Here is a 57,671-nt window from a genome sequence, read left to right as displayed (position 1 = left end):
CGTACCCCACCAAGAGAAATACGGACAAAGTTGCGGTTTAACGATTTGGCAATGCTTTTCGCCAAACTCGTTTTCCCCACCCCTGGAGGTCCTGCTAAGCATAGGATTGGTCCTCTTAGAGAATTCGTTAGCTTTTGAACCGCTAAATATTCTAGGACACGTTCTTTTACTTTTTCTAAGCCGTAATGTTCCTCGTTTAAAATATCTTCTGCTTTTTTAATATTTAAATCATCATCTGTCGCGTTAGACCACGGTAAAGCAACGAGCCAATCAATGTAGTTGCGGATAACGGCGCTTTCTGCTGAAGTTGCTGGTACTTTCTCATAGCGATCAAGCTCTTTCATCGCTGTTTCTTTTACATGATCCGGCATGCCAGCTTTTTCAATTTTCTCAGTTAACTCCGCTATTTCTCCTGTTTTGCCTTCTTTGTCACCAAGTTCTTTTTGAATGGCTTTCATTTGTTCGCGAAGATAATATTCTTTCTGCGTTCTTTCCATGGAACGTTTTACGCGTTGACCGATTTTCTTTTCGAGATTTAGTACTTCTTTCTCGTTATGAATAATTTCGATCACACGGTTCATACGCTCTTTTTCATCTAGGATTTCCAAGATCTCCTGCTTCTCCTTGAGTTTCAGAGGCAAGTGTGAAGAGATAATGTCAGCCATTCTCCCTGGTTCTTCAATATCCGTTACAGATGAATAGGTTTCAGCTGAAATTTTCTTAGACATTTTTATGTACTGTTCAAAATACTCGAGCATCGTTCTCATTAATGCTTCATCTTCAACATCTTTTGTATCGCGATCCTCGTATGTTTTCAATGTAGCAGAAAAGGAATCTTCCTCATCAATGAACTCAATGATTTCTGCACGTTTTAAACCTTCCACAAGAACACGAATTGTTCCATTTGGAAGTTTCAACATTTGCTTGACCTTTGTCAGAGTTCCCATTTTATATAGGTCTTCTTCCGTCGGTTCGTCAATCGAGACATCTTTCTGCGTGGTCAGAAAAATCAAATGATCTTCTACCATCGCTTTTTCTAAAGCCTGAACAGATTTATCACGACCAACATCGAGATGTAAGACCATTGTCGGATAAACCAAAAGGCCCCGAAGCGGTAGTAATGGGACGGTAATACTTTCCCCCATGTTAAGCACCTCCACATGTATCCTTAGTACATGGATTCTTTGTTCAATTTTATCTTATTTGCCTTCGAGTGTCTAATGACAAGAGTTTGAAGACTTTTCCCAATGTTTATTGTCCTTTACTAGTATCCGATATCCCTGTTAAAAATATGTCAGAGTTTCGTCTTTTATCTCAGCCGTTTTGACTTCTTATTGTTTAAAAGACCGGATGGTAATCTTCAATAAATCAGAGGGAGTATGATTTTATCACCAATTTGTGATTAAGACATTCTTTTTGCTTCGAGAGGGGGATCCTTTATATGATGTCTTTTCTGCTGGGCACTTTGCTCTCCTCTGTTTTTGGAAAGCTAGATAAGATACCTCTTGCGTTACCTTTTTTCCTGTCCTCCTCGTATTTTGGGATGCTAGCTCACGCTTTTTTTCGTTTCCTACCAACACACTTTTCATGCCCCACGAACCCTAAAAACACCCTTTGTCGCAAACCAACGTTTATTTGTTCTCCGCGAAACTTTCATGTAACACCTTTTCTACTAGCCAACGCTTTTGGGTGCTCCATGAAATTTTCATGCGACACTTTTTCTTCTTCCATCCATCATCCCGCGCTCCATGAACCCTTCATGCGACACTTTTTCCTCTTCCATCACTCTTTTCGCGTTCCATGAAATTTTCATGCGACACCTTTTCCTCTTCCATACTCTTTTCGCGCTCCATGAACCCTTCATGCGGCACTTTTTCCTCTTCCATCCATCATCCCGCGTTCCATGAACCCTTCATACTACACTTTTTCTTCTTCCATCCATCATCCCGCGCTCCTTGACTACCCCTTCCCCAATCTTCTATCCCCTAATCCTAGCAACACACACATAAAAAAGTTCCGACCTCAATCAACGAGTCGGAACTTAGAAACCTTATTAAACACTTTCTTTTTTATCTTCTAATTCAGACGCTGCCGATAACATTTTATTTCGATGTTCTAATTCTGCAGAGGCTAGGATTTCCTCTTTATTGGAAGGCTCTCGAACGAGTGCTAAATCGAAGACTTCAGATAGATGCGAAACTGGGATAATCTCAATATCCTTGATTTCGTTTAGAATAGATTGGACATTGTCTTTTGGAATGATGACACGTTTAGCGCCAGCTTTTTTCGCAGCTTCGACCTTTGGATAAACGCCACCGATTGGTTTTACATTGCCGTGAATACTAATTTCACCAGTCATTGCGACAGTATGATCGGTTGGAATTTCATAGATGGCTGAGTAAATACCAGTCGCCATTGCAATTCCGGCAGACGGTCCGTCAATCGGTACGCCACCTGGGAAGTTAACATGAATGTCATACTCATCAGCTGGGACACCCATTGAACGCAGCACCGTAATGACGTTTTCAATCGATCCCCTTGCCATACTTTTCCGTCTGATGGATTTCCCTTGACCACCGATGCTTTCTTCCTCGACGATGCCAGTTATATTGATGCTACCTTTTTCTTTTGCCTTAATAACGGTAACTTCAATTTCCAGCAATGCTCCTGTATTCGGCCCATGAACGGCTAGTCCATTCACTAGACCCACCGTAGCCTTTTCATTAATTTTCCGTTCCATTCTTGGAGTCAGCTGACTGGAATGCACTACCCACTCAACTTCTTCTTCCTTGATATAATCACGGTCTTCTGTGATGGCTAAACCAGCGGCAATTTGAACCATATTCACTGCTTCACGACCGTTTCGACAATAGGAAGCCAATACCTGTATAGCTTCATCGCTGATGTTTAAATTCACCTTCTCAGCCGCATTTCTTGCCACTTCCGAAATTTCTTCTTGTGTTAACTCTCTAAAGAAAACCTCCATACAACGCGAGCGAATCGCAGGCGGTATTTCACTCGGGGTTCTTGTAGTTGCCCCGACCAAACGGAAATCCGCTGGCAAACCATTTTTAAAAATATCATGGATATGCGTAGGGATTTGAGTGTTTTCTTCATTATAATAAGCACTTTCAAGAAATACTTTTCGATCCTCGAGAACTTTTAACAATTTGTTCATTTGGATATGATGAAGCTCACCAATTTCATCAATAAAAAGAACGCCACCATGAGCATTTGTAACCGCCCCCTGTTTTGGCTGTGGAATCCCCGCTTGGCCCATTGCTCCAGCACCTTGATAAATCGGGTCATGGACTGAACCAATCAATGGGTCTGCGATTCCCCGTTCATCAAAGCGAGCTGTCGTGGCATCCAGCTCAACAAAAACAGAAGAAGATTTAAATGGGGATTTCTGATTCTTTTTCGCTTCTTCTAGGACAAGCCGTGCTGCGGCTGTTTTCCCTACTCCCGGAGGACCGTAAATAATCACATGCTGCGGATTTGGACCACAAAGTGCCGCCTTTAAGGCTTTAATCCCGTCTTCTTGCCCCACAATATCTTCAAAACTAGTCGGTCTTACCTTTTCAGCTAGTGGTTCACTAAGAGAGATGGATCGCATCTTTCGCAATTGTTCCATTTCCTTTTTCGATTCACGATCTATTGACACTTTTTGTGTTCGTTGGTTTTTTAGTAAGTTCCAGAAATACAGCCCTATGATGATTCCAAAGAAAAGCTGTACGAATATTGCAATCCCCGTCCAACTCAAAACAGATTCCCTCCTGACTTAATGCTAATGCTTTCCCTTAGTATCTCCTGCAATGAGTTGGAATAAACAAGAATTCATGTCAAAAATAACATCCCCTCAGAAAATATCTAGTCAAAAAAATTTTCATAAAAAGCAAAAAACCTGACATCTAAAATGTCAGGTTTCTTGTTCATTATGCTGAATTGCGTTCTCCATTATCAACAGATCCATCTTCTAGCACAAGTTGTGGTGGGCTCACTTGTAGGACTGTATCCTTTGTAATAATACACTTAACAATGTCTTCTCTTGAAGGAAGATCGAACATTACATCTAACATAATGCCTTCAATAATGGAACGAAGTCCACGAGCACCTGTTTTACGCTCAATCGCTAATTTGGCAATTTCAACAAGAGCGTCATCTTCAAATTCAAGCTCAACATCATCGAGCTCAAGCATCTTCTGATATTGCTTCACTAGCGCATTCTTTGGCTTCGTTAAAATTTCTACCAGTGCATCTTCATCTAACTGATTTAAGCTCGCAGTAACAGGTAGACGACCGATAAATTCTGGGATTAGTCCAAAACGTAATAAGTCTTCAGGAAGAACCTTAACAAGAAGGTCTTTATCCTCGATATCTTCTTTCTTCTGATCGGAGCCAAAGCCAATGACTTTTTGACCTAGACGGCGCTTGATAATCTGTTCGATTCCATCAAACGCACCACCGCAGATAAACAAGATATTGCCGGTATCGATTTGGATAAATTCTTGATGAGGGTGCTTACGACCACCTTGTGGAGGAACGCTTGCTACTGTACCTTCAAGAATCTTCAACAATGCTTGCTGAACACCTTCACCGGAAACATCACGAGTAATCGATGGATTCTCGGACTTTCTAGCAATTTTGTCGATTTCATCAATGTAGATAATCCCTTTTTCTGCTTTTTCTACATCGTAATCAGCGGCTTGGATTAATTTAAGAAGAATGTTTTCAACATCTTCCCCTACGTATCCTGCTTCTGTTAACGACGTTGCATCAGCAATCGCAAATGGAACATTCAAGATTCGCGCTAACGTTTGAGCAAGAAGCGTTTTCCCACTACCAGTTGGCCCAATCATGACGATATTACTTTTAGCTAGTTCGACATCATCAATTTTACTGTTCGAATTGATTCGCTTGTAATGGTTATAGACCGCAACAGAAAGATTTTTCTTTGCTTGGTCTTGCCCGATTACATATTCGTCTAAAATTTCACGAATTTCACGTGGCTTTGGTACATCTTTAAACTCAACTTCTTCTTCAGTGCCTAATTCTTCTTCGACGATTTCAGTACATAGCTCGATACACTCATCACATATATATACACCTGGTCCTGCAACGAGTTTACGGACTTGATCCTGAGTCTTGCCGCAGAAAGAACATTTCAACTGCCCTTTTTCATCATTAAATTTGAACAAAATTTTTCACCCCTTAGAAACTTCTGAACCATATATCAAGTAGCGGATCATAAGCGAACGTGCAATTTGGCCATTAATAAAAACGATTTATTACGATTATGTACTGCATTGTATCACACTTTTCCAAAATACAGGAAATAATAATACTTAGCGTGGAAAGATTGTGAAAAAACTGATCCGCAAAAATAATATGTACTCAACTAAGCTTAACCAAAATTGAGCCGATTCAACCAGCTGTTCGCTAATTACCATGAAATTTCAGAATCAGACCTCCGCTAGTCCTCCATGGCTATGGCTATGTAAAATCCCTCATGATGGTACAAAACAAGGCACGAATATTTCGCGCCTTGTTTCTATTCTAGTTATTTCTATTATGCAACAGTTTTACTGTTTTCCACAAGGAATTCGACTGCTTTTTTTACTTTTAGATCACCTTTAATTGCATCAAGGTTTCCACCAAGAGCAGCTTTAATTTGATCTACAGTCATATTATATGCAGAAGACATGTTTTCTAGTTCTGCATTTACATCTTCTTCTGTTACTTCGATGTTTTCAGCTTGAGCAATTGCTTCTAGAGTTAAGTTCACACGTACACGCTTCCCAGCATCTTCTTGCATTTGCGCACGAAGAGCAGCTTCATCTTGTCCAGAGAACTGGAAGTAAAGCTCAAGGTTCATCCCTTGCATTTGAAGACGTTGTTCGAACTCGCTAACCATACGGTCAACTTCGCTTTCAACCATTACTTCAGGGATATCGATTTCAGCGTTTTCTGCTGCTTTTTCAACAAGAGTGTCTTGTACATGGTGCTCTTTTTGATGTTCTTTATCATGCTTCAAACGATTTTTTGTTTTTTCTTTCAACGCTTCAAGAGTTTCAACTTCTTCGTCAACGTCTTTTGCGAACTCATCGTCAAGCTCAGGAAGTTCTTTGCCTTTTACTTCATGAACTTTCACTTTGAATACTGCAGGCTTACCAGCAAGTTCAGCTGCATGGTATTCTTCAGGGAATGTTACTTCAACGTCTTTTTCTTCTCCAGCTTTTACACCTACAAGTTTTTCTTCAAAACCTGGGATGAAGCTTCCAGAACCTAGTTCTAGAGAGTGGTTTTCAGCTTGTCCACCTTCGAAAGCTACGCCATCAACGAAACCTTCAAAGTCGATCACAACTGTATCACCATTTTCTGCTGCAGTGTCTTCTTTTACAACTAGTTCAGCATGACGCTCTTGAAGAGTTTTTAATTCTGCTTCTACTTCTTCGTCTGTAACTTCAGTATCAAACGCTTCTACTTCAAGGCCTTTGTACTCGCCAAGCTTCACTTCAGGCTTAACTGTTACAGTTGCCTTGAAGACTAGGCTCTTACCTTTTTCGATTTGTTCAACATCGATTTCAGGACGATCAACTGGCTCGATTCCAGTTTCATCAATTGCGTTTGAGTATGCTTCTGGAAGAAGAATATCAATAGCATCTTGATAAAGTGATTCTACACCAAAACGCTTTTCAAACATTTGGCGAGGCATTTTTCCTTTACGGAAACCAGGTACACTGATTGTTTTAACAACTTTTTTAAATGCAGCGTCTAAACCTTCGTTAAACTTGTCTGCATCAACTTCGAATGTTAGAACCCCTTGGTTCCCTTCTTGTTTTTCCCATTTTGCTGACATACATTTCCCTCCAACAAATCTATTATCATGACCATTACGGCGATGAATATCTCTTGAACATACAAGCAAATATTCCAGTTTAAATGTAAAATAGATTAATTTTTACATAATACAACCACTACATTATAACACAGGATTCTTTCGTTTCAACAGCCTACTAAATGATAGGCGAAGAAATTTCTTCTATCTTTTTGATAAAATCAACTGCTTCGACAGTTTTCTCAACAGACGTATCGTATTTTTCGACATAAACCGCTATTTCTTCATCCACACCCATATAATTTCTTGCTAGATAATGATAGGCCGCTGCCAATGCTTTCGCATCATCAGGTTTAGGATCAAACGGATAAAGCAGAAAGAAATTACGTTCAATTAAGCTGCGAATATTTTCATACAATACAGGGTCATCATGTTCAAGCTCAACCTCAATGAAGATAAGGATTTCTCGCAACATTTCGATTTCGTATAACTCCGGTAATGTTTCCGGAATAAAGCTAGCTTTCATTCCGAGCTTTTCTACTTCGACTTCCTTGTCGTATTCTTGCTCTCTGAGAATATTCAGCAGCATCGACTTTTGAAAAGGATGGCCTTCCTCAGACTGTAAATACAGTTTAATTTCATGTATGTATGGGCGAATATTTTCCTTTGCAAGTCTGTTCGCAATAAGCATTTGATCGTTTGGGTCTAGATAAGAAAATAAATCTAACCGCTCCCTAGAATTTACTTCAGCTTCAAAGTCCTCAGTGTCTTCGGGGTCTGTCTTGCTGTCTGCCATTTTACGGCTAAGGTGCAGCATCTTCGACAAATGTTCGAACTTCTCTTTAGGCACTTCTCGCTCCTCAAACAATGCCTCAATGGTCGTGATGACTTGGTCGTATTCATTCATTTGTATCATCATCATAATATAGAGGTCCATTACCTGAAAATAATCGCCAATTCCTTCCTTTAACATCTCTGCAGCCAATTTCTTTGCCTCTAGGGGATGACCTGATTCAAAGTAGGCTAGGACAAGGCCGGTGTAAACCTCACTATTCTGCTCTTCTAAACTCCGTGCTTGTTCAAGATGTTCAATGGCTTGGCGATACTTTTTTTCTTGAAGGTACATAAGTCCTTTTTCTAGCAAGCGTCTCTCAAGGCCCGGAAACAACACGATATTATCCTTTTTAGAATCTGGTTTCTTCATGCCTTTACCGCCTTAATAAAAAATAAAATTTTAACCAAAAGCTCCAGCTTCGTCACCTTGCCCCTCGAGTCGCTTCGGTCTGTCAGTTGAAGTCAAAGAACGACTTCATCTGCCAGCCCTCCAGCGCTTGTCGGGGCTGAACAGTCGCCTCCGCTTTTCCTATAGTGGTTAGTTTAGCATGGATGAGCTGGAAAACAAAAGATTCACAGCCATTATAGCCGTGAATCTTGTTTTAAATAAGTGAATCTTCGTATCTTTTAATCTGATCATCCATCTGTAAAGTTAACTCAATTTCGTCCCAGCCGTTAATAAGCATTTTTTGCCAATAAGCAGAAAGCGGGAACTCTGCTTGGAAGCCTTCAGCGTCTTTAATGGTTTTGTCTTCTACAGAAACGGTTAATTCATAAGAAGCACTCTTCGCTTTTTCAAGTAAATAGTGAACTTCTTCCTCTTTAAGCACAACTGGAAGCATTCCATTTTTCAAGCAGTTTTGGTGAAAAATATCTGCAAACGAAGGAGCAATCACTACTTGGATTCCGTAATCTTGTAATGCCCACGGTGCATGTTCTCGTGATGAACCACAGCCGAAGTTATCATTTGCAACCAAAATACTTGCTCCTTGGTTTTCTGGGCGGTTCAATTCAAATTCAGGATTTGGTGTTCCGTCCGCTAAAAAACGCCAGTCGTAAAAGAGATATTGACCAAACCCAGTCTTTTCTGTTCGCTTTAAAAATTGCTTTGGAATAATTTGATCAGTATCAACATTTACCCGATTCATTCCAGCTACTTTTCCACGTAATGTTGTTAGCCCTGCCATCTCATTTCTCCTTTCCCTATGCTGTTCGCTTATTAGTGAACGGCTTCAGCACTCTCCATTTTTCGTACATCTACAAAATAGCCATTTACAGCTGCAGCTGCAGCCATCGCTGGGCTAACGAGATGCGTTCTTGATCCAGCACCTTGACGCCCTTCGAAGTTACGGTTCGATGTAGAAGCACAATGCTCTCCTGCTGGGACAATGTCCGCATTCATACTTAGACACATACTACAGCCGGATTCACGCCATTCAAAACCTGCTTCAAGGAAAATTTTATCAAGTCCTTCAGCTTCAGCTAAAACTTTAACATTCTGTGATCCAGGAACGACAATCGCTTGTACGCCTGGAGCAACTTTTCGTCCTTTTGCGATTTCCGCTGCCATGCGCAAATCCTCTAGACGAGAGTTTGTACAGGAGCCAATGAAGACCTTTTGAATTTTGATATCACTAATTTGCTGTCCTTCTTTAAAGTCCATGTAAGCCAAAGCACTTTCAACTGAACGTCTTTCATTCTCATTTGCACATTCGTTTAAGAAAGGAACTCTACCTGTAACAGGAGCCGTTTGGGAAGGATTGGTTCCCCAGCTGACCATTGGAGCAATTTCACTTGCATCAATATAAATTTCTTTGTCATAAGTCGCATCTTCATCAGAAGCAAGCGCTAGCCATTTTTCAGCAGTTTCCTCAAACTCTTGACCACTTGGAACATACTTACGACCGCGTAAATATTCAATTGTTGTTTCATCTGGAGACACAAGACCTGCACGCGCCCCGCCTTCAATTGACATATTACACACCGTCATCCGTTCTTCCATGGTCATATCGCGAATCACTTCACCACAATATTCAATAATATGACCTGTTCCAAAATTCACACCATGCTTGGATAGCACATATAGAATGACATCTTTCGCCAGTACACCCGTTCCAAGCTTGCCGTCAACTTGAACCTTCAAAGTCTTTGGCTTGGATTGCCAAAGTGTTTGGGTCGCAAGTGTATGTTCAACCTCACTCGTTCCGATCCCAAACGCTATAGAACCAAATGCACCATGTGTAGACGTATGACTGTCTCCACAAACAATCGTCATACCTGGTTGAGTTAACCCAAGTTCTGGTCCAATGACATGGACGATTCCCTGTTCAGGACTGTTAATATCGGCTAACGTAATGCCGAACTCCTTACAGTTTTGTCTCAATGTTTCCATTTGGTTATTCGCAACAGGGTCGGTAATGTTGAATCGGTTAACAGTTGGTACATTATGATCCACTGTTGCAAATGTCCGATCAGGCCTTCTAACTTTTCGATTTTTCATTCTCAAACCTGAAAAAGCCTGGGGTGAGGTTACTTCATGGACTAAATGTAAATCAATGTAGAGAAGGTCCGGTTTCCCCTCTTCGCGATGGACGATATGTTGATCCCAAAGTTTATCAATAATGGTTTTTCCCATTTTTTCACCCTCCCTTTCTAGGCATATAAATTCATAATATTTAAGATTGCTTGATTATCTAAAATTGTTGCGGTTATTTCTTCAATCATTTCACGAGTTCCAACCGTCGCTTGATCTTTCCCTGCAATATCGCCCGTTTTTAAACCAGATTCTAAGACTTGCTTTACGGCGTTCTCAACTGCATCTGCTTCTTCATCTAAACCAAATGAAGTTCTAAGCATCATCGCTGCCGATAAGATCATCGCTACTGGATTGGCAATGTTTTTCCCTTCAATATCAGGAGCTGAACCATGAATCGGCTCGTATAGATTTGGACCTTCCACCGAAATACTTGCAGAAGGCAGCATTCCTAATGATCCTGTTAGTACTGATGCTTCGTCACTTAAAATATCGCCAAACATATTTTCCGTCACAAGGACATCAAATTGTTTCGGATTTTTAATCAACTGCATTGCAGCATTGTCGACAAGCATATGCTCAAGTTTTACCTCTGGGAAATCCTTAGCAACTTCCTCAGCTGTTTCACGCCACACACGACTAGATTCAAGCACATTTGCTTTATCCACAGATGTAACTTTCTTGCTACGCTTCTCCGCTAATTCGAAAGCTAAACGAATGATCCGTTCGATCTCTGATTTTTTATAAAATAAGGTATCGACAACAGCGTCTTCACCATCTGTAACTCTACGCTCACTTGGTTTTCCAAAATAAAGTCCACCTGTAAGCTCTCTGACTACCAACATATCAGCGCCTTCAATAACTTCAGGTCTAAGCGGTGAATTCTGTGCTGTTGAAGGATAATAACTGACTGGTCTTAAGTTCGCATAGAGGTTCAACTCTTTCCGAATCCGAAGCAGCCCTTTCTCGGGACGAAGGTGCCCAGGAAGTGTTTCCCACTTCGGACCGCCTACCGCTCCAAGGAGCACAGCATCGCTCTTTTTGCACATTTCAATGGTTTCTTCAGGAAGCGGTGTTCCGAGTGCATCAATCGCTCCCCCACCAATGCTTCCATAAGTGAAAGTAAATTGATGTCCGAAACGCTCTCCAATCGCTTGAAGAACACTTACTGCTCCTCGGGATACCTCCTTCCCAATGCCATCTCCAGGCAATACTGCGATCGTCTTTTCCATGAGTTTCCCCTCCATTATTATTAAAAACTGTTTTCGTAAACTTTGTTAGTAAAATCACAATCCTAATTTTAACCTGCAAGCTATTTTTATCATTTTATATATGTGGCTCTTTTCTATAGAAGATTAATAACCTTTTTTAACATTGGCTGTGTTAAACGTGGTTGTTGATTTCTGCTCCAACCAACTTGCTTGGAATCAACATGTATCGTTAACACAGCCTTTAATCTAAAAATCCACTATTCTTCTAAGAAAAGAGCACCGTAAAAAATTTACCCGTTCACAACTGGTTCAGCCGCATTTTCCCTCATATAAAGAACACGGTTGACAGCATTTAAATAGGCTTTTGCCGAAGCTTCGAGAACGTCTTGGGCAAGCCCACGACCTGTTGTTTCTTTGCCTGCATATTTCATTTTCACATAAACCTGAGCAAGGGCATCACGTCCTGCTCCGACCGATTGAATTCGATAATCCAATAGATCAATATGTTCATCCATACATTTTTCTAATGTGTTGTATAAAGCTTCAATACTACCCGCTCCAGTAGCGGCTTCTTGAATCTCTTCATTATTTTCACCCGATAGAATCACTGTTGCAGTTGGAACTTGATTGGTTCCATATTGAACTTGGATTGACTTTAAATGATAGAAACTATCGTCATTTGAAAGTTTCTCTTCAAGGACAATCGCAACCAAGTCATCATCTGTCATTTCTTTTTTACGATCTGCCATGTCTTTAAATACAGCAAACAACGGTTTAATATCTTCTTCAGGTATAGAAAGACCTAGTTCTTGTAGACGATTACGGAATGCGTGACGACCAGAGTGCTTTCCAAGAACTAAAGAATTATTTTGAACCCCTACTAATTCAGGTGAGATGATTTCATAAGTCGTCTTTTCTTTTAACACGCCATCTTGGTGAATACCAGATTCATGTGCGAACGCATTACGTCCAACCACCGCTTTGTTTGGCGGTACTGGCATCCCAGTCAATTTGGAAATAAGACTTGAAGAACGACTAATTTCTTGTAGGTTCAATCTCGTTTCTAAATTATAGTGATCTTTACGGATGTGAAGCGCCACCGCTAATTCTTCTAGTGAAGTATTCCCTGCACGCTCGCCAATTCCGTTAATTGTTCCTTCCACTTGTTTTGCACCATGACGAACGGCTGCAAGTGAGTTTGAAACTGCAAGCCCTAAATCGTCATGACAATGCGTCGATAATTCAACTTTTCCAATAGAAGGAACATGTTCAAACAAGTAATCAAAGATCGCACCATACTCTTCAGGAGTTGTATAACCAACTGTATCCGGGATGTTGATCACGCGCGCTCCAGCTTTGATCACTTCTTCAATAATTTCTGCTAAAAATGGTAGCTCTGTACGCGTTGCATCTTCAGCAGACCATTGCACAACCGAGAACTTGGAAGCTGCATACTTAACAGTTTGGACTGCCGTTTCTACAACCTGTTCTTTCGTTTGCTTTAGCTTAAACTCACGGTGAATTGGTGAAGTCGCAATAAACGTATGCAATCTTGGCTCAGCGCCGTCCTTTAACGCTTCCCATGCCGCATCAATATCAGAAATTACCGCTCGAGCAAGCCCTGTTACAGAAGCACCTTTAATGGTTTTGGCAATTTCTTTAACCGAAGCTAGGTCTCCAGGAGAAGCAGCTGGAAAGCCTGCTTCAATAATGTCAACATTTAATCTTTCCAGCTGTTTAGCTATCTCTAACTTTTCAGATTTATTCAGATTAACACCAGCCGACTGTTCCCCGTCTCTTAGCGTCGTGTCAAAAATCTTAACCTTTTGCAACTGCTGCCACTTCCTTCTTTTTACCTTGATTTACAAACGGCATCATCGCTCTTAGCTCACGACCAACCACTTCGATTGGATGCTGCTTTTCTCTTTCATTGATTGCATTGAATTCTGGACGATTTGCTTGGTTTTCAAGGATCCATCCTTTTGCAAAACGGCCTTCTTGGATATCTTTTAACACTTCTTTCATTTCCGCTTTAGTCGCTTCAGTTACGACACGCGGTCCGCTGACAAAATCTCCCCACTGTGCAGTGTCAGAGATGGAATAACGCATGTTTTCAAGTCCACCTTCGTACATTAGGTCAACAATCAATTTCAATTCATGTAGACACTCAAAGTATGCAAGTTCTGGCTGATAACCAGCTTCTGTTAACGTTTCAAAACCTGCTTTTACTAGAGCTGAAACCCCTCCACAAAGAACGGCTTGCTCTCCGAAAAGATCTGTTTCAGTTTCTTCTTTGAAAGTTGTTTCAAGTGCACCAGCACGTAGCGCTCCAATTCCATATGCGTAAGAAAGAGCTAATTCTTTTGCTTCTCCAGTTACATCTTGATAGATAGCGAATAGAGCAGGTACGCCAGCGCCTTCAGTGTAAACTCTTCTTACTAGGTGTCCAGGACCTTTAGGTGCTACAAGTAAAACGTCACATTCTTTCGGTGCAACGATTTGGTTGAAATGAATGTTGAAGCCGTGAGCGAACATTAGAGCTTGATTCGTTAGATTTGGTTCAATTTCACTTTTGTAAACCGCTGTTTGAAGTTCATCTGGAAGTAGGACCATCACTACATCTGCTTGAGCTGTTGCTTCAGCTACAGAGTATACTTGGAAACCATCTTCAACTGCTTGATCCCAAGAACGTCCTTTACGTAAACCAATGATTACTTCAACACCGCTATCGCGAAGGTTTTGAGAATGAGCATGACCTTGAGATCCGTATCCGATAACTGCTACTTTCTTTCCTTGTAAATACTGTGGGTTTGCGTCTCCGTTATAGTACATTTTTGCCATTTAAAATCTCTCCCTTTATTTTTATCGTTTAGTTTTATATTTATAGTTTGATAGCTATTGCTTATACAATTGAAAAATTAGTTTGTTGTTTTGAACGTTGGCTGCTTCTAGGGAAAGCCGTTGTTCCTGTTCGCGCTAATTCTTTGATGCCGTATGGCTTAATTAACTCAATAAACGCTTCTAGCTTCTCGGATTCTCCAGTAATCTGGATGATTAAGCTTTCCTTCCCAACATCAATGACAGATGCACGGAACGGTTCGATCAGTGCGTAAATTTCACTGCGGTTTTGCGGTGTTGATTGAACCTTGATTAACGCAAGTTCTCGAGACACAACCGCTTGATCGCTAATATCTGCTACTTTTAACACATCGATTTGTTTGTTTAATTGTTTCGTAATTTGCTCGATGATCCTGTCATTGTCTACATTGACAACACAAGTGATTCGAGATACTCCTTCTTGTTCCGTATGCCCGACCGAAATGCTTTCAATATTATAATTCCGCTTGGAAAATAAGTTGGTAATACGGTTAAGGACACCCGGTCGATTGAGTACGGTTAGAGTAATGATTCGTCTCATTTTTTCACCCCTACCATTTCGTGTAGCCCTTTTCCAGGAGCAATCATTGGATAAACGTTTTCGCCTTCTGCCACTCTAAAATCTAGCAGGACAGGTTCGTTATTATTCATCACTTCTTTTAAAATGGTTTCTGCTTCTTGTTCGGAAGTGATTTCATATCCCTTAATTCCATATGCATCTGCTAGTTTTACAAAAGATGGCTGAGACGGAATTTTACTATGAGAATATCTTTCTTGATAGAAAATTTCTTGCCACTGTCGAACCATTCCTAACGAGCGATTATTGTAGATAGCGATTTTGATCGGTAAATTCATCTCGCGAATGACCGCTAGTTCTTGAGTAGACATTTGGAAACCTGCATCTCCAAGGATTGCCACAACTGTTGCGGATCGATCCGCAAGCTGAGCGCCAATCGCAGCTGGAAGTCCAAATCCCATGGTACCAAGCCCACCTGATGTCACCCAACGGTCCGGATTCTTGAATTGATAATACTGCGCCGCCCACATTTGATGCTGACCTACATCAGTAACCACAATTCCTTCACCGTTTGTTTCTTCGAACAGCATTTCAGTAACCCGCTGTGGCTTTAGCGGTGCATTTGAATTTTCATACCAATAAGGATTTTCTTTTTGCCAGCTTTCTAACGTTTGAATCCATTCACTATTCTCAGGCGGTTTGCCTTCTTGTTTGACCAACATGCTGAGCGCTACTTTTGCATCGCCTACGACTGGAATCTCAGTTGGTACATTTTTGCCAATCTCAGCTGGATCGATATCGATATGAGCAACCGTTGCTTTTGGAGCAAAGTGCTTCAAGTTTCCTGTTAACCGGTCATCGAATCGAGCTCCAATGTTGATAAGCAAATCACATTCAGACAATGCCATATTTGCTGTATAACAACCGTGCATACCAGCTAAACCGAAGAATAACGGATGGTCGGCTGGGAAACCACCTAAACCGAGAAGAGTATGAACAACTGGAATTTGTTGTTGTTCAACATACTCACGCAATAACTCAGATGCTTTCGAGAAAAGTATTCCCGCACCCGCTAGAATCACTGGACGTTTTGCACTACTTACCGCTTCTGTTAACTTGCGAATTTGCAAGTAGTTTGGCTCAATCGTTGGCTGGTAACCAGGTAAAGAGATTTCCTCTTCTGCAGGTGGTTCAATCATTCCTGATGCAATATCTTTTGGAAAGTCGATGAGAACTGGACCTGGACGACCTGTTGTTGCAATATGGAAAGCTTCTTTGATGAGTCTTGGAATATCCTCAATATTGCGAACTTGCAGATTATACTTTGTGATTGGGGTTGTAATCCCTAAAATATCTGCTTCTTGGAAAGCATCCGTTCCAATTACTCCAGTCGCAACTTGCCCGGTAAAGACAACCAATGGCAAGGAGTCCATCATTGCATCCGCTAATCCTGTTACAATATTTGTTGCTCCTGGTCCTGAAGTTGCAATCACTACTCCGGCTTTCCCACTGATTCTTGCATACCCTTCAGCTGCATGAATTCCACCTTGTTCATGGCGAGGAAGAACATGGAGGATATCGCAATCGTAAATTTTATCGTAAATCGGTAGGACAGCTCCTCCTGGGTATCCAAAAATGACTTCTACTTCTTCCTTTTTTAAAGCTTCCAGCAAAAGATCCGCGCCAGTAACAGTCTTTTTTTCAGCTTTTACTTTTGTAAAAGCGGCTTCTTGCAGCATTCGTTCCAGCCTCCTATCATTTAAACACTTTCTATTTTTTTACAATAAAAAAATAGCCATTTCCATCACCAAATGCCCGCGCTAATCGTCAGGCAAAGGGATGAAAAAGGCTATTTGATCACCAATTCCACGGTACCACCCTCATTCACGTAGAAACTGACCATCTACGTGCACTCTAGGACTATGTATAGTCCGTTTTGATAACGGGTGGCTGACACCCGACCGGCTTTACTAGGGAGACCTTTCAAACCGGCGCTCCGAGGTGAGTTCATCCTAAGCCCCAACACCGGTTCCCAGCTACCCCGGCTCTCTGTTGATGGTCTGCATAGAATTACTTGTCCTCGTCCACACTTTTTCTTATTCAACTAACATTTGGTTCTGCTTTTAAGGAGTATACTTTAACTCCCTCAGATATGACTTTCTTTCTGAATTGTTCGAGTATTTTATTTGTATGAACACCTGGTTTGCCATCGCCAATGACTCTGCCATCTACTTTTACAACAGCAATAACCTCAGCGGCTGTCCCGGTTAAAAATACTTCATCAGCTGTATAGACATCGTGTCGTGTGAAAGGTTCTTCTTTCAGTTCATATCCTAACTCCTTCGCAATATCCATTACTGCGTTCCTGGTAATGCCTTCTAAGGCACCGATATAACCAGGTGGTGTATAGAATGTATCCCCCTTCACGATAAACACGTTATCAGCCGAACCTTCTGCAACATAACCTTGGTCATTTAGCATTAAAGCTTCATTGACATTTGCTAGTCGCGCTTCGATTTTAACTAAAATGTTATTTAAGTAGTTTAATGATTTCACTTTAGGACTCAATACATCTGGACGATTTCTTCTTGTTGCGACAGTCACAATTTCAAGTCCTGTTTCATATAGTTCTTTAGGGAAAATTGATAGTGGCTCGACGATAATGACGACATTCGCACGAGTACAATTATTTGGATCTAACCCTAAATCCCCTGTGCCTCTCGAGACAACTGCTCGAATATAAGCATTTTCAAGCTTGTTTTTTTCAACCGTTTTTGCAATTAAGTTTGTCAACTCTTCTTGACTATGAGGAATTTCCAGCATGATGGATTTGGCTGAGCGGTAAAGACGATCCATATGCTCTTCCATTCTAAAAATGTTCCCAGCATATACTCGAATCCCCTCGAACACGCCATCTCCATATAGGAACCCATGGTCATAAACGGAAATTTTTGCATTTTCTTTCGTGACGAATTCACCGTTTAAATAAATCCATTGATCGGGCACCGAAATACATCTCCTTTTTCCAAATAAACGCTTTAAACAATTAAAAACTAAAGGTGCAAAAATTCTGACATTTCACCTTGAGATTAAATATACGATTTTTCCTTTTAGATTTCTTGCCCGTTTGGTAGATAATCTGACTAAGAAAATCATTTAATTGAGGACTATCTTACGCTCATTTTCCCCCGGCGTCAACGGGTTTTATGAAAAATTTTAGACAATTCTTTTTATTGTTTTTATTGTATCCGCTTCCAATGTTGGTTTCTTCACATTTTTCTGTTTTGAATTTCTTTTCAAAAATTTTTGGTTTCCTGATTAGTACTTTAGACCAATACAGGGTTCGATATAAAAAACTTGAATCGCAAATGAAAATGAGAGGTCGCTCGGAGATATTATGTTTAATTAAAAAGGCTGTTTTTGATAGGATGTTTCGTAAAAATAGTTGTTAAAATCTAAAAACCGATTTTTGCACAATTGAGTCATTTCCTACGTTTTGAGTTTGTAGGCTTTTTCTCATATCGGATCTCATAGCTCATTCAGTCAAACTTTTTTCTTCAAAAGTTTGAGAAAAGCCATTAAAAAGAACGCAAAAAAACTCACCTTAGACAAGGTGAGTCAATATGTAGTGTAATGGCGTCCCAGGAGAGATTCGAACTCCCGACCGACGGCTTAGAAGGCCGTTGCTCTATCCTGCTGAGCTACTGGGACATTATTTTCAAAGACAAGATTTATTATATTAGGATTTAATGTATAAGTCAATACAATCTTAAATATTTTTTCTAAGGGAAGAAGGATTTCTCCCCTTAGTTATTAGATCGATTTTTAATTAGACTTTGAAATCGAAAACTCCTGAGAAAGTGAGCTTATTTCCCCTTGGTCGACATCGAAAACGCTGAGCGACGCATTTCCTTCATTTAGTTCAAGAATGACATAAGACCGTTCTCTTCTTCCACGAGGTAACCGAATACTTCCAGGGTTAATGTATAATTTTCCATCAATCATTTCAGCTCCAAGGAGATGAGAATGGCCAAAACAAACGATATCGGCCCCTGTTTCTTCTACACGGTACGCAAGAGTTAGCAAACTCGATTTGACAGAATAGAGATGCCCATGAACCACCAAGATTTTAAACTCATCAACCTCTACCATTGTTTCTTCAGGAAAGTCTCCATAAAAATCACAATTACCTTTAACAGTCGTAAACCCCCTTAAGGAGGGATTGTCATTTGAGAGCTCTGAATCTCCACAATGAATGAAATAATTAACCTCATTTTCATGACGCTCTTTAATTGTATCTAGTAATTCAGTAGAACCATGACTATCACTGACTATTAAAATTTTTGTCATGCTTCGCCTCCGAAGTCGAATGCGAAATTTTCTTCTAGTTTTTGGATGGCATTCGCGCGATGGCTAATTTTATTTTTTTCTTCTGGCAGCAACTCGGCCATTGCTTTGCCTTTTTCTGTTACAAAAAAGATTGGGTCGTAACCAAATCCATTCGTTCCGCGGCGTTCTGTTAATATTTGGCCCTCACAACTTCCCGCAAATGTGACTGTTTCTTTTCCTGGTTGTGCGATAGCTAAAACACAGCGAAATCTCGCAGTTCGTTCGTTTTCAGGAACACCTGTTAACTCTTCAAGAACTTTATCGATATTATCTTCATCATTTTTACTCGGTCCAGCATAGCGTGCAGAATACACACCCGGGCGCCCTTCAAGTGCATCCACTTCAAGACCAGAATCATCCGCAATAACCATTTTATTCAGTTTTTTGCTAATGGTTTCGGCTTTAATTTTAGCGTTTTCCTCAAAAGTTGAACCTGTTTCCTCCACATCTTCCATGTCTGGAAAATCAAGAAGCGTCTTAACCTTTGCTCCTTTTGCATTGAAAATCCGTTCAAACTCCCGTGCTTTACCACTGTTTTTAGTCGCAATGATTATTTCTTCCATGAAGTTTATCCCCTATCTTTTTGCATTGGTAATTTGTTGAGAAATTTCTTCTCCTAGAGCTTGTTTTTGATACTCAAAAATTTCCGTTAATCCTTCCTGCGCACCTTTTAACAGCTCTTGCAATTCATTGTATGAAAAAGTCGCTTCTTCTCCAGTCCCTTGGAGCTCAACAAACTCTCCCTTCCCTGTCATCACAACGTTCATATCTACATTTGCCGCGGAATCTTCCACATAATTTAAATCAACAACGACTTTTCCATCTTTAAGAATGCCAACACTTGTAGCTGCTAAAAAGTCGGTAATGGGAAAACTTTTAATTTTCTTCGCTTTAAACAGCTTTTGAAATGCCAATGCTGTAGCCACAAACGCACCTGTAATTGAGGCTGTTCGCGTCCCACCATCCGCTTGAATCACATCACAATCGATCCAAACTGTTCTCTCGCCAATAACATCAAGATTGACGACCGCTCTTAAAGCTCGTCCAATGAGACGTTGAATCTCCATCGTTCTTCCTGTTACTTTCCCTTTTGATGATTCTCTAATATTTCGTTGCTCAGTTGCACGAGGCAGCATCGAATATTCCGCCGTAATCCATCCTTTGCCTTGATTACGCATAAACGGAGGGACCTTGTCTTCAATACTTGCAGAGCAAATTACTTTTGTATCTCCAACTGAAATGAGTACCGATCCTTCTGGATGCTTCAAATATTCAGTTTCAATATGTATAGGTCTTAATTGCTGTGGTTCACGTCCATCATAACGCATGCCTTGTTCCTCCTTCACTCGTTCACTGCTTTACTTTATGTAACCTTCACATTAAAGAAGAGGCAGCAAATTGCCTGCCTCTTTATCGTTCCTTATTAGTATAACAAATTTCACCAATTTAAAAACTACCCGTGTTGACATTTTGAGGACGAGTAACCGGTTCAGTTAACTCCTTGCCACCTTCGGTTTTAAGACCTGCTTCACCTTTGACAGTGACGGCAACACTTTCAATTCCTTTTTGCTCAGTTAGAGAAAGCACCAATGTGTTCAACACATGCTCAGAAACCATTTTCTCTTCCATGCTCCCGTAAATAGATTCATTGAAATCAAGCGTAACTTGCCCATCGTCAATTTTAGGTTCTTCGACTAACTTAACACCAGTTTGGAACTGTGACAATAAACCTGTTCCATATCCCGGTCCAGCGGCAAGCTCTTCAACAATCGTTTCAATCTCAGAAGAATCATCATTTTCCACCCGCTTTGTCACAGGAACATAATAATAGTCTTCAGCCTCTCCACCGATATAATAAACCGTAACTGGTTTTGAGTTGGTGATATCCACGACGCCTTCCGTGCTTACATTAATTCCATTCGCTCTGCTTAATTTCTCCCCAATTGGTGTTCCGTTAACAGGCATGCTGTCAAGTTCTTTTCCATTCAATTGTATTTTCACGTTATCAATTGAGTCAAATTGGGTTAAAGTCCAAGTAACAGATTCTAGTATTCTTTGTTCGTCTTCCTCCGCATAAGTCGCAAATTCATTTGAGAAATCGACTGTAGCTGTACCATCTTTGATATTAACGGTCATTGCCGTGTCTGCTGGGAGTACAGCTCTAAAATCATTTGGTAAATGTTGTTGTACAGGCCCATTTACGACAAGGTATTCTAGTGCCTGCTTTGCTACACTTTCTGTTTTTGGAAGATCCATAGTTTGAGAAACAACATAGCCATTTTTATCAATTAAATAAAGCTCCGTTGGAACTGTTGTTTCCACTGCTTCTTCTTGGTCAGCACCCTGTTCTTCTTTTTGCTCTTTTGTTTGCTCTTCTGTTGCCCCAGCCTCTTCAATTGTCCCCATTTCCTCTTCCTCTAAGTAGCTCACATCCTGAGGTGGGTCAATTTCTTTCTTTTCTTCCCCCCCAAACAAACCACAGCCTGATAGAAACACCGCCGTTGCCACTGCCGTTGTCGTTAGCAAAGTTGCTTTTTTATTTTTAGACATATAATCCCCTCCAAAAAGACAGTTTGTACTAACATTTATACGAGCCTATTATGGAAATTAGACCGGCTTGACTATTTTTTTTATAAAAAGTTCATCTGTTTGGAAACAATGTCATAAAACGTTTGCTTGTTGTGGGTTGAAATCTAGCTTTATAGTTAGGGAGAAAGGAAGTGAGGGTTTGATTTTAAGACCTAGAGTTGCATCGAAGGAATTACTGCTTCTCCGTTCTTTAAATGCCCGCGCACGGTTGCAGTATTATAATCTTGAGAAAGGATATGAAGGAGAGGTGCAATTTGATCGATACATGCAGCAGAATTTGTTGCAAGACCGTTATATTGTGAACGATTTGCTTTTAGAAAAGAATAACACAAAATTTCAGCTGGATTCGGTGCATATTGCACAAAGCACAGCCTACCATTTTGAAATTAAAAATTACGAAGGAGACTATTATATTGAATCCGACCGTTTTTTCACTTTCTCTGGCAAAGAAATCCTGAACCCCTTCCACCAGGTAAAACGAAGTGAGTCCCTTCTACGACAACTAATGAACAGCCTGGGATTTCCCCTATCGCTAGAATCCTATCTCATCTTTGTAAATCCTGAATTTTATCTATATAACGCCCCAAAAGACCCATCCATCATTTTCCCTAATCAACTGAACCGCTTCATGCGAAAGTTAAATATGAAATCCTCCGTTTTGAATCCCAAACACTTAAAATTAGCAGAGCAACTTGTATCATTGAATCTCGTAGATGACCCGTATAAACGAATTGCTCCTTATCAGTATGAACAGTTGCAGAAAGGGATTTTGTGTGCGCAGTGTTATTCGGTGGATGTCATAGTTAAGGATACTAAAGTCATCTGTGAACATTGTGGTTGTAGTGAAGATTTGGATTCGGCTGTGGTCAGAAGTGTAGAGGAGTTAAGATTGTTGTTTCCGGAGGTTAGAATAACTACAAGCATGATCTACGATTGGTGTAGAGTGATAGAATCGCATAAGACGGTTAGAAGGATTTTAAATCAGAACCTTACAAAATATGGTTCAAACAAGTGGATCTATTATGAGTGATTTTTATCTTTAGCACTGTATTTTAAATAAAGTAGCTCTCGATTACCGGTGACCTCTTTTTTCGGCGCCGACGGGCATTGAGGAACACTCTCAGTTACCGTCGGCCTCTTTCTCCTGCTCCAACGGGCATCGAGGAACACTCTCAGTTACCGTCGACCTCTTTTTTCGGCGCCAACGGGCATCGAGGAACACTCTCGATTACCGGTGACCTCTTTTTTCAGCGGCGACGGGCACCGAGGAACACTCTCAGTTACCGTCGACCTCTTTTTTCAGCGGCGACGGGCATCGAGGAACACTCTCGATTACCGGTGACCTCTTTTTTCGGCGCCAACGGGCATCGAGGAACACTCTCAGTTACCGTCGACCTCTTTTTTCAGCGGCGACGGGCATCGAGGAACACTCTCGATTACCGGTGACTACTTTTTTCGGCGCCAACGGGCATCGAGGAACACTCTCAATTACCGGTGACCTCTTTTTTCGGCGCCGACGGGCATTGAGGAACACTCTCAGTTACCGTCGGCCTCTTTCTCCTGCTCCAACGGGCATCGAGGAACACTCTCGATTACCGGTGACCTCTTTTTTCAGCAGCGACGGGCATCGAGGAACACTCTCGATTACCGGTGAACACTTTTTTCAGCGGCGACGGGCACCGAGGAACACTCTCGATTACCGGTGAACACTTTTTTCAGCGGCGACGGGCACCGAGGAACACTCTCAGTTACCGTTGACCTCTTTCTCCTGATCCAACGGTAATCGAGGAACACTCTCGATTACCGTCGACCTCTTTCTCCTGATCCAACGGGCATCGAGGAACACTCTCGATTACCGTCGACCTCTTTTTTCGGCGCCGACGGGCATCGAGGAACACTCTCAGTTACCGTCGACCTCTCTCTCCTGCTCCAATGGGCATCGAGGAACACTCTCGATTACCGTCGACCTCTTTCTCCTGCTCCAACGGGCATCGAGGAACACTCTCAGTTACCGTCGGCCTCTTTCTCCTGCTCCAACGGGCATCGAGGAACACTCTCGATTACTGGTGACCACTTTTTTCAGCGGCGACGGGCATCGAGGAACACTCTCGATTACCGTCGACCTCTTTTTTCAGCGCCGACGGGCATCGAGGAACACTCTCAGTTACCGTCGACCTCTCTCTCCTGCTCCAACGAGCATCGAGGCGCTCGGTTGATTACCATTTTCAAAGAAATGAGTGCACCCCCAAAAAAAACAAAAAAACCCCAAAACTGGGGTTCTACAACTTCGCCATCTGAATATCCGTAATTGGTCTTTCAAGCCATTGCGAAGCGATATTGGAGAAAATCGTTTTTGATCCGGTTGTATAGAATTGATGGGTAGGTTCTTCGCCGCTTACGTTCAATATACCATTATGGTGCAGTATCGTGCTTACTTCCCGAGCTGTTTCTTCTCCGGAACTGATGACATTGACTCTTTCTCCCATATACTGATTGATTAAAGGCTCTAATAAAGGATAGTGTGTACAACCGAGAATGAGCGTATCTAGCTCAGCGCCTTTCAACGGTTCTAGTGTTTCAGCGACTACTTGTTGCGCCAGGGGTCCATCGTATTCTCCACTTTCGACAAGCGGGACAAATTTTGGACACGCCAAGCTTACAACATTTGTTTTCCGATTAATGGATTTTAGCGCCTGTTTATAGGCATCACTTTTAACGGTACCTTCCGTCCCAATCACGCCAATTTGATAATTATTCGTTACTTTAATCGCGGTGCGAGCACCCGGGTGAATCACGCCTATAACAGGAATTGGTAGCTCTCGTCGAATTTCTTCGAGTGCCACCGCGGTCGCCGTGTTGCATGCAATCACCAACATTTTAATTTGCTTTTCCATTAAAAATTGTGTAATTTCCCAAGTAAACTTTAAAACTTCTTCTGGTGTTCTCGGACCATATGGACAACGTGCCGTATCTCCTAGGTAAATAATTTGTTCATGTGGTAGTTGACGCATGACTTCCTTTGCCACCGTTAAACCACCAACACCTGAATCTATTATTCCGATTGGTCTGTTCAAAAATCTCGCCTCATTCTTTACGCATATCTTGATGTAATTTTGCTAGGTTTTCTTTTAGTTTCTCGATTTCCTCTTCGGTAAAATCAACTAAGACGTCCTGTAAGTAGAGTTGCCGTTTCTTAATAACTTCATCAATAATCCGTTTGCCTTCATCTAGTAAATGAATCCGAACAACTCGACGGTCATTTTCATCTTTCACTCGCACAACAAGATTATTTTTTTCCATCCGATCGACAAGGTCGGTAGTAGTACTAAATGCCAAGTACATTTTATTAGACAACTCGCCAATGGTCATATCTCCATCTTCAAATAGCCATTGCAATGCAATGAACTGTGGAGGAGTAATCGTGTAATTGCTTAAGATTTCGCGACCTTTTTGTTTAATAATTCCTGAGATGTATCGTAAGTCTTTTTCAATGTCTGCAAACAAATCTGTATTTTTCTCTTTTTGGGCATCTTCGAGTTTCATTTTTTAAACATCTCCTAAACTCTATCAGTGCCCTTATTTTCTATGATTTTCAGGATAATTTCAAGAAAGAATTGCAACCAGTCGGAAAAGAGTGGCTCCCATTCTTTCTTGCTGAAAAAATTGATAACCGACCATCCCGATTAGGATGGCCGGTCTAACTCAAAGTTCTAGCTCTCCCATTCGAAGGAGCTCTACAACTGCTTGTGATCGCCCCTTTACGCCTAGCTTTTGCATAGCGTTAGAAATATGATTTCGAACCGTTTTTTCGCTAATAAACAATTCGCCAGCTATTTCCTTTGTTGTTTTGTCTTGTACTAACAGTTCGAATACTTCTCTTTCTCGTTTGGTGAGTAATGGCTTGTGAGTGAATTCATTCTCCTTCAAGTATTGTAACCCTCCTTGCCTTCGCCAGCTGTGAACTGCGGGGTGGGTATATTTTAGTCACCATATCTTATGTAAAGGCTTAAGCCAAAGTGACTACAATTCCGAAAAGGAGTTCATTTTAGTGAAATATGGGCATTATTTGTTGACGATTTCTCGTTTTTCTAGTAATAAAGCCTTCATTTCCCTACTCCAAGGAAAGCCTCGACCAGTTTGTTTCGCAATTTGAACAATTGTTCCTCTTCCTGTTAAGCAGATCGTACCATCTGTTTTCTTTCCCATGTAATGAATATCCGCCGAGGACGTACCAACGGAATTCGCTTTTACATAGATTTTTATTTCTTCATCAAAATAAATTTGTTTTACAAAGTCGCATTGTAAATCGGCTGCAACAGGGATTGTTTCACTTTCTGGCTGAAGCCATTTTTGCATAAGCCCCTTGCTTTTTAAAAATTCGACCCTTGCCTGTTCAAAATAAACAAACGGGACAGTATTATTTAAATGCCCAAACAAATCGGTTTCTGAAAAGCGTACCGTTACTGGATAAAAAAAGTGGAATTCTTGCTCCCACTTGACTATATCGTCAATATACTCCATCTTTCCCACGGTGGTTCCTCCTTTAGATGTTGCTTACCAGCAAATGAATGAGTATTCACTCACTATCTTCTATTATAATTCTCTAAACAAATCTTTTAAACTAGAAACAACAAAACCCAAGTGGGGTCTCCCACCTGGGTTACTTGTCTACCCTTTTAGCATATATGATATACCGATCAGGTGCATCACCTATGTAGCCAAAAGGATAGCAGGTTGTCAAAATTAACTCTTCTTCATCATTTTGGAGCGTAATGATACTAGTATCATTTGCATCTACTATTTTAGTATGCGTGATTTCGTATTGGTATTTTCCATAAGGCATTTGCACTTCTAAAATATCGGTAAGTTCTAACTCCCCTAGCTTTCGAAAGACAGTATCCCTGTGACCAGATAGCACAATTTGACCATTTTCATCAGGGTAAAAAGAGTTTTTATAATGGCCCACGCCTTTTTTTAAATCATCTGGGTCCGTTCCTTCAACAATTCCTAATTCCGCGTTGATTTTTGGTATAGAAAGCAATCCAGTAGTTTCTCCTTGATTAGGTGAATACCGCCCTTGAGGCTTCTCTGGAACTTTAGCTTCTGCTTGTACCATCGCCTTAGCTTCTTTTAAAGAATGATTTGTTTGGACTTTTGTTTCTACAAATTGCTTTAAACCTATACCGATAAAAACAATCCCGATGATAATGATAAAAACTGGTAACAGGTTTTTCTTTTTCAATAGAACTCAACTCCGATAGATTCTATATCATTTCTATTATAGCAAGGAAGCCCATTATAAAGACAGTTTCCAACCCGAAAGTTTCTTATTTCAAGGCTCTTTTCTCAAACTTTGTTGCTCTCAACTAAAATACGACTGAACGAGCTAGGTTTCACTAAAAAATACCTTCATCCAAGAGAAAAGAGCTTCCTAACATAATTTTCAGCTTACAAAATGACGATTACTGCGTTAAAATCGGATTTGAATTTTAACAACTATCTTTACGAAAATAGCCTTTTTTAATAACCAAGTGCAGCACCATCACCGCGAGGGTCGGCTCCAGCCCATTTAACATTGGTTGTTGGATTTACAAAAATAGCACCAGCATGACCCATGATGTCGTTAAAATCGTCAACCATTTCGACTGGATGCCCCAATTCAGCTAACTTTGTAGTAACTTTAGACGGAATTCGTCCCTCAATTTTTAAACTGTTCGAACTGGCACCCCATGTTCGTCCATATAACCATCTTGGCGCTTCAATTGCTTGTTGTACATCATAGCCATAGTCAATGATTCGCGTAACAAGCGCTGCTTGAGTTTGCGGTTGACCTTCCCCTCCCATCGTTCCATAAACAAGGTATGGTTGCTGATTTTTAAATAACATCGCTGGATTTAAGGTATGAAAAGTACGCTTTTTCGGCTGAAGGCAGTTTATGTTCGCTGCATCAAGTGAAAAATAACTTCCTCGATTCTGAAGCAAGACACCGGTCCCTTTTGGAATAATCCCTGAACCAAAGTCATGATAGATACTTTGGATAAAGGAAACCGCATTTCCCTCTTTATCGACAACCCCCATCCAAACAGTATCACCTTTTGGATCAAGTTGTTTTTCTAATCCGTATACTGAGTCAAACTGAATTTGTTCGGCCAGTTCCAGCCCTCGTTCCTTAGATAACAGCGCCTCTACAGGAATGTTTGCAAATTTTGGGTCTGTTAACCATTTATCGCGATCACGGAATGCTTGCTTTGTGGCTTCCACTAACAAATGATAGTACGTGGACGAGCCTTCCTCAATCGCCCCGATTTCAAACTGATTTAAGATATTTAAAATAGATAAAGACGCCATCCCTTGTGTATTAGGTGGTAAGTTATATGCAGTGAATCCTCGGTAGTCTACCGAAATGGGGTCAATCCAATCGGAAATATGACTTTGAAAATCTTGCTTTGTTAGAACCCCACCATTTTCCTGAAGATCCGCTACCATTCGCGCAGCTAATTCACCTTGATAAAAGAACTTGCTGCCTCCTTTCGCAATTCCTTCTAAAGTTAATGCTAAATCAGGTTGTTTCATGATGTCTCCTGGGTTATAACACAAACCATTTTGTTTCAAGAACACTTTACAGAACTCATCAAACCTTTGGAGGTTACGAAACTCATAATCCTCCTCATTTAAATTAACATTCGTCCAGTAAGCCTGACTTGATGTGACCGGAAATCCCTCTTTCGCATATGCGATTGCCTGCTCTAATAATTCTCCCCATGCATAATTTCCAGCCATTTCTTGTTTTGAAAAGTTGAAGGCTTCATTCCAACCCGCAATTGCTCCAGGCACAGTGTTTGCTGATAAATAACCACGTGCAGGGATTTTCAGATTGAAGCCTTTTTCTTTGTAAAATGCAATCGTCGCATTCTCCCCTGAGCGGCCACTACTGTTTAGGACTGTTATTTCCTTTGTTCTCGCATTATAAATCAACCAAAAATTGTCGCCTCCTATGCTGTTCATATGTGGATAGACAACAGCAATAGTTGAAGCAGCGGCAATCATTGCTTCTACTGCATTACCTCCATTTTGCAGAACCTTCATTCCCGCTTGCGAAGCCAGATAATGCGGCGCGGTGATGGCTCCATTTTGAGCCATCGTTGGTGCCCGAAATGTTTTATTCATCTTCCCCCACTCCCTTTCTACAGACTCTATACAAGTTCGCCCCTCCTATGACCTTCTCCTTCAACGTATGAACCTCATTAGAAAGAACCGCACTGATTAAAAGTAGACTTTTTATGCAAAAAAAAAGCCTCTCTCCACAATGGAAAGAGGACATGTTTTTATTAAACTTGGTCACTTCCGAAGAAGTTTTTAAATGCTTGAATGCTAGTGTCACGGTTTAGAGCCGCAATTGAAGTTGTCAATGGAATACCTTTTGGACAAGATTGAACACAGTTTTGTGAGTTCCCACAGTTCGCAAGTCCTCCGTCTCCCATAATCGCTTCAAGGCGTTCTGCTCTATTCATTTCACCAGTTGGATGAGCATTGAAAAGACGCACTTGGGAAAGTGGTGCTGGACCAATGAAATCAGATTTGCTGTTTACATTTGGACAAGCTTCTAGGCACACTCCACATGTCATACATTTAGAAAGTTCATAAGCCCATTGACGTTTTCTTTCTGGCATACGTGGTCCTGGTCCAAGGTCGTATGTGCCATCGATTGGAATCCATGCTTTTACACGCTTTAAAGAGTCGAACATTCTACTTCTATCTACTTGAAGGTCACGAATAATCGGGAATGTTGCCATCGGTGCAAGTCTAATTGGTTGCTCTAATTGATCAACAAGAGCGGAACAAGACTGCCGTGGTTTTCCATTTATGACCATTGAACAAGCTCCACATACTTCCTCAAGACAGTTCATATCCCAGGAAATAGGTGTTGTTTTTTCCCCTTTTGCATTGACTGGATTTCGGCGAATTTCCATTAGAGCTGAAATTACGTTCATACCAGGTCGATAGTCTAAAACAAATTCTTCCTCATAAGGGGTTGAATCCGGTGTGTCCTGACGAGTGATGATAAAACGGACTTTATTTTCAGCCATGCCTTCTTTTTCTCCCCTTTCTAGTGCTTCTTCGTATAATCACGCTTACGCGGTTTGATTAGTGAAACATCGATCTCTTCATAATGGAAAGCAGGTGCAGATTGTCCATCTACAAACTTCGCCATTGTTGTCTTTAGGAATTCCTCATCGTTACGCTCTGGGAATTCAGGCTTATAGTGAGCTCCACGGCTTTCATTCCGGTTATAAGCACCAATTGTAATAACACGTGCAAGTTGAAGCATGTTTTGAAGTTGACGAGTAAACGTCGCACCTTGGTTACTCCATTTCGCCGTATCATTGATATTGATATTTTTATAACGCTCCATTAACTCAACAATCTTCTCATCTGTCTTAAGTAAACGATCATTGTAACGAACAACCGTTACATTATCTGTCATCCATTCACCTAGCTCTTTATGAAGAACGTAGGCATTCTCTGTACCATCCAAGGACATGATGTTGTCCCATTTTTCTTGTTCTTGTTTCACATAACGATCAAATACAGAAGAAGAAACTGCATCAGAACTCTTCTCTAATCCGTTGATGTATTCAACCGCTTTTGGTCCGGCTACCATTCCACCATACATAGCGGATAATAAGGAGTTCGCTCCTAAACGGTTCGCACCATGCTGAGAATAATCACATTCTCCGGCAGCAAATAAACCAGGGATGTTAGTCATTTGATCATAATCAACCCATAATCCACCCATTGAGTAATGAACCGCAGGGAAGATCTTCATTGGTACTTTACGCGGGTCATCTCCAACGAATTTTTCATAAATTTCAATGATGCCACCAAGCTTGATATCCAATTCCTTCGGATCTTTGTGAGAAAGGTCAAGGAATACCATGTTTTCACCATTCACACCAAGCTTCTGGTTCACACAGACATCGAAAATTTCACGGGTTGCAATATCCCGGGGAACAAGGTTTCCATATGCAGGATATTTTTCTTCAAGGAAGTACCAAGGCTTCCCATCCTTATATGTCCATACACGTCCACCTTCACCACGTGCAGATTCACTCATAAGACGAAGTTTGTCATCTCCAGGAATCGCAGTAGGGTGAATCTGGATCATTTCACCGTTTGCATAATAAGCACCTTGTTGGTAAACAATAGATGCAGCAGAACCTGTATTGATTACAGAGTTCGTAGATTTACCAAAGATGATCCCAGGACCACCAGTTGCCATGATAACCGCATCTGCTGAGAATGATTTGATTTCCATTGTCTTTAAGTCCTGAGCGACAATACCGCGAGCGACACCGTCATCATCTAAGACAACTCCAAGGAATTCCCAACCTTCATACTTTGTGACAAGTCCAGCCACTTCGTGACGACGAACTTGCTCATCCAATGCGTACAGCAACTGCTGACCAGTTGTTGCACCCGCGAATGCAGTACGGTGATGCTGTGTTCCACCGAAGCGACGGAAATCTAGAAGACCTTCTGGAGTACGGTTAAACATAACACCCATACGGTCCATTAAGTGAATGATTCCAGGTGCAGCTTCACACATTGCTTTTACTGGAGGCTGGTTCGCTAAGAAGTCTCCACCGTAAACGGTATCATCAAAGTGAATCCAAGGAGAGTCACCCTCACCTTTTGTGTTTACTGCTCCATTTATACCGCCCTGTGCACAAACAGAGTGGGATCTTTTTACTGGTACAAGTGAAAATAGATCGGCTGTTTTCCCTTGTTCAGCTATTTTAATAGTAGCCATTAAGCCCGCAAGGCCTCCGCCTACTACTATAATATTTCCTTTACTCATCGTGACTCACTCCTCAATACTAAGTCGACTGCTAGTTCTGTAGAATAATAGATACGAATTAAACGAATGCAAAGAGTGTACTAACTCCAATATATGAAAGAATCACAAACACAGCGATTGTAAAATAGGTTGCAATCACCTGGGAACGAGGTGTAACGGTAATTCCCCAGCTAACCATGAATGACCATAATCCATTAGCAAAATGGAAAATAGCTGCAATTATTCCAATTACATAAAACGCAAACATAAATGGTGAAGATAAAATATTTTCCATCATATCAAAATTAACTTCAGCACCAAATGCTTTTGCGATACGTGTTTCCCAAACATGCCAAGCAATAAAAATTAAAGTGATAACTCCAGTCCAACGTTGAAGCTTAAACATCCAGTTCCGGAAATATCCAAATCTACTAGTATTGTTTTTCGCAGTAAATGCGATATAAATACCGTAAACTGCATGGAATAAAATAGGTAAGTAAATAACGAATACTTCCAGAAAGATTAGGAATGGAAGACTCTCCATAAAGTGCGTTGCACCGTTATAAGCTTCCTCTCCTCTGGTGGCGAAGTTGTTGATCACAAGGTGCATGATTACGAATAATCCAATCGGAATTACTCCAAGCAAGGAATGTAGTCTTCGCCAGTAAAACTCTTGATTTTTTGCCATTATGTATACCCCCCTTTGAAAAATAAAAGTGATGTCTAGGCTGTAAAATGTTATTGAAAATTCAACCTTTACATCGTAGAAAAATAATAAACATTTCTTACAATATTGTGACAAGTCCATTTTACTCCTCAAAGGATAGACCGTCAAGAAAACGGATACAGAAAAAATACTTATATAAAGAAAATTTCTAATCGTTTTCTTTTCTCAATATTCTACACAATTTGGGCGAGTTTTTCCATATACTGATATATCAAGATAATATTCACTGTTTTGGAAGCGTTTTAATTGTCTAAAACTTTCTGAATCCCGCATATCCTAATAACCTATTCGGTAATACTATTCAAGCTTGATACCTAGAAAAAAATTTAAAACAGCGACGAATTTATCATTAATTTTCCTCATAATTTGTTTATAATAGAATCATAGAAAGAGGGGAATGAATTTGAGCGAATTACAGGCTTCTGAAAAATATCCTGATAGCCCACAACCTAACGTTTCCCTATTCGGGTACGAATTAATCCGTGATATCTTGCTGAAAGAGCTTTTAGGAAAAGATGAACCAGAGATCCTTTATTGGGCCGGGAAAAAACTTGCCCGCAAATTTCCACTTTACAATCTAGACGAAATCATCGCCTTCTTTCATGAAGCAGATTGGGGCATTCTTACCATTAAGGAAGAGAAACGTCGTGAAATCCACTTAACTTTATCCGGAGACTTGGTTGCCAACCGCTTACAAAAAGACAACCAAGCAACGTTCCAACTTGAAGCTGGCTTCTTAGCTCAACAACTCGAAATTCAAAAAAAGGTTGTTGCTGAAGCATTTGAACACCCAAATAAACGATCCGGCAGGGTTCAGTTTACCCTCAAATGGGACAAAAATGATCATACTTAGATAAAAAGCTTTCAATGAAATCCATTGAAAGCTTTTTATCTTTTTAAATGGTTCTTTTCTCAAACTTTGTTGCCTTTGAAACGAAGATACAGAAAGGTTTCATTAATGAGAAAAGAGCTGGCAAACTAATTAAACATTCGAAATGGCTACGATTACGTTAAAATCGGGTTTAAGCTTTTAACAACAATCGTTACAAAAACAGCCTTTTACATTCAAATTCTTTCTTACGCGCTCACGGCCACTTTCGCTAGTTCAAATGCATCATGAAGTGCCTCGACCGCGCTAACCATTTGTTCATCAGACACGACAGTCGAAACCTTTATTTCTGATGTACTCACCATTTTCACTTGGATCCCTTCACCCGCTAAAACTTCAAACATCTTTGCCGCAACACCTGGATTTGAGATCATCCCTGCGCCAACAATTGAAACCTTCGAGAGACCTGTTTCTGATTCAATATGCTCGTAATTCAACAAACCTTTATTTTCCTCAAGTACCTCCAGTGTTTCTGCTAGATCACTGCTTTTAATTGAAAAGGAAATATTGGCTTTGTCCGTTCCTGTTCCACTTTGAATGATGATATCGACATTAATATGATGGTTTGCTAGTGTAGTAAAGATCGTTGGTAAACTTGCAATCGAGTTATCAAGTCCAATAATGGATACTCTTGTAATTTGATCCTCAAATGCAATCCCGCGTACAATTAAATTCTGTTCCATTGAAATTTCCTCCTCAATAAGCGTTCCTCGTTCAACTTCCATACTCGAGCGCACTTCAAGTGTCACTCCATAATTTTTCGCAAATTCAACCGCCCGTGGATGAAGAACACCCGCCCCTAAATTGGCCAGTTCTAACATCTCATCGTAAGAGATTCCTAATAGCTTGCGGGCTCCTTTTACATATCGAGGATCGGTTGTATAGACTCCCGTTACGTCCGTATAAATGTCACACTTATCAGCATCTAAAGCCGCAGCAAGCGCGACAGCCGTTGTATCCGAACCACCTCGGCCTAACGTTGTAATCTCGCCTTCCTCCGTTAGCCCTTGGAAACCAGCCACTACAACAATTCTGCCTTCAGCTAAATCTTTCTTAATTCTTTCAGTCTTAATATCGAGAATGCGAGCATTTCCATGTACAGGTTCTGTTACCATTCCTGCTTGCCAGCCTGTATAAGAAATCGCATCATACCCTTTTTGTTGTAAGGCAAGTGCCAACAATGAAATCGTCACTTGTTCCCCCGTTGTTAACAGCATATCCATCTCCCTTTTACTAGGGGAAGTGGAGATTTGCTGCGCCATATCTACTAAGTGATCTGTCGTTTTCCCCATCGCCGAGACAACGACAACGACATCATTTCCATTTTCCTTTTCTTCCGCAACGCGATTAGCAACATTTTGAATTTTTTCAACATCTGCAACGGATGTACCGCCAAACTTTTGCACAATCAGTCCCATTTTCATTCCTTCTTCCTGTTGATTGATGGCTGTTCATGCGTCTTTTATGTAACATTCGCTTTTTTCTCCTAAAAATAGAAAAAAGCAATGAGAATATCTCATTGCTGTGGATACGTAACAATCTATACGTTTACACAGTGAGATAGCCCTCCAAGACACAATCATCTTGACAATCCTACATTTCTTCAATGCAGGACCAGCAAGGAAAGTTTATGAGTTCTTTCCTCACTTCGGCGAACAACCCTTTCAACACCCTTCAATGAATCTCATCATTCTCCAGGTATCTACTCTTGAGGTCCGCACCTCTATCTTCACTTTATCGTTCTAAAGTGATTTATTGAATTGCGTTCATTATAGCAAAGGATTTTTAAATTGACAATATTAATCCGTTAACTTTTTTTGTAACTCTTCCGCAACTTTTGCTGGTAATCCAGCTTCTTTCAGTTCGTCAAGGCTGGCCTCTCGCATCTTTTTCACGGAACCAAATTGTTTTAATAAGGTTTTTTTTCGTTTTTCTCCAATCCCTGGAATCTCATCAAGCAAGGACTGAAATGCATTTTTCCCTCGAACCTGGCGATGGAAAGTAATTGCAAACCGGTGGACTTCATCTTGTATCCGTTGCAATAAATAAAATTCTTGACTGTTTCTCGGAAGGGGAATAACTTCAAGTGGGTTTCCGTATAAAAGTTGAGAAGTTCGGTGTTTCTCATCTTTTGCAAGTCCTGCAAGCGGAATATCTAACCCAAGTTCATTTTCAAGTACATCCCTCGCTGCCTCGATATGACCTTTCCCACCATCAATAATAATTAAATCTGCAAGTGGAAGTCCTTCCTTTAACACTCTCGTATATCTTCTTCTAACAACTTCGCGCATGGATTCATAATCATCGGGTCCTTCGACTGTCTTGATTTTGTATTTTCGGTATTCTCGTTTAGCCGGTTTGCCATCGACAAATACGACCATTGCTGAAACAGGATTGGTTCCCTGAATATTGGAGTTATCATAGGCCTCAATTCTGTGTGGCGTATAAATGCCCATATGATTTCCTAGACTTTCAACGGCTTTAATTGAACGTTCCTCATCCCGTTCAATTAGTGAAAACTTTTCTTTCAAAGCAATTTGTGCATTTTTAATCGCTAGTTTAACGAGGTCCTTTTTCTGTCCTCGTTGTGGCTTGAGAACCTTAACTGATAACAATTCCTCAACGATATCCTTGTCCACTGTATCCGGTATAAGCATTTCCTTCGGTTTAAAATGCTCTTCTTTCGAATAAAACTGGCCGAGAAACGTTAGAATTTCTTCCTCGGGTTCATTGTAGATTGGGAACATTGATACCTCACGTTCGATTAATTTCCCTTGCCGAATGAAAAAGACTTGTACACACATCCAGCCTTTATCCACCGCGTAGCCAAACACATCCCGATCTGTAAAATCTGTCATTGTCATTTTTTGTTTTTCCATCGTTGCTTCGATATGAGCAATTTTATCGCGGTAATCTTTTGCACGTTCAAAATCTAATTCTTCAGCAGCCGCCGTCATTCGCTCAGCTAGCTCATGTTTGATTTCTTTATAGCCCCCATTTAAAAAACGGGTAATTTCATCAGTCATTTTTTTATATTCCTGTTCTGCCACTTCATTCACACATGGAGCCAAACATTGACCCAAATGATAGTAAAGACAAACTCGATCAGGAAGCGTAGCACACTTGCGGAGAGGATAGATTCGATCAAGAAGTTTCTTTGTTTCATTTGCCGCTTGAACATTTGGATAAGGTCCAAAATATTTGCCTTTATCTTTTTTTACCTTACGGGTAATGATCAAGCGTGGATGACGTTCTGCCGTTAATTTAATAAACGGATAACTTTTATCATCCTTTAACATGATATTGTATTTAGGATCGTATTTTTTGATGAGGTTGATTTCAAGGACTAACGCTTCAATATTCGAGGAAGTAACAATGTATTCAAAATCCTCTATTTCATTTACGAGGCGTAGTGTTTTTCCATCATGCGAACCAGTAAAATAGGACCGCACTCTGTTTTTGAGAATCTTTGCTTTGCCGACATAAATAACCGTCCCTTGCCGATCTTTCATTAAATAACAACCAGGTTGATCAGGCAAAAGCGCTAATTTATTTTTAATGTTTTGATTCATGCAGGTCACACCTCCTACTAAAAAGCATGATGCTCGTCGAGCAATTGTTTTGTGTAGTGATTCTTGTTTTAAGGAGTCATTTCCAGATATATAAAAAAATGAATATAAAATTATTCACTCTGTATCTCTAAAAAACTTACTGAAAAACCGGCGGGATTTTCCCGCCGGTTCATTATTGCATTTTTTATTATACGTGTTTGTTAAGAAGTTCAGCAAGTGCTTCTTTTGGTTGGAATCCAACCACTTTATCAACAACTTCGCCTTCTTTTAAGACTAGAAGAGTTGGGATGCTCATGATGCCAAATTTTGCTGCAGTTTCTTGGTTTTCATCAACGTCAACCTTAACGATTTTCACTTGATCGCCCATATCAGCATCTAATTCTTCTAGTACAGGTGCAATCATTTTACAAGGTCCGCACCAAGTTGCCCAAAAGTCAACTAAGACTGTACCTGAACCTGTTTCAGAAGTGAAAGTCTGGTCTGTTGCATGTGAAATAGCCATATAAAATTCCTCCTATTACAATACTTAAGGTCAGTATATCACCGTTTCAAAAGTGACGCTATTTTTTTGTTTCATTGTTATTTTACCCTTGGTTTAAACGAAGTATCCCTGAAAAGCAAAAGGTGAGGAGCAATCCTCACCTTCGATTAGAAGCTATATTTTAAGAATGAACCTTTAACTTCTTGAATTCTTCTGTAAGCATTGGAACGACTTCAAACAAATCGCCAACGATTCCGTAATCGGCTACCTTAAAGATGTTTGCTTCAGGATCTTTGTTGATAGCAACGATTACTTTTGAGTTTGACATACCTGCAAGGTGCTGAATCGCTCCAGAAATTCCGCAAGCGATATAAAGGTCTGGCGTAACAACCTTACCAGTTTGCCCAATTTGAAGCGAGTAATCACAATATTCAGCGTCACATGCACCACGGGAAGCTCCGACAGCACCGCCAAGTACATTAGCTAGTTCTTTAAGCGGTTCAAAACCTTCTTCGCTCTTGACTCCACGTCCACCAGCAACTACGACTTTCGCTTCAGAAAGGTCAACCCCTTCAGTTGCTTTACGAACTACTTCCTTAATGACAGTACGAAGGTCCTTAATATCTACAGATAATGTAGAAACATCACCTGAACGGCTTTCATCTTTTTCAAGTGGAGCGATATTATTAGGACGTACTGTTGCAAAAACCAATCCGTCTGTAACAATTTTCTTTTCAAACGCCTTACCAGAATAGATTGGGCGTGTGAACACTAAGTTTCCACCTGCTTCTTCAACCGCAGTCGAATCAGAAATTAATCCTGAGTTTAACTTGCTCGCAATTTTTGGAGCCAAGTCTTTTCCTAAAGCTGTGTGCCCTAAAACAAGACCTTCAGGATCTTCTTCATTGATAACAGCCATCAATGCTTGAGAGTAGCCATCTGTTGTATATTGTGCAAGCTTATCACTTTCAACAACAACAACGCGATCTGCTCCAGATTGAATTAACTCTGCTCCAAGTGCACTTACACTTTCTCCTAGTATTACTCCTACAACTTCTCCGCCTTCAGCTACTGTTTTTGCAGCAGCCACTGCTTCGAAAGATACATTTCTAAGTGAACCATCACGTACTTCGCCTAATACTAATACTTTTCTACCCATTTGATTTACCTCCTGCGTATATTCTCGATTATCCGGAATTAGACAACTTTCGCTTCAGAATGAAGTAACTGTACAAGTTCTTTCACTTGATTAGCTAGTTCACCTTCTAGTACTCTTCCAGCTTCTTTTTGAGGCGGAAGGTAAATTTCAATTGTTTTTGTTTTCGCTTCTACATCATCTTCATCAAGATCTAAATCATCCAACTCAAGCTCTTCAAGAGGCTTCTTCTTCGCCTTCATAATTCCTGGTAAGGATGGATAACGCGGCTCGTTTAAACCTTGCTGAGCTGTAACTAATAGTGGAAGGCTCGTCTCAATGACTTCTGAATCCCCCTCAACATCTCTCGTTACTGTTACGTTTGTACCATTAATTTCAAGGTTTGTAATCGTCGTTACGTAAGGAATATCAAGAGCATCTGCTACACGAGGACCAACTTGACCTGAACCGCCATCGATTGCTACGTTTCCAGCAAGAATCAAGTCAACTTCTTTATCTTTTAAATATTCACCAATGATTTTAGCTGTTGTATACTGGTCGCCTTCTTCAAGATCATCTTCAGTATTGATTAGGACAGCTTTGTCCGCTCCCATTGCAAGTGCAGTGCGAAGTTGTTTTTCAGCTTCTTCGTTTCCAACAGAAATAACAGTTACCTCGCCACCATTTGCATCACGAACTTGAATCGCTTCTTCAATTGCATATTCATCATAAGGGTTGATAATAAACTCGGCACCCTCTTCATTGATTTTGCCGCCGGAAATCGCGATCTTTTCTTCAGTATCAAAAGTTCTCTTCATCAAAACGTAGATGTTCATTGTTTCCCCTCCTAGAGTTCTAACATTCATTTTGTTCATAAGATTGAAAAAAATCAAAGTAAAAAAATTTTTACTTTATTTCCCTTTAAATTCGGGTTTACGCTTTTCGAGAAAAGCTGTAATCCCTTCCTTCGCATCTTCGGAGCTAAACACTTCTCCGAATAGCTGAGCCTCTTTTTTCACACCTTCATGAAACTGTCCGGTTTTAGCATAGTTTAATAGATTAAGAGTCGCTTTAACCGAAATAGGGCTTTTAGCCGCCATTTTCTTGGCCAGTATGTAGGCGTTTTCAAGAAGAGCTTCATCGGGGTACGCGTGATTTGCTAAACCAAATTGCACTGCTTCAAGACCGGTAATTGGTTCACTGGTTATCATCATTTCAGCCGCTCTTGCTGTCCCAATATAACGTGGAAGTCGTTGAGTGCCAGCAAAACCAGGGATTAATCCTAGCTGAAGCTCAGGTAAACCTAGTTTGGCATTCTCCGTTACGAGACGAATGTGGCATGCCATTGCCAGTTCAAGTCCACCACCTAATGAAGCACCATGGATTGCGGCGATAATTGGTTTAGGGAACGTTTCCATTCGCTCAAAAACGTCCTGACCATTTTCTGATAGATTGGCAAATCCATTTCCTTCAATTGTGGTAAATTCTTTAATATCAGCACCAGCCGAGAAAAACTTTCCTTCTCCATGAATAAGAAGGACTCTTACTTCATCATTTGTTTCCACTTCATCTAGCACCGTGGAGAGTTCATTGATTAACCCTGACGAAAGAGCATTCGCAGGAGGTCGGTTTATCGTGATCGTTGCGACCTTATCCTCAATAGACCATTTTAGATATTCCACCTTTTCCCCTCCTTTTTATTCGCTTCCTACGCCAATCACTAAGGATCAAGCGCAGGAAACGATGATTAGTTATTTGTTGTTTGATAGCCACATCCATTTACAAGCATACGATGCATTGGTTCAGCGAGCTCTAAAAGATTGAATTTTGTATCTCTCATTACCCATGTCGTCACCGTTTCATCAATGGTACCGAAGATCATTTGTCTTGCAAGTCGGACATTTAAATCGCTTCGGAACTCTTTTGTTTCAATGCCCTCAATCACGATCTTATCTATTAGCTTAAGATAACCTTTTAGAACCCCATTAATTTTTTGTCTAAGCTCCTTATTTGATTGCCTTAGCTCAAGCTGCGTGACAATAGCAAGGTGTTGGTCCTCGGCGACCCACTCTAAATGTGATTCTACCAACATTAATAACTTCTCTACTGCTGTTGTTTTTCCTGCTATTTTACCTTCAATAATTTCAATAAAATTCCCCATTTTTTCCTGGAAGAGAGAGATTAATATATCTTCTTTATTCCTAAAATATAGGTAGATCGTTCCATCGGCTACTCCAGCCTGTTTTGCAATTTTTGAAACCTGTGCTTGATGATAACCGTTTTCTGCAATAACAATCACGGCTGCGTCAATAATTTGACGGTATTTCGGTTTGTTTTTCTTCATTATCTCACCCCTCTCCTACCAGGAGACCTTCAACTGCCTATTTTCATCACCTTATACGAATGAATGAACCGTCATTCATATTTTCATAATAGTATCTATCATTCTTTCTGTCAAGTCGATTAAACAAGCATGATCAGAATAAAAATTATTTTAAAATCAACCTTATTGTTTTATCAAGCCTGTTTTGTGTCGTCATTCTTTTGTTTCGCTTTTTCTTCATCCACTAGTGTTCTACGCAAAATCTTACCAACAGCTGTTTTTGGAAGTTCATTACGAAATTCATAATACCTTGGAACTTTGTAAGCTGCAAGATGCTTTCGTGCAAATTCATTCAATTCTGCTTCAGTCAAACTACTTCCTTCTTTCGGCACAACATAAGCTTTAACTGTTTCACCACGGTATGGATCAGGTATACCAGCAACAACTACTTCTTGGACCAAATGATGTTCGTATAGAATCTCTTCGACTTCCCGTGGATAGATATTGAAACCCCCAGCAATAATCATATCCTTTTTGCGATCGACAATGTAAAAGTAACCTTCCTCATCCATATAACCTAGGTCTCCCGTTAACAACCAACCGTCTTTAAGTACTTCTGCCGTCTCCTCCGGCCGGTTCCAATAGCCCTTCATAACTTGTGGACCCTTTACAGCTAATTCGCCAATTTCACCCGGCGGCAGGGATTCTCCGTTTTCAAGAGATAGAATGACCGCGTCTGTATCAGGATAAGGAACCCCGATACTTCCTGATACTCTTTTTTGTCCCCAAAGGAAATTAGAATGAGTGACGGGTGATGATTCAGTCAAACCGTATCCTTCGACAAGCTTGCCACCAGTCACTTCCTCGAATTTTTGCTGAACTTCTACCGGTAGTGGGGCGGATCCACTAATGCAAGCCTCAATCGAAGATAAATCGTATTTTTGTAAATCAGGGTGATTTAGTAATCCAATATACATTGTGGGGGCACCCGGGAATAGCGTTGGTCTCTGCTTCTCAATTGTTTTCAGCATCGTATCGACATCAAATTTCGGAATCAAAACCATTTTTTGCGCTTGAAGGACTGATAAAATCATTACCGTTGTCATTCCATAAACATGGAAGAATGGTAAAACTCCTAAAACCGTTTCTTTACCAGGTTTCGATTTATATAACCATGCCGCACACATCTTTGTGTTTGATACAAGGTTTTTATGAGTAAGCATGACCCCTTTAGGAAATCCAGTAGTACCTCCAGTATATTGCAACAACGCCAAGTCTTCGTTTACATCATAATTATATTCTACCAATTCTTTTTGGGGTTGTTTTAAAATCGTCGGGAGCAAATGATTCGAGGCTTCGTGTGCAACATTCACCAATATTCCAGTCTGTTTTTTCTGTATATATGGATAGATGAGGTTCTTCGGAAATGGCAGGAAATCCTTGATAGCGGTTACAATAATGTGTTGCAAATCTGTTTGGGCTTTGACTTTCGAGATCCGTGGATAGAGAATATCTAACGACAGGATGGCTTTGGCCCCTGAGTCTTTCATTTGATATTCTAACTCACGCTCTGTATAAAGTGGGTTCGTCTGAACGACAATCGCACCTGCCATCAATACACCAAAATAACCAATTACAGCTGCTGGCATATTCGGAAGCATTATCGCTACCCGATCTCCTTTTTCAATCCCAATCGATTGCAAATAACCGGCGAATTTTCTTGCTTGTTCAGATAATTGCCGATAGGTCATTTCTTTTCCCATAAAGTGAATGGCGATTTTTTCTGGGTAATCTTTCGCTGTTTGTTTAAGGTATTCTTGGACAGGGATTTCCTCCATCTCTAAGGTCTTAGGTATTTCAGCCGGATACTGTTCCAACCAAGGTCTCTCGATCATCGTAATCCCCCTTTTATAATTCAGAATATTTACATATTTATTTTTCATTATAATATGCAGAGTAATTGTTGACAATCATTATAATAGGAATTCCCTTTGATTGCTTGACCAAAAAAACAAGACTAGCCTATTGCTAGTCTTGTAAAAAAATACCAGTATAACTTTATTTTCAAAAAAGTATTATACAAAAAACATTAGGTAAATAGCCCCGATTAAAATAAATAGTCCAGATAGCACCATTAACACTTTTGCTAACGTCTCCAAAATCCTCGCCCCTTATATCCCTGCTCCGATCACATAGCTTAAGCCTACTGAGATAATCAGTGAAATGAGGCCTACAGCTCTGTTGTCTTGTTGTATTTCCTTATCAATATTAAATTTCGGCGTCATAAACTCAAAGATAAAATAACCAATTAATAAAAGGATAAAGCCAAAAACACCCCAACTAACCATGCTTAGTAAGCTGTCATGTTGTGCAATAGAATGACGAAAGATGTTTGCAACACCAAAAATCTTCCCACCAGTGGCCATTGCCACCGACAGATTTCCTTTTTTGATTTCTTCCCAATTCCGATATTTTGTGACCAACTCAAAAACAGCTAGAAAGACAATGGTACAAAGAATCACCACACTATAATAACCTGCCGTTGTGACAAAATCATTCTCCCAAAATTGCTCCATTGGTTTCCCCGCCTATCATTTAAATTCGACGATGGTGACCCCGGTCCCACCTTCGCCAGCCTCACCAAAGCGGATTTTTTTCACGGAACGGTGATTCTTTAAATACTCCTGAACACCACGCATTAATGCACCCGTTCCTTTTCCATGGATAATGGATACCCTAGGATAACCAGCAAGGAGCGCATCATCAAGGTATTTTTCAACCCTCAACATCGCTGCTTCATATCGCTCGCCCCGCAAATCAAGTTCTAAAGAAACGTGTGAATCTCTTCCCTTCACCATGGCTACTGGTTTTACATCTTTTGGCTTTGGTGTATCGATATACTCCATATCACTTTCTTTTACTTTCATCTTAAGGATTCCAATTTGGACTTCCCACTCTTTGTCAGATGCTTGTTTTATTAAGTGACCTTTTTGGCCAAAAGTGATTACTTTCACTTCATCACCTGGCTGGAACTGGTGTTTTTGAACTTTTGCCTTACTAGCTTTTTTCACCGTTTTTTCCGGGGTGGCTTCGGCCAATTTCCTTCTAGCATCAATCAACTCATGTTCTTTCACTTCAGCACTTTTTTCAAGCCTTAGTTTTCTTAAATCGCGAATAACTTCTTCCGCTTCCGCTTTCGCTTTTTCAATAATTCCGGTGGCTTTTTCTTTTGCTTTTTCTTCAAGTTCTTCTTTACGCTCATAATAAGCGACCATTTGCTTTTGGAGGTCTTTATGCAACATCTCCGCTGACTTTAAAAGCTCATGTGCCTCATCAGCCTCTTTTTCCGCTTGGCGCCTGCTTTCTTCAAGCGAAGCAATCATTGTTTCAACCTGATTCGTATCAGCACTAATGAATCCTCTCGCTTTTTCAATAACAGTCGAACTCAATCCTAAACGTTTAGAAATTTCAAATGCATTACTGCGACCTGGAACCCCGATCAATAATTTATAAGTCGGGCTTAACGTCTCTACGTCAAATTCAACACTGGCATTGATGACTCCTTCGCGATTATATCCATAAGCTTTTAGCTCAGGATAATGAGTCGTTGCGATCACCCTTGCACCACGTTGATAGACTTCATCCAATATTGAGATTGCTAGGGCTGCCCCTTCTTGCGGATCTGTTCCTGCTCCTAGTTCATCGAATAAAACCAAGCTATTGGAATCCACTCGATTAAGAATATCAACGATGTTAACCATGTGAGACGAGAAGGTACTTAAAGATTGCTCAATCGATTGTTCGTCGCCGATATCGGCATAAACAGAATCAAACACTGCCACTTCTGAACCATCTAGAGCTGGAATCTGTAAACCTGACTGTGCCATAAGGGTGCATAGTCCTAGTGTTTTCAACGTGACCGTTTTACCACCCGTATTTGGTCCAGTAATTACAATGGTTGTATAGTCTTCACCTAATGTGATTGTATTCGGTACCACTTCTTCTTTTGCAATCAGCGGGTGACGAGCTTGATACAACTTAATAATCCCTTCATTGTTTACCTTAGGTTTGGATGCTTTGATTTTTTGACCATAACGAGCCTTCGCAAATATAAAATCCAACTCAGCCAATATGTTTACAATTGTTAACAAATCATCATGATTGTCTCCAACCATAACAGAAAGTTCAATTAAAATACGTTCAATTTCTTGTTGTTCTTTTAACCGGATCTCTTGAAGCTCATTGTTCAATTGAACAACCGATTGTGGTTCAATAAACAATGTTTGCCCAGATGAACTTTGGTCATGGACAATTCCGCCATAATGGCCACGGTACTCTTGTTTAACCGGAAGAACAAAGCGGTCATTCCGGATCGTAATAATTGCATCAGATAACATCTTTTGGGCGTTAGAAGAACGTGTCATACTTTCAAGGCGCTCACGAACTCTGGCTTCGCGCGACCGTAATTGATTCCGTAGTGAACGTAGCAGATCACTGGCACTATCAAGAACTTCGCCCCCCTCATCAATCGCTTGCTTTACCTTTTCTTCGACCTCTGCTAAGACAATAATTCCCTCAGCAAAGCTAGATAAAATAGGCAATTCGGTTTCTTCTAGAAGATCGGTGATGAATCGCTTCATTTGTCTACTTGCATGAACCGTATTTGCAGTTTGAATAAGCTCTTGAGGGCTTAGCATTCCGCCAATAACAGCTCGTTTTACATGCGGACGGATATCATATATGCCACCTAGAGGGACATTCCCTTTTATGCGAATAACTTTTGTTGCTTCATCTGTTTGTTCCTGTAGATTAAGAACTTCCTCATAATTTGTAGCAGGTACAAGACTACGTGCTTTTTCTTGCCCAAGAGGAGAAGAAACATGTTCTAGTATTTGTTCTCGAATTTTATCAAATTCCAGTGTTTTTAACACTCGTTGTTGCACTAGTATAGCCTCCTTTAACAAGGGCCCAGCTTAATCATGCCGGTGATGTAGAAAATCATATAAGTCGTTAAGGTCCATTGCGTTTAAGACCGAACTTTCCTTAATCCACCCTTTTCTAGCTGCCGAAACCCCAATTTCCATATGTTCAAGCGTGTCCATTTTATGAGCGTCTGTATTGATTACAATTTTCACACCAGCTTCTTGTGCTTTCCGAAGATGTTCAGATGCAAGATCAAGGCGATGTGGATTTGCATTCAGCTCTAAAGCTGTATTTGTTTGTTTTGCTAATTCAATTAGCATATCGATATCTACATCATATCCATCTCGTCTTCCTATCAGCCGCCCAGTCGGATGAGCAATGATGTCAACATGAAAGTTTTCGACTGCTGTTCTTAATCGTTCCATAATTTTTTCACGCGACTGAGAAAACGAAGAATGAATCGAGGCAATCACGATATCTAATTCAGCTAATAATTCATCATCAAAATCCAAGCGCGCATCTGGTAAAATATCCATTTCAATTCCAGTCAGAATCGTGAAATCATCATATTTTTCATTGAGCTTGCGAACTTCTTCGATTTGTTTGCGAACACGTTCAGGCGTTAGCCCATTTGCTACTCTTAAATACTGAGAATGGTCGGTAATGGCCATATAACGATAACCACGAGCACGGCATGCCTCTGCCATTTCTTCAATTGAATGAGCCCCATCACTCCATGCCGAGTGCATATGCAAATCACCTTTAATGGCTGGCACTGAAATTAACTTCAATTCTTCATTATAATGATCCACTTCACTGCCATCTTCACGCAATTCTGGAGGAATAAACGGAAGTCCAAAATGGTGGTAAAAAGCTTCCTCAGTGTCAAAGGTAAGGACTTCACCAGTTTCTACATTCTCAACACCGTATTCACTAATTTTCTCGCCTCTTTCTTTTGCTAACTGACGCATGCGAACATTATGATCTTTGCTTCCTGTGAAATGGTGTAAGGCTGTCGCATATTCTTTCGGTTCAACTAGACGAAAGTCTACATTTACATCATAGTCTAGATCAAATGTAAGCGACACTTTTGTATCTCCTGCGGCAATCACTTCTTTCACACGAGGCAGAGCCTCTAGCTGTTCCTTTACCTTTGCTGCATCATGAACCGCAATGATAAAATCTAAATCTTTGATCGTTTCTCGCTGTCTTCGTAAACTACCTGCTCTAGAGAACTTTTCAATCCCTTCCATTTCAGATAGGTCCTTTTCAATATTCTCTGCTATCGGCAACATATAAGCTAATGGAAGCCGCTCTGGTCTTGTGCCGACACTTTCTAATGCGGCCAAAATCTTTTCTTCTGACTTTTTCCCAAACCCAGCAAGTTCACGGATTTGCCCTGCCAAACAAGCTTCCTTTAACCCATCGGCATCTTCAATCCCTAATTCTTTATGAAGCTTGGCAATTTTTTTCCCACCAAGACCTGGTACTTGAAGCAAAGCTATGAGCCCTTTCGGAACTTCTTCTTGCAATTCTTTTAGCACAGAAGATGTACCCTCTTGAATGAATTCTTCAATCACAGCAGCCGTCCCTTTCCCAATTCCAGAAAGTGCCGTTAACTCTCCGATTTCAGTTAAACTCCGGTCATCAAGTTCTAATGCGGCGGCCGCTTTTCGAAAAGCAGAAACCTTAAACGGATTTTCTCCTTTTAACTCCATATAAATCGCAATCGTTTCTAAAAGACTTACTACATCTTTTTTATTTGCTGACACTTTACGCACCTGCCTCTATGTAAAAATCATTCATGTTTCTTTTAGGCTCTTTTCTAAAAGATTGTTGCTTTTTAAAGGAAATAAAGATTAATTTATCTATGATTCCATTCCAAAGATCGTTTATAAGATGAGAAAAGAGCTTACAAACTAAGTAATAACGCAGATAAAAACTTATTTCGCGTTAAAATCGGCTTTAGGATTTTAACAACAAACTTTACGAAAACAGCCTTCATAATACAGTTGTTTAAACGTTCTGCTTTTCCAAAGGCTCTTTTCTCAAACATTGTTGCTTTTCAATAAAAATAGAGAATGATTTAGCTATGATTTCCATTCCAAATTCGTTATAAGAAAACAAAGTAGTATCGCAGAGAAAAGGTTATCTCTTGTTAAAAACGGCTTTATGCTTTTAACACAAACTTTACGAAAAACGTTTTTACAAATAACCCGCAGTATTATTGTATAGAATTTCACTTGCAAATGAAATTCAAAAGAAAAACTTCTCTACAGAAGAGAAGTTCATTACGATTCTAACCACCATTGTTTAATTTGTTCAGAAAAGATTGGGGTATGCTTTATAATTCCATTGGCAAGGATAGAATCATTAAATGGTCCCTGAATAACTCCAACCGGGACTAAAGCAAGAATGTATAATAAAATAAAAACAAATAAATAGACTTCTAATATACCAAGTATTCCGCCTGCCCAAACATTTAAACTCTTTAAAACTGGTAAATTCGCAACAAAGTCAAACATTGATCCAATTATTTGTAACAGGATTCTTACCGCAAAAAAAATCGCGACAAAAGCGATGGCGCGGTAATAAGCATCCTCCATATTAGGGTTGTCAAATAAGAGTGCGAGCTCTCCTCCTCCAAAAGTCGGATAAGGTATCCACAAAGTCAATTTAGGAGCAATCTGATCATAATAAATATAAGCTACGATAAATGCAATAATAAAACCAGTCATATGAATGGTTTGCAGAATAAAGCCCCTTTTTAGACCGATAAAAAAGCCTAGTACTAATAAAAACAGGATCAACAAATCCAGCATGTTCGTTTCATTCCTTTAACCGTTGTATTTCTGCTTCAAGACGTTCCACACGATCTTTCATCTTCAGATAATCATTTACAGCGTTAATTGCTGTTAAAACTGCTAATTTATTTATATCAAGGATAGGATTCATTGAGCTGATTTCTCTCATTTTATCATCGACCATAGAGGCGACTAACCTTACATGACTAGTGCTTTCAGTTCCCACTATCGTGTATTGCTGCCCATATATGTCTACAGTTGTACGTGTTTTTTTTGTATCTGACAACATTCACGCCTCCATTTCGTAAGAATCCTATTTTATACTATAACATGAAGGAAAAAAGCAGGAAAGTAACAAGCCGTCATTTTATGGCAAGATTTTTGATATGATATGTTTTTAGACAGGAGGATTCGTATATGGGAAATACAGTGATTAAAGCCACTTCGGCTGATATTAAAAAAATGATGGATCATTATCAACGTTATTTAAGTGAAAAAGTCCCTCCAGGTGGCGTTTTTGCAGCCAAAACACCAAGCTGTGCCATTACAGCCTATAAATCGGGAAAAGTATTGTTTCAAGGAAAAGATGGAGAAACAGAAGCTGCAAAATGGGGGGATGCTTCCTTAAGTCAGTCAAAGCCAAAAACAGACAAAAGGCCATCTGGTTCCCATTTGCCAACAAATTTTGCATCCATGTCGGTCATAGGTTCAGATGAAGTTGGGACAGGTGACTTTTTTGGCCCAATCACGGTCGTTGCCGCTTATGTAAAAAAAGAGGATATTGAACTTTTAAAAGAGCTCGGCGTCCAGGATTCAAAAAATTTAAAAGATGACAAGATTATTGAAATCGCCAAGCAACTCGTCAAATTTGTTCCATACAGCTTATTAACACTACATAACCCGAAGTACAACAAAATGCAAGGATCAGGCATGTCACAAGGGAAACTGAAAGCATTATTACATAACCAAGCGATCCAGCATGTATTGGATAAAATTGCGCCCGAAAAACCAGAAGCCATTTTAATTGATCAATTCGCGAAAGAGGAAATTTACTATAATTATTTAAAAACGCAGCGAAATATCGTCCGCGAGAATGTTTATTTTAGTACGAAAGGCGAGAGCGTTCATTTAGCTGTAGCAGCTGCATCGATGATTGCCCGCTATGCATTTGTAAAACATTTTGAACAACTTAGTGAAAAAGCAGGTTTTACGTTGCCTAAAGGAGCAGGCGCGCAAGTTGACCAAGCTGCAGCAAGATTAATTAACAGAAAAGGCGCTGATTGTTTACCAGAATTCGTGAAACTCCACTTTGCCAATACCGAAAAAGCGATGAAACTCGCGAAGAGAGGATAATAACAGCATTTTATTTGCTGTTCAAGCAGTTTTATTCGCCGTCAGCCTAACTTTATTCGCCGTTCAAGCGGTTTTATTCGCCGTAGGGAGGATATTTCAAACTAAAAAGCGGTTGATTCCCTCTCTATGAGAGGAATCAACCGCTTTTTTTACCCTCTTAAAGTAGCTCCAGCTTGTTCTTCAACAGCTTTTAACACTTTTTCATGGGTTTTCGCAATATCTTCGTCTGTTAATGTTTTTTCTGGATCAAAGTATTTTAATGAGAACGCGATGGACTTTTTGCCTTCTTCCATACGCTCTCCTTCGTATAAGTCAAAAACATAAACATCTTTTAACAGCTTTCCACCAACTTCAACAATGATGTTTTGTAGCTCAGCAGCTGTTTTATTTTTATCCACCACTAATGCAATGTCTCTAGTAATCGATGGGTATCTTGGAATGGCTTGATATTGAAGTGGCTCAGTACCCGCTTCTAACACAGCCTTCAGGTTCAATTCAAAAACGTATGTTTCTTTTAAATCTAAGTCTTTTTGTACGGTTGGATGAACTTGCCCAACAAATCCAATTACTTCCCCGTTTAGACTTACTTCTGCAGTACGACCAGGATGCATACCGTCCTTTTCGGCCGCAGCAAAAGCGATTTTGTCCTCAAGACCAAGTTTTGCAAACATTCCTTCTAAAATTCCTTTTACCACATAGAAATCTACTGGCTTCTTCTCACCCTGCCATTGGTGGTTCTCCCAAAGACCAGTAACTGCCGCTGCAAGATGCTCTTCTTCAAGAGGAAGGTCCTCGCCATCCTGCTTCAAGAACACAGCTCCCGTTTCATAAACGGCCATGCTGTCCGTTTGACGAGCAAGATTGTACTTCAACACTTCAAGCAATTGCGGCACAATGCTTAGACGTAGCAAGCTTCGGTCTTCACTCATTGGCATAGCTAGTTCAACTGGATCACGCTTTTCTAATGCATATTGCGTCGCTTTATCCTTGCTTGTTAATGAATACGTAACAGCTTGATAAAGACCTGCTCCCTCAAGGAAACGACGAACAAGGCGGCGTTTTTGCTGGTATTCACTCAACTTACCTGGTGTTGAAGCCCCGATTGGCAATGTCTTTGGCACATTGTCATAGCCGTAGAGGCGAGCAACTTCTTCAATTAAATCTTCTTCGATGGTGATATCACCGCGACGAGTTGGTACTGTGACTGTGATTGTGTCATTATCAACAGTTGATTCAAACTTCAATTTCGCAAAAATGTCCTCTACTTGTTGCATGCTCACTTCAGCGCCAATGACACGGTTGATTTTTTCTAACGTTACAGAAACAACCGCTGGCTCGACTGAAAGTGTATCGGCGACAACAGAACCTTCAAGCACTTCTCCGCCAGCATATTTCGCCATCAATTCTGCAGCTCTTTCTGCTGCAGGATGCACACGCTCTGGATCTACACCTTTTTCATAACGAGCACTTGCTTCACTACGTAAACCATGATCCTTAGATGATTTGCGGATGACTGGTCCGGTAAAATATGCGGACTCAAGTAGAACGGTTGTCGTATCAGCGTTCACTTCTGAATTCGCTCCACCCATCACACCAGCTAAGGCAACCGGATCAGTTCCATTTGTAATCACTAAATGGTCTTCTGACAGTGTGCGCTTTGCATCATCAAGAGTTGTAATCTCTTCCCCTTGCTTCGCACGTCGAACAAGAATTTCTTTTGAACCAAGCAAATCATAGTCAAAAGCATGTAACGGCTGACCATATTCAAGCAGGATATAGTTCGTGATATCGACGACATTGTTATGTGGACGAATACCCGCTGCCATTAATCTTGATTGCATCCATAGTGGAGATGGCCCGATTTTAACGTTTTTAATCACTTTTGCCACATAAAGTGGGTTATCTTCTTTCGCTTCAACATTTACTTTGATGTAGTCAGCTGCTTTTTCAGAAGCAGTGGTTGGCGCTGGCTCAGGTAATTTCACATCTTTCCCTAAAATCGCTCCAACTTCGTATCCTACCCCTAGCATACTCAAACAGTCAGCACGGTTTGGTGTTAATCCTAATTCAAGAATCTGGTCGTCTCTTCCAAGTAATGCGAGCGCATCTTGGCCAACTTCCGTGTCTTCAGGGAAAACAAAGATTCCTTCAGAATACTCTTTTGCCACAAGCTTTGCTTCAATGCCTAGCTCTTGAAGAGAACAAATCATTCCGTTCGAAACTTCACCACGAAGCTTCGCTTTTTTAATTTTAAAATTACCAGGTAAAACGGCGCCAACTGTTGCGACCGCTACTTTTTGACCTTTTGCTACGTTTGGAGCACCACAGATAATTTGTACAGGTTCTTCTGCGCCAATATCTACTAACGTTTTATTTAATTTTTCAGCGTTAGGGTGTTTTTCACACTCAAGGACATGACCGACAACCACTCCACGTAATCCTTCGTTTAATGTTTCAACGCCTTCAACTTCAATTCCGCTTTTCGTAATTTTCTCACCAAGCTCTTCAGCTGAAACGCCTGATAAGTCTACATATTCCTGTAGCCATTTATATGATACAAGCATTTTTTACTCCTCCTAATCCCTATTCAGTCACCGAAAATTGCTTTAAGAAACGAATATCATTTGTATAGAAATGACGGATATCGTCTACACCGTATTTCAGCATTGCGATTCGCTCTGGTCCCATACCGAAGGCAAAACCAGTGTATTTTTTCGAATCGTAACCAGCCATTTCAAGTACATTTGGATGAACCATTCCTGCACCAAGAATTTCAATCCACCCAGTACCTTTACATGTTCCACAACCTTTTCCGCCACACATTTTACAAGAAATATCCATTTCTACAGATGGCTCTGTGAATGGGAAAAAGCTTGGACGCAGACGGATTTCGCGGTCGGCACCGAACATTTTCTTCGCAAACACATCAAGTGTTCCTTTTAAGTCACTTAAACGAATGTTTTCATCAATGACAAGTCCCTCAATTTGTGTGAACTGATGAGAGTGCGTTGCATCGTCATTATCACGGCGATACACTTTTCCTGGACAAATAATTTTCACAGGTCCTTTTCCGTTACGAGCTTCCATTGTTCTCGCTTGTACAGGCGAAGTATGAGTGCGAAGCAAGATTTCCTCGGTAATATAGAAAGAGTCTTGCATATCACGTGCTGGGTGTCCTTTTGGTAAGTTCAGCGCTTCAAAGTTGTAATAGTCTTTCTCCACTTCAGGTCCTTCTGCAACGGTATACCCCATCCCGATGAATAGATCTTCGATTTCTTCAATGATTCTTGTTAACGGATGATGATTGCCTTCACTTACTGGACGACCTGGTAAAGTAACATCAATTTTTTCTGCAGCCAACTTCTTTTCCACTGCCGCTTTTTCTAAGGTAATTTGCTTTTCTTCAATAGCACCAGAAATCATATCTCGAACTTCGTTTGCGAGCGCACCCATTTTTGGTCTTTCTTCAGGAGATAATTTCCCCATTCCTTTTAATACTTCCGTGATCGGTCCTTTTTTTCCAAGATAAGAAACGCGGATGTCATTTAATTCTTTTAAATCCGCAGCTTGTGCAACTTTTTCTAGTGCTTCAGCCTGCAGTTCTTTTAATCGCTCCTGCATTACTAAATCCTCCTTCAATTTTGACAAAATAAAAAGACTCCATCCCTAGGATAAAGGGACGAAGTCTGGTTTCGCGGTACCACCCTTTTTAACAGGCAATACAAATATGTATGGTCTGTTCACTTCATTCGGATAACGGCATATGCCGGTGCATCTTTACATTTTCAACAAAGAAAATGGTCCCGATGACAGCTCTGGAGGTGAATTCACAATTCTGTACCATAAAAATGCTTTCAGTCTTGGGCATTTTCTCCCTAAAATGGCCTTGGAAATGCTACTATTCTCCGTCATTGCTTTTTATTCATTTTTGCAGTTAATTATAGTATATTCTTTCCACCGTCGCAAATCCTTTTGAGTTAAAACACTTTATTTGGGCGTTTTTAAGTAATAAAGGAGAACCCCCGTTGCGACAGCAACATTCAACGATTCACTCTTCCCATATATCGGGATATATAAGTTTTGCGTTGTAGTAGCTAATAGTTCTTGGTTAACACCATTGCCTTCATTGCCAACCAGTAAAGCAAACCGTTGACCAGTTGGTACTTCATGATAAGTAGTCGCGTTCTCTAATGCCGTCCCGTAAACAGGAACGTCTTGATCTTTTAAACTGTTTATTGTTTCGTGTAGGTCTCCATTGATAACTGGTAAGTGAAAATGACTCCCTTGTGCCGAACGAAGGACTTTTGGATTGTAAAGATCGACACTTCCCTTTCCAACAATCACGGCATCAACGCCTGCAGCATCTGCTGTTCGAATCATTGTTCCAAGGTTGCCTGGGTCTTGAACAGAATCAATCAGTAAATAAGTTTGTGCTTCAAGCTGCTTGTTAGAGATTGAAGCTTGTTGACATACAGCAAAAATCCCTTGAGTTGTTTCCGTATCGGCCAAGGAGCGGGAAATCTCATCGCTTACTTGGACCATTGGAACAGCACCATAATCAAGGCCCGGTGGCATTTCAACGTTTTCACTGATGATGATTGTCTCAATCTCAGCGTTATTATTTAATGCCTCTTCAACAAGGTGAAATCCTTCAATTAAAAAAGTACCGGTTTTATCTCGCTCTTTTCTGGTAAGTAATTTTTTCCATTGTTTTACTTGGGGATTACTTGCAGAGTGGATGTACTTCACAAAAACACTCCTCTTCATATTTCATCAATTTTTTAATTATAACGCAATTTTTTTACATAATAAAACGAAATTTGTTCATCCTATATTTAGATTAAGGTTTTGAAAGGAGATTTTATACATGAATTTAAATTTGCGTAATGCGATTATTCAAAATGTCTCTGGTAATTCTCAAGATGAACTTAAAGATACAATTGTCGATGCAATCCAAAACGGTGAGGAAAAAATGCTTCCTGGCCTAGGAGTTCTGTTTGAAGTCATCTGGCAAAATGCATCACCTCAGGATCAACAAGAAATGTTGGAAACACTTGAAAATGGGTTAAAAAGATAAGGTTTTTCCTTTCTCCTCCGGTTTCTGCCGGAGGATTTTTTTATAGTGTTACAATTTGTAAATGAATTCTCATGTTGGATTTTACAATTATTTCATTTGTAAAGTAAGTTACTTCTTTTGTAGAGAAAAACGGTGAGTTTCATAGAGTAAATTGCCCAAAACGTAGAGCAAACACATCATTTCGTAGAGCCATTTATCAAAACCGTAGAGTAAACCATTTTACACATAAAAAGGGAGCCCCCGAAAGGCTCCCTTTCCCTATTATTCAAATGTAATTTTATTAACCGTCTCTGGATTTAGACGTTTAATGACTTCGACAATCAATTTCACGGCATTTTCGTAGTCATCACGGTGTAAAATCGCTGCATGTGAGTGAATATAGCGGGTTGCGATTGTGATTGATAACGATGGCACACCACGATGTGTCGTATGGATTGCACCAGAATCTGTTCCGCCTCCTGGGACAGAATCAAACTGATACGGAATATTCAATTCATCTGCAACACCAGTGACAAAATCGCGCAAGCCTTTATGAGCCACCATGCTTGCATCATAAATGATAATTTGTGGTCCTTTTCCTAGCTTGCTAAGTGCTTCTTTTTCTGTAATGCCTGGTGTATCGCCAGCAATCCCTACATCCACGCCAAATGCGATATCAGGCTGTATCGCTTGTGCGGATGTTTTCGCACCACGTAAACCGACTTCTTCCTGAATCGTTCCGACGCCATATACGGTATTTTCAAGCTTTTCATCTTTTAAATGCTTCATAACATCAATTGCAATCGCGCAACCGATTCGGTTATCCCATGCTTTAGCGAGCAACATTTTCTCATTGTTCATCACTGTAAATTCAAAATAAGGAACGACCATATCACCTGGCTTTACGCCCCAACTTTCTGCTTCCTCGCGACTTGAAGCACCGATATCAATGAACATATCTTTAATGTCTACTGGCTTTTTACGAGCTTCTGCAGAGATTACATGAGGAGGTTTAGAACCGATTACACCAGTGACATCTCCTTTATTCGTCACAACCGTCACGCGTTGAGCTAGCATGACTTGGGACCACCAGCCACCTACTGTTTGAAAACGGAGAAATCCTTTGTCGTCAATTCTTGTGACCATGAAACCAACTTCATCAAGATGACCTGCAACCATGACTTTCGGTCCTGTTTCGCCTTTACGGGCAATTAAACTACCTAATCCATCTACAGATAATTCGTCTGCATATGGTGCTATGTATTTGCTCATAACCTCGCGAACTTCACGCTCGTTGCCGGGAATACCTCTTGCATCGGTTAAATCTTTAAGCATCGTTAAAGTTTCATCTAATTTAGCCATTATTTCGACTCCCTTAATAAAAATAGATTCGTTCCTATTATACAGAAACAGTGAATATTGTACAAAAGATGCATTAATACCCTTTTTGCTGCCTTTCATAATTTACTTCATTTTTCTCAATATATGCCTGCTCAATTTCTTTTTCGCTAAAATCAAGCAACCTAGCGAGAATAAGGTATTCTTGAAACATCGTTAAATAATTCTTCTCTGTCCGATTTGTTCGGAATTCATTGATTGATTTGTATACTTCAAGGAATTGTTCTGAAGTGGACCGCCCATTCTCTCTGCTCTCTTGCGAAACTTTGATTTCTTCAATCTGAAATTCACTCTCAATGCCTAGAGATAAAATAAAATGAATGCCATCAACAAATTCTTCTAAAATAACGCTTTTATCTGAAGCAGGCTTTGTACTCCAAAATTTAAAACATCTCGTTTCATTCGCTAGCTCACCAATCTCAACGAGCAAAGCTAGAATTTTCCGGTCTACTAGGTCTTCTGATGTTAACTGATGCTTTTCCTCAATATGCTGATCAAGAGCTGTTTGCATTTTATAAAGCTTTTCTAAGTTCATCTAGTCGTCTCCCCTTCATGGTGCACGTTTTTTAATCTGTACTCTTTTTTGTTTCGCGAACTCTTCATGGTGCATGGTTTTGTAATTGTGAACTCCTATTTTGCTTCCTAAATAGGGCTTCTCCCAAAAAATTATAAAGAAATTTCCTTTTAAATGAAACTATTCTAGTAGTTGGTTCGTAATTAAGGAAAATGTACAGTGGAGGAACTGCCATGTTATGGATTTTTCGTCTTTTACTTATCGTAGCGATTATCTTCCTTTTCTATAGTGTCGTAAAATACTTAATTCATCCAAAGAGAAAGCTTGAGCTTGCACAAGAGCAAAAGCGTTTTTATTTTTTAGATGATCAAGAAAATGTGCGAAAAAACTTTTTCCTTACGTATAAAGGCGTTGTATTCGAAGGAGAAAAGTATTTAGGGACTACAGAATATGCGTTTGAAGTGGTTTCAATTTTTATTTGGCCTAAAAGCAATCATAATTTAAAAGGACTTGCTTACGAAGATTTTCTATTTATCGAAGACCAAGTTCATGAAGTGTATCCAAATGCCGAAATTAGCTGGAAAAGCCCAATAAAAGAGTTTATGGAAAAAAAGCCGCAAATGGATTAGAACAAGTGCCTTAATAGCTGTTTCATAAAGGTGTAAGAACTAGGTCTAACTAGCTATAAGTAACCCAAGTCCGTTAATTATTCCTAAATAACTAAAAAACCGTCAAGGAGATTCCGAGGGCACTGAAAAAGTCTAATTTTTATTAAAGGCAGTTGAAAGTTCAATCTAATGAACTTTCAACTGCCTTTTTACTTTATAATATTGTTATCAAATGTATGTAGGTGGTATCCAAGTGATTTCA

Annotated in this window: 49 protein-coding genes, 1 tRNA gene, 1 riboswitch and 2 other annotated features (1 of these 53 running past the window's edge); of the genes, 5 read left to right on the top strand and 45 right to left on the bottom strand. The window is 40.3% G+C overall.

The window, feature by feature from the left end:
• The 18 genes from lon to M3182_RS17950 form a co-directional block, all read right to left on the bottom strand.
• Positions 1–1,145, bottom strand: partial view of an endopeptidase La gene (gene lon / locus M3182_RS18035; RefSeq protein WP_251559360.1) — the 5' portion only. The gene continues 1,177 nt to the left of window position 1, outside the view; only the first 1,145 of its 2,322 coding nucleotides appear in the window; the start codon lies at positions 1,143–1,145; its stop codon lies off the left edge, out of view.
• A 908-nt stretch (positions 1,146–2,053) separates the two neighbouring features.
• The gene (lonB, locus tag M3182_RS18030) at positions 2,054–3,763 is read right to left on the bottom strand and encodes an ATP-dependent protease LonB (protein WP_251431213.1); all 1,710 of its coding nucleotides are present in this window, start codon (positions 3,761–3,763) and stop codon (positions 2,054–2,056) included.
• 172 nt (positions 3,764–3,935) lie between these two features.
• Positions 3,936–5,198, bottom strand: coding sequence for an ATP-dependent protease ATP-binding subunit ClpX (gene clpX / locus M3182_RS18025; protein ID WP_251431210.1), 1,263 nt, complete (start codon positions 5,196–5,198; stop codon positions 3,936–3,938).
• Between the two features lie 371 nt (positions 5,199–5,569).
• Positions 5,570–6,859, bottom strand: a complete 1,290-nt coding sequence (gene tig / locus M3182_RS18020; RefSeq protein WP_251431207.1) for a trigger factor — start codon at positions 6,857–6,859, stop codon at positions 5,570–5,572.
• 157 nt (positions 6,860–7,016) lie between these two features.
• Positions 7,017–8,042 (bottom strand): tetratricopeptide repeat protein, encoded by a 1,026-nt coding sequence (locus tag M3182_RS18015; protein ID WP_251431204.1) that lies wholly within the window; start codon positions 8,040–8,042, stop codon positions 7,017–7,019.
• A 232-nt stretch (positions 8,043–8,274) separates the two neighbouring features.
• Positions 8,275–8,859, bottom strand: a complete 585-nt coding sequence (gene leuD, locus M3182_RS18010) for a 3-isopropylmalate dehydratase small subunit (RefSeq protein WP_251559358.1) — start codon at positions 8,857–8,859, stop codon at positions 8,275–8,277.
• A gap of 32 nt (positions 8,860–8,891) precedes the next feature.
• A complete protein-coding gene (leuC, locus tag M3182_RS18005) occupies positions 8,892–10,307 on the bottom strand; it encodes a 3-isopropylmalate dehydratase large subunit (RefSeq protein WP_251559355.1) in 1,416 nt (471 codons plus the stop codon).
• A gap of 17 nt (positions 10,308–10,324) precedes the next feature.
• A complete protein-coding gene (gene leuB, locus M3182_RS18000) occupies positions 10,325–11,437 on the bottom strand; it encodes a 3-isopropylmalate dehydrogenase (RefSeq protein WP_251559353.1) in 1,113 nt (370 codons plus the stop codon).
• 269 nt (positions 11,438–11,706) lie between these two features.
• Entirely contained in the window at positions 11,707–13,248 is a 1,542-nt protein-coding gene (locus tag M3182_RS17995; protein ID WP_251559351.1) for a 2-isopropylmalate synthase, read from the bottom strand.
• Positions 13,235–14,257, bottom strand: coding sequence for a ketol-acid reductoisomerase (ilvC, locus tag M3182_RS17990; protein ID WP_251431190.1), 1,023 nt, complete (start codon positions 14,255–14,257; stop codon positions 13,235–13,237). Before ilvC ends, M3182_RS17995 begins: the two co-directional genes overlap by 14 nt.
• 61 nt (positions 14,258–14,318) lie before the next feature.
• Positions 14,319–14,834 (bottom strand): acetolactate synthase small subunit, encoded by a 516-nt coding sequence (ilvN, locus tag M3182_RS17985; protein ID WP_251431187.1) that lies wholly within the window; start codon positions 14,832–14,834, stop codon positions 14,319–14,321.
• Entirely contained in the window at positions 14,831–16,549 is a 1,719-nt protein-coding gene (gene ilvB, locus M3182_RS17980) for an acetolactate synthase large subunit (RefSeq protein WP_251559349.1), read from the bottom strand. Before ilvB ends, ilvN begins: the two co-directional genes overlap by 4 nt.
• 93 nt (positions 16,550–16,642) lie before the next feature.
• Positions 16,643–16,906 (bottom strand) — a binding site (T-box leader).
• 4 nt (positions 16,907–16,910) lie between these two features.
• A complete protein-coding gene (ilvE, locus tag M3182_RS17975) occupies positions 16,911–17,816 on the bottom strand; it encodes a branched-chain-amino-acid transaminase (protein WP_251431182.1) in 906 nt (301 codons plus the stop codon).
• A 628-nt stretch (positions 17,817–18,444) separates the two neighbouring features.
• Positions 18,445–18,521 (bottom strand) — tRNA-Arg (locus M3182_RS17970).
• A gap of 114 nt (positions 18,522–18,635) precedes the next feature.
• On the bottom strand, positions 18,636–19,160 hold the full coding sequence (locus tag M3182_RS17965; protein WP_251559347.1) for a metallophosphoesterase: 525 nt from the start codon (positions 19,158–19,160) through the stop codon (positions 18,636–18,638).
• Positions 19,157–19,762, bottom strand: coding sequence for an XTP/dITP diphosphatase (locus M3182_RS17960; protein ID WP_251431178.1), 606 nt, complete (start codon positions 19,760–19,762; stop codon positions 19,157–19,159). The genes M3182_RS17965 and M3182_RS17960 overlap by 4 nt, the downstream gene beginning before the upstream one ends.
• Positions 19,763–19,774: 12 nt before the next feature.
• Positions 19,775–20,527 (bottom strand): ribonuclease PH, encoded by a 753-nt coding sequence (rph, locus tag M3182_RS17955; RefSeq protein ID WP_251431176.1) that lies wholly within the window; start codon positions 20,525–20,527, stop codon positions 19,775–19,777.
• 118 nt (positions 20,528–20,645) lie between these two features.
• Positions 20,646–21,749 carry a GerMN domain-containing protein gene (locus M3182_RS17950; protein WP_251431174.1) on the bottom strand — a complete coding sequence of 368 codons (1,104 nt, stop codon included), beginning with the start codon at positions 21,747–21,749 and terminating at the stop codon, positions 20,646–20,648.
• Positions 21,750–21,927: 178 nt separating this feature from the next.
• Here M3182_RS17950 and M3182_RS17945 point away from each other — a divergent pair, with 178 nt between their 5' ends.
• A complete protein-coding gene (locus tag M3182_RS17945) occupies positions 21,928–22,818 on the top strand; it encodes a nuclease-related domain-containing protein (protein ID WP_251559345.1) in 891 nt (296 codons plus the stop codon).
• Positions 22,819–24,067: 1,249 nt separating this feature from the next.
• On the opposite strand, the gene racE is transcribed toward M3182_RS17945, so the two are convergent.
• From racE to M3182_RS17900, 9 genes are all read right to left on the bottom strand, one after another.
• A complete protein-coding gene (gene racE / locus M3182_RS17940) occupies positions 24,068–24,862 on the bottom strand; it encodes a glutamate racemase (protein ID WP_251559343.1) in 795 nt (264 codons plus the stop codon).
• A 10-nt stretch (positions 24,863–24,872) separates the two neighbouring features.
• Positions 24,873–25,331 carry a MarR family winged helix-turn-helix transcriptional regulator gene (locus tag M3182_RS17935; RefSeq protein WP_251431164.1) on the bottom strand — a complete coding sequence of 153 codons (459 nt, stop codon included), beginning with the start codon at positions 25,329–25,331 and terminating at the stop codon, positions 24,873–24,875.
• Between the two features lie 159 nt (positions 25,332–25,490).
• Entirely contained in the window at positions 25,491–25,715 is a 225-nt protein-coding gene (gene gerE / locus M3182_RS17930) for a spore germination transcription factor GerE (protein WP_101593148.1), read from the bottom strand.
• Positions 25,716–25,850: 135 nt separating this feature from the next.
• Positions 25,851–26,318: an acyl-CoA thioesterase gene (locus tag M3182_RS17925; protein ID WP_251559341.1), complete on the bottom strand. Its 468-nt coding sequence runs from the start codon at positions 26,316–26,318 to the stop codon at positions 25,851–25,853.
• Between the two features lie 130 nt (positions 26,319–26,448).
• Positions 26,449–27,030: a class D sortase gene (locus M3182_RS17920; RefSeq protein WP_251559340.1), complete on the bottom strand. Its 582-nt coding sequence runs from the start codon at positions 27,028–27,030 to the stop codon at positions 26,449–26,451.
• Positions 27,031–27,308: 278 nt separating this feature from the next.
• Complete coding sequence (gene ggt, locus M3182_RS17915) at positions 27,309–28,955, bottom strand: gamma-glutamyltransferase (RefSeq protein ID WP_251559337.1); 1,647 nt, start codon at positions 28,953–28,955, stop codon at positions 27,309–27,311.
• Positions 28,956–29,116: 161 nt separating this feature from the next.
• Complete coding sequence (sdhB, locus tag M3182_RS17910; protein WP_251431151.1) at positions 29,117–29,875, bottom strand: succinate dehydrogenase iron-sulfur subunit; 759 nt, start codon at positions 29,873–29,875, stop codon at positions 29,117–29,119.
• Between the two features lie 20 nt (positions 29,876–29,895).
• On the bottom strand, positions 29,896–31,647 hold the full coding sequence (gene sdhA / locus M3182_RS17905) for a succinate dehydrogenase flavoprotein subunit (RefSeq protein WP_251431148.1): 1,752 nt from the start codon (positions 31,645–31,647) through the stop codon (positions 29,896–29,898).
• Positions 31,648–31,705: 58 nt separating this feature from the next.
• On the bottom strand, positions 31,706–32,314 hold the full coding sequence (locus tag M3182_RS17900) for a succinate dehydrogenase cytochrome b558 subunit (RefSeq protein WP_251431145.1): 609 nt from the start codon (positions 32,312–32,314) through the stop codon (positions 31,706–31,708).
• 436 nt (positions 32,315–32,750) lie between these two features.
• On the opposite strand from M3182_RS17900, the gene M3182_RS17895 reads away from it, so the two are divergent.
• Positions 32,751–33,206 carry a YslB family protein gene (locus tag M3182_RS17895; RefSeq protein ID WP_251431142.1) on the top strand — a complete coding sequence of 152 codons (456 nt, stop codon included), beginning with the start codon at positions 32,751–32,753 and terminating at the stop codon, positions 33,204–33,206.
• Between the two features lie 224 nt (positions 33,207–33,430).
• Here M3182_RS17895 and M3182_RS17890 read toward each other — a convergent pair whose 3' ends face one another.
• The 13 genes from M3182_RS17890 to zapA form a co-directional block, all read right to left on the bottom strand.
• Positions 33,431–34,660 (bottom strand): aspartate kinase, encoded by a 1,230-nt coding sequence (locus M3182_RS17890; protein WP_251559335.1) that lies wholly within the window; start codon positions 34,658–34,660, stop codon positions 33,431–33,433.
• Positions 34,661–34,795: 135 nt separating this feature from the next.
• Positions 34,796–34,976, bottom strand: a riboswitch (Lysine riboswitch).
• A gap of 65 nt (positions 34,977–35,041) precedes the next feature.
• Positions 35,042–36,814: an excinuclease ABC subunit UvrC gene (uvrC, locus tag M3182_RS17885; protein WP_251559333.1), complete on the bottom strand. Its 1,773-nt coding sequence runs from the start codon at positions 36,812–36,814 to the stop codon at positions 35,042–35,044.
• 187 nt (positions 36,815–37,001) lie between these two features.
• Positions 37,002–37,316 carry a thioredoxin gene (gene trxA, locus M3182_RS17880; protein WP_251431131.1) on the bottom strand — a complete coding sequence of 105 codons (315 nt, stop codon included), beginning with the start codon at positions 37,314–37,316 and terminating at the stop codon, positions 37,002–37,004.
• Positions 37,317–37,476: 160 nt separating this feature from the next.
• Positions 37,477–38,454, bottom strand: coding sequence for an electron transfer flavoprotein subunit alpha/FixB family protein (locus tag M3182_RS17875; RefSeq protein ID WP_251559332.1), 978 nt, complete (start codon positions 38,452–38,454; stop codon positions 37,477–37,479).
• 38 nt (positions 38,455–38,492) lie between these two features.
• The gene (locus tag M3182_RS17870) at positions 38,493–39,266 is read right to left on the bottom strand and encodes an electron transfer flavoprotein subunit beta/FixA family protein (protein WP_251431125.1); all 774 of its coding nucleotides are present in this window, start codon (positions 39,264–39,266) and stop codon (positions 38,493–38,495) included.
• Between the two features lie 75 nt (positions 39,267–39,341).
• Positions 39,342–40,112: an enoyl-CoA hydratase gene (locus M3182_RS17865; RefSeq protein ID WP_251559330.1), complete on the bottom strand. Its 771-nt coding sequence runs from the start codon at positions 40,110–40,112 to the stop codon at positions 39,342–39,344.
• Between the two features lie 65 nt (positions 40,113–40,177).
• Positions 40,178–40,774 (bottom strand): fatty acid metabolism transcriptional regulator FadR, encoded by a 597-nt coding sequence (gene fadR / locus M3182_RS17860; RefSeq protein ID WP_251431119.1) that lies wholly within the window; start codon positions 40,772–40,774, stop codon positions 40,178–40,180.
• A gap of 173 nt (positions 40,775–40,947) precedes the next feature.
• The gene (locus M3182_RS17855) at positions 40,948–42,648 is read right to left on the bottom strand and encodes a long-chain-fatty-acid--CoA ligase (protein WP_251559328.1); all 1,701 of its coding nucleotides are present in this window, start codon (positions 42,646–42,648) and stop codon (positions 40,948–40,950) included.
• Positions 42,649–42,924: 276 nt separating this feature from the next.
• Entirely contained in the window at positions 42,925–43,329 is a 405-nt protein-coding gene (locus M3182_RS17850) for a DUF350 domain-containing protein (protein WP_251431113.1), read from the bottom strand.
• A 15-nt stretch (positions 43,330–43,344) separates the two neighbouring features.
• Complete coding sequence (locus tag M3182_RS17845) at positions 43,345–45,696, bottom strand: endonuclease MutS2 (protein ID WP_251431110.1); 2,352 nt, start codon at positions 45,694–45,696, stop codon at positions 43,345–43,347.
• A 30-nt stretch (positions 45,697–45,726) separates the two neighbouring features.
• Complete coding sequence (polX, locus tag M3182_RS17840) at positions 45,727–47,448, bottom strand: DNA polymerase/3'-5' exonuclease PolX (protein WP_251559326.1); 1,722 nt, start codon at positions 47,446–47,448, stop codon at positions 45,727–45,729.
• A 519-nt stretch (positions 47,449–47,967) separates the two neighbouring features.
• Entirely contained in the window at positions 47,968–48,498 is a 531-nt protein-coding gene (locus M3182_RS17835; protein ID WP_251559325.1) for a CvpA family protein, read from the bottom strand.
• 7 nt (positions 48,499–48,505) lie between these two features.
• Positions 48,506–48,766, bottom strand: a complete 261-nt coding sequence (gene zapA / locus M3182_RS17830; RefSeq protein WP_251431523.1) for a cell division protein ZapA — start codon at positions 48,764–48,766, stop codon at positions 48,506–48,508.
• Between the two features lie 131 nt (positions 48,767–48,897).
• Here zapA and rnhC point away from each other — a divergent pair, with 131 nt between their 5' ends.
• Positions 48,898–49,833, top strand: a complete 936-nt coding sequence (rnhC, locus tag M3182_RS17825) for a ribonuclease HIII (protein WP_251559323.1) — start codon at positions 48,898–48,900, stop codon at positions 49,831–49,833.
• A gap of 149 nt (positions 49,834–49,982) precedes the next feature.
• Here rnhC and pheT read toward each other — a convergent pair whose 3' ends face one another.
• The 3 genes from pheT to M3182_RS17810 form a co-directional block, all read right to left on the bottom strand.
• Positions 49,983–52,397, bottom strand: coding sequence for a phenylalanine--tRNA ligase subunit beta (gene pheT / locus M3182_RS17820; RefSeq protein ID WP_251431097.1), 2,415 nt, complete (start codon positions 52,395–52,397; stop codon positions 49,983–49,985).
• A 19-nt stretch (positions 52,398–52,416) separates the two neighbouring features.
• Positions 52,417–53,454 (bottom strand): phenylalanine--tRNA ligase subunit alpha, encoded by a 1,038-nt coding sequence (pheS, locus tag M3182_RS17815; RefSeq protein ID WP_251431093.1) that lies wholly within the window; start codon positions 53,452–53,454, stop codon positions 52,417–52,419.
• 51 nt (positions 53,455–53,505) lie between these two features.
• Positions 53,506–53,754, bottom strand: a binding site (T-box leader).
• A 66-nt stretch (positions 53,755–53,820) separates the two neighbouring features.
• The gene (locus M3182_RS17810; protein WP_251559321.1) at positions 53,821–54,582 is read right to left on the bottom strand and encodes a TrmH family RNA methyltransferase; all 762 of its coding nucleotides are present in this window, start codon (positions 54,580–54,582) and stop codon (positions 53,821–53,823) included.
• A gap of 118 nt (positions 54,583–54,700) precedes the next feature.
• On the opposite strand from M3182_RS17810, the gene sspI reads away from it, so the two are divergent.
• Entirely contained in the window at positions 54,701–54,910 is a 210-nt protein-coding gene (gene sspI, locus M3182_RS17805; protein ID WP_251559319.1) for a small acid-soluble spore protein SspI, read from the top strand.
• Between the two features lie 261 nt (positions 54,911–55,171).
• Here the strand turns inward: sspI and M3182_RS17800 are convergent, their stop codons facing one another.
• Together M3182_RS17800 and M3182_RS17795 are read right to left on the bottom strand one after the other, a co-directional pair.
• On the bottom strand, positions 55,172–56,251 hold the full coding sequence (locus M3182_RS17800) for a M42 family metallopeptidase (RefSeq protein WP_251559317.1): 1,080 nt from the start codon (positions 56,249–56,251) through the stop codon (positions 55,172–55,174).
• 73 nt (positions 56,252–56,324) lie between these two features.
• Entirely contained in the window at positions 56,325–56,822 is a 498-nt protein-coding gene (locus M3182_RS17795) for a dUTP diphosphatase (protein ID WP_251431079.1), read from the bottom strand.
• A gap of 212 nt (positions 56,823–57,034) precedes the next feature.
• Between M3182_RS17795 and M3182_RS17790 the strand changes: the two genes are divergently transcribed.
• Complete coding sequence (locus tag M3182_RS17790) at positions 57,035–57,430, top strand: sigma-w pathway protein ysdB (RefSeq protein ID WP_251559315.1); 396 nt, start codon at positions 57,035–57,037, stop codon at positions 57,428–57,430.
• Positions 57,431–57,671: the final 241 nt, after the last annotated feature.

Source organism: Mesobacillus maritimus, assembly GCF_023715205.1.
GTDB lineage: Bacteria > Bacillota > Bacilli > Bacillales > Cytobacillaceae > Mesobacillus_B > Mesobacillus_B maritimus_C.
The sequence above is the reverse complement of the archived record's forward strand: the minus strand, read 5'-3'. Positions and strand labels throughout refer to the sequence as shown.

Bases quoted from the DNA above. Each gene is read 5' to 3' on its own strand.
- tig (WP_251431207.1), bottom strand. From the start codon at position 6,859: ATGTCAGCAAAATGGGAAAAACAAGAAGGGAACCAAGGGGTTCTAACA.
- M3182_RS18015 (WP_251431204.1), bottom strand. From the start codon at position 8,042: ATGAAGAAACCAGATTCTAAAAAGGATAATATCGTGTTGTTTCCGGGC.
- leuD (WP_251559358.1), bottom strand. From the start codon at position 8,859: ATGGCAGGGCTAACAACATTACGTGGAAAAGTAGCTGGAATGAATCGG.
- leuC (WP_251559355.1), bottom strand. From the start codon at position 10,307: ATGGGAAAAACCATTATTGATAAACTTTGGGATCAACATATCGTCCAT.
- leuB (WP_251559353.1), bottom strand. From the start codon at position 11,437: ATGGAAAAGACGATCGCAGTATTGCCTGGAGATGGCATTGGGAAGGAG.
- ilvC (WP_251431190.1), bottom strand. From the start codon at position 14,257: ATGGCAAAAATGTACTATAACGGAGACGCAAACCCACAGTATTTACAA.
- ilvN (WP_251431187.1), bottom strand. From the start codon at position 14,834: ATGAGACGAATCATTACTCTAACCGTACTCAATCGACCGGGTGTCCTT.
- ilvB (WP_251559349.1), bottom strand. From the start codon at position 16,549: ATGCTGCAAGAAGCCGCTTTTACAAAAGTAAAAGCTGAAAAAAAGACT.
- M3182_RS17965 (WP_251559347.1), bottom strand. From the start codon at position 19,160: ATGACAAAAATTTTAATAGTCAGTGATAGTCATGGTTCTACTGAATTA.
- M3182_RS17960 (WP_251431178.1), bottom strand. From the start codon at position 19,762: ATGGAAGAAATAATCATTGCGACTAAAAACAGTGGTAAAGCACGGGAG.
- rph (WP_251431176.1), bottom strand. From the start codon at position 20,527: ATGCGTTATGATGGACGTGAACCACAGCAATTAAGACCTATACATATT.
- M3182_RS17950 (WP_251431174.1), bottom strand. From the start codon at position 21,749: ATGTCTAAAAATAAAAAAGCAACTTTGCTAACGACAACGGCAGTGGCA.
- M3182_RS17935 (WP_251431164.1), bottom strand. From the start codon at position 25,331: ATGAAACTCGAAGATGCCCAAAAAGAGAAAAATACAGATTTGTTTGCA.
- ggt (WP_251559337.1), bottom strand. From the start codon at position 28,955: ATGAATAAAACATTTCGGGCACCAACGATGGCTCAAAATGGAGCCATC.
- sdhB (WP_251431151.1), bottom strand. From the start codon at position 29,875: ATGGCTGAAAATAAAGTCCGTTTTATCATCACTCGTCAGGACACACCG.
- sdhA (WP_251431148.1), bottom strand. From the start codon at position 31,647: ATGAGTAAAGGAAATATTATAGTAGTAGGCGGAGGCCTTGCGGGCTTA.
- M3182_RS17900 (WP_251431145.1), bottom strand. From the start codon at position 32,314: ATGGCAAAAAATCAAGAGTTTTACTGGCGAAGACTACATTCCTTGCTT.
- M3182_RS17895 (WP_251431142.1), top strand. From the start codon at position 32,751: ATGAATTTGAGCGAATTACAGGCTTCTGAAAAATATCCTGATAGCCCA.
- M3182_RS17890 (WP_251559335.1), bottom strand. From the start codon at position 34,660: ATGGGACTGATTGTGCAAAAGTTTGGCGGTACATCCGTTGCAGATGTT.
- uvrC (WP_251559333.1), bottom strand. From the start codon at position 36,814: ATGAATCAAAACATTAAAAATAAATTAGCGCTTTTGCCTGATCAACCT.
- trxA (WP_251431131.1), bottom strand. From the start codon at position 37,316: ATGGCTATTTCACATGCAACAGACCAGACTTTCACTTCTGAAACAGGT.
- M3182_RS17875 (WP_251559332.1), bottom strand. From the start codon at position 38,454: ATGGGTAGAAAAGTATTAGTATTAGGCGAAGTACGTGATGGTTCACTT.
- M3182_RS17870 (WP_251431125.1), bottom strand. From the start codon at position 39,266: ATGAACATCTACGTTTTGATGAAGAGAACTTTTGATACTGAAGAAAAG.
- fadR (WP_251431119.1), bottom strand. From the start codon at position 40,774: ATGAAGAAAAACAAACCGAAATACCGTCAAATTATTGACGCAGCCGTG.
- M3182_RS17855 (WP_251559328.1), bottom strand. From the start codon at position 42,648: ATGATCGAGAGACCTTGGTTGGAACAGTATCCGGCTGAAATACCTAAG.
- M3182_RS17850 (WP_251431113.1), bottom strand. From the start codon at position 43,329: ATGGAGCAATTTTGGGAGAATGATTTTGTCACAACGGCAGGTTATTAT.
- M3182_RS17835 (WP_251559325.1), bottom strand. From the start codon at position 48,498: ATGCTGGATTTGTTGATCCTGTTTTTATTAGTACTAGGCTTTTTTATC.
- rnhC (WP_251559323.1), top strand. From the start codon at position 48,898: ATGGGAAATACAGTGATTAAAGCCACTTCGGCTGATATTAAAAAAATG.
- pheT (WP_251431097.1), bottom strand. From the start codon at position 52,397: ATGCTTGTATCATATAAATGGCTACAGGAATATGTAGACTTATCAGGC.
- pheS (WP_251431093.1), bottom strand. From the start codon at position 53,454: ATGCAGGAGCGATTAAAAGAACTGCAGGCTGAAGCACTAGAAAAAGTT.
- sspI (WP_251559319.1), top strand. From the start codon at position 54,701: ATGAATTTAAATTTGCGTAATGCGATTATTCAAAATGTCTCTGGTAAT.
- M3182_RS17800 (WP_251559317.1), bottom strand. From the start codon at position 56,251: ATGGCTAAATTAGATGAAACTTTAACGATGCTTAAAGATTTAACCGAT.
- M3182_RS17795 (WP_251431079.1), bottom strand. From the start codon at position 56,822: ATGAACTTAGAAAAGCTTTATAAAATGCAAACAGCTCTTGATCAGCAT.
- M3182_RS17790 (WP_251559315.1), top strand. From the start codon at position 57,035: ATGTTATGGATTTTTCGTCTTTTACTTATCGTAGCGATTATCTTCCTT.